At 69.2% G+C, this 57,671-nt stretch carries 44 protein-coding genes and 1 pseudogene (2 of these 45 only partly in view); 27 read left to right on the top strand and 18 right to left on the bottom strand.

Annotated elements, in window-relative coordinates; genetic code table 11:
• A protein-coding gene (locus ACFQ9K_RS16890) for an FAD-dependent monooxygenase (RefSeq protein WP_378713145.1) crosses the window boundary here: on the bottom strand, window positions 1-4 show its start. 1,145 nt of this gene lie to the left of the window's left edge; 4 of the gene's 1,149 nt are visible here — the first part of the coding sequence; the start codon lies at window positions 2-4; the stop codon falls past the left edge of the window.
• Window positions 5-122: 118 nt separating this feature from the next.
• Here ACFQ9K_RS16890 and ACFQ9K_RS16885 point away from each other — a divergent pair, with 118 nt between their 5' ends.
• A complete protein-coding gene (locus ACFQ9K_RS16885; protein ID WP_378713143.1) occupies window positions 123-449 on the top strand; it encodes an ArsR/SmtB family transcription factor in 327 nt (108 codons plus the stop codon).
• Here ACFQ9K_RS16885 and ACFQ9K_RS16880 read toward each other — a convergent pair.
• Both ACFQ9K_RS16880 and ACFQ9K_RS16875 read right to left on the bottom strand, forming a co-directional pair.
• Complete coding sequence (locus ACFQ9K_RS16880; RefSeq protein ID WP_378713142.1) at window positions 446-1,366, bottom strand: helix-turn-helix domain-containing protein; 921 nt, start codon at window positions 1,364-1,366, stop codon at window positions 446-448. The two genes, ACFQ9K_RS16885 and ACFQ9K_RS16880, sit on opposite strands and share 4 nt — an antisense overlap.
• Window positions 1,367-1,466: 100 nt before the next feature.
• Complete coding sequence (locus tag ACFQ9K_RS16875) at window positions 1,467-2,987, bottom strand: GMC family oxidoreductase (RefSeq protein ID WP_378713140.1); 1,521 nt, start codon at window positions 2,985-2,987, stop codon at window positions 1,467-1,469.
• 125 nt (window positions 2,988-3,112) lie between these two features.
• On the opposite strand from ACFQ9K_RS16875, the gene ACFQ9K_RS16870 reads away from it, so the two are divergent.
• Window positions 3,113-3,811 carry a GntR family transcriptional regulator gene (locus ACFQ9K_RS16870; protein WP_378713137.1) on the top strand — a complete coding sequence of 233 codons (699 nt, stop codon included), beginning with the start codon at window positions 3,113-3,115 and terminating at the stop codon, window positions 3,809-3,811.
• A 2-nt stretch (window positions 3,812-3,813) separates the two neighbouring features.
• Here the strand turns inward: ACFQ9K_RS16870 and solA are convergent, their stop codons facing one another.
• From solA to ACFQ9K_RS16840, 6 genes are read right to left on the bottom strand one after another with little or no spacing between them, the layout of a single operon-like run.
• Entirely contained in the window at window positions 3,814-4,935 is a 1,122-nt protein-coding gene (gene solA, locus ACFQ9K_RS16865) for an N-methyl-L-tryptophan oxidase (RefSeq protein WP_378713136.1), read from the bottom strand.
• Window positions 4,936-4,955: 20 nt separating this feature from the next.
• Window positions 4,956-6,089 (bottom strand): tyramine oxidase subunit B, encoded by a 1,134-nt coding sequence (locus ACFQ9K_RS16860; protein WP_378713134.1) that lies wholly within the window; start codon window positions 6,087-6,089, stop codon window positions 4,956-4,958.
• A gap of 9 nt (window positions 6,090-6,098) precedes the next feature.
• Window positions 6,099-7,739 (bottom strand): amidohydrolase, encoded by a 1,641-nt coding sequence (locus ACFQ9K_RS16855; RefSeq protein ID WP_378713132.1) that lies wholly within the window; start codon window positions 7,737-7,739, stop codon window positions 6,099-6,101.
• Window positions 7,732-9,204, bottom strand: coding sequence for an APC family permease (locus ACFQ9K_RS16850; RefSeq protein ID WP_378713130.1), 1,473 nt, complete (start codon window positions 9,202-9,204; stop codon window positions 7,732-7,734). The genes ACFQ9K_RS16855 and ACFQ9K_RS16850 overlap by 8 nt, the downstream gene beginning before the upstream one ends.
• Window positions 9,201-11,105 (bottom strand): FAD-binding monooxygenase, encoded by a 1,905-nt coding sequence (locus ACFQ9K_RS16845; protein ID WP_378713128.1) that lies wholly within the window; start codon window positions 11,103-11,105, stop codon window positions 9,201-9,203. The genes ACFQ9K_RS16850 and ACFQ9K_RS16845 overlap by 4 nt, the downstream gene beginning before the upstream one ends.
• 3 nt (window positions 11,106-11,108) lie before the next feature.
• Window positions 11,109-12,479 (bottom strand): MFS transporter, encoded by a 1,371-nt coding sequence (locus ACFQ9K_RS16840; protein ID WP_378713126.1) that lies wholly within the window; start codon window positions 12,477-12,479, stop codon window positions 11,109-11,111.
• Between the two features lie 156 nt (window positions 12,480-12,635).
• On the opposite strand from ACFQ9K_RS16840, the gene ACFQ9K_RS16835 reads away from it, so the two are divergent.
• From ACFQ9K_RS16835 to ACFQ9K_RS16790, 10 genes are all read left to right on the top strand, one after another.
• Window positions 12,636-14,117, top strand: coding sequence for a fumarylacetoacetate hydrolase family protein (locus ACFQ9K_RS16835; RefSeq protein ID WP_378713124.1), 1,482 nt, complete (start codon window positions 12,636-12,638; stop codon window positions 14,115-14,117).
• The gene (locus tag ACFQ9K_RS16830; RefSeq protein ID WP_378713122.1) at window positions 14,099-14,797 is read left to right on the top strand and encodes a GntR family transcriptional regulator; all 699 of its coding nucleotides are present in this window, start codon (window positions 14,099-14,101) and stop codon (window positions 14,795-14,797) included. Before ACFQ9K_RS16835 ends, ACFQ9K_RS16830 begins: the two co-directional genes overlap by 19 nt.
• Before the next feature lie 23 nt (window positions 14,798-14,820).
• Window positions 14,821-16,347 (top strand): 5-carboxymethyl-2-hydroxymuconate semialdehyde dehydrogenase, encoded by a 1,527-nt coding sequence (gene hpaE / locus ACFQ9K_RS16825; protein ID WP_378713121.1) that lies wholly within the window; start codon window positions 14,821-14,823, stop codon window positions 16,345-16,347.
• A 47-nt stretch (window positions 16,348-16,394) separates the two neighbouring features.
• The gene (gene hpaD, locus ACFQ9K_RS16820) at window positions 16,395-17,483 is read left to right on the top strand and encodes a 3,4-dihydroxyphenylacetate 2,3-dioxygenase (RefSeq protein WP_378713265.1); all 1,089 of its coding nucleotides are present in this window, start codon (window positions 16,395-16,397) and stop codon (window positions 17,481-17,483) included.
• Between the two features lie 11 nt (window positions 17,484-17,494).
• Window positions 17,495-18,280: a 2-keto-4-pentenoate hydratase gene (locus ACFQ9K_RS16815; RefSeq protein ID WP_378713119.1), complete on the top strand. Its 786-nt coding sequence runs from the start codon at window positions 17,495-17,497 to the stop codon at window positions 18,278-18,280.
• A complete protein-coding gene (locus ACFQ9K_RS16810) occupies window positions 18,265-19,071 on the top strand; it encodes an HpcH/HpaI aldolase/citrate lyase family protein (RefSeq protein WP_378713117.1) in 807 nt (268 codons plus the stop codon). Before ACFQ9K_RS16815 ends, ACFQ9K_RS16810 begins: the two co-directional genes overlap by 16 nt.
• 24 nt (window positions 19,072-19,095) lie before the next feature.
• The gene (locus tag ACFQ9K_RS16805) at window positions 19,096-20,511 is read left to right on the top strand and encodes an aldehyde dehydrogenase family protein (RefSeq protein WP_378713115.1); all 1,416 of its coding nucleotides are present in this window, start codon (window positions 19,096-19,098) and stop codon (window positions 20,509-20,511) included.
• A gap of 63 nt (window positions 20,512-20,574) precedes the next feature.
• Window positions 20,575-22,680, top strand: coding sequence for an acyltransferase family protein (locus ACFQ9K_RS16800; protein WP_378713113.1), 2,106 nt, complete (start codon window positions 20,575-20,577; stop codon window positions 22,678-22,680).
• 108 nt (window positions 22,681-22,788) lie between these two features.
• Window positions 22,789-23,703 (top strand): alpha/beta hydrolase family protein, encoded by a 915-nt coding sequence (locus ACFQ9K_RS16795; protein ID WP_378713112.1) that lies wholly within the window; start codon window positions 22,789-22,791, stop codon window positions 23,701-23,703.
• 133 nt (window positions 23,704-23,836) lie between these two features.
• Entirely contained in the window at window positions 23,837-24,280 is a 444-nt protein-coding gene (locus ACFQ9K_RS16790) for a nuclear transport factor 2 family protein (RefSeq protein WP_378713110.1), read from the top strand.
• Between the two features lie 7 nt (window positions 24,281-24,287).
• On the opposite strand, the gene ACFQ9K_RS16785 is transcribed toward ACFQ9K_RS16790, so the two are convergent.
• The 3 genes from ACFQ9K_RS16785 to ACFQ9K_RS16775 all read right to left on the bottom strand — a co-directional run bounded on the left by ACFQ9K_RS16785 (window position 24,288) and on the right by ACFQ9K_RS16775 (window position 27,625).
• The gene (locus ACFQ9K_RS16785) at window positions 24,288-24,923 is read right to left on the bottom strand and encodes a hypothetical protein (RefSeq protein ID WP_378713108.1); all 636 of its coding nucleotides are present in this window, start codon (window positions 24,921-24,923) and stop codon (window positions 24,288-24,290) included.
• Between the two features lie 80 nt (window positions 24,924-25,003).
• Window positions 25,004-25,768, bottom strand: coding sequence for an LGFP repeat-containing protein (locus ACFQ9K_RS16780; RefSeq protein ID WP_378713107.1), 765 nt, complete (start codon window positions 25,766-25,768; stop codon window positions 25,004-25,006).
• A 99-nt stretch (window positions 25,769-25,867) separates the two neighbouring features.
• Window positions 25,868-27,625: a hypothetical protein gene (locus ACFQ9K_RS16775; protein WP_378713105.1), complete on the bottom strand. Its 1,758-nt coding sequence runs from the start codon at window positions 27,623-27,625 to the stop codon at window positions 25,868-25,870.
• Between the two features lie 178 nt (window positions 27,626-27,803).
• Here ACFQ9K_RS16775 and ACFQ9K_RS16770 point away from each other — a divergent pair, with 178 nt between their 5' ends.
• From ACFQ9K_RS16770 to rph, 4 genes are all read left to right on the top strand, one after another.
• The gene (locus ACFQ9K_RS16770) at window positions 27,804-28,160 is read left to right on the top strand and encodes a hypothetical protein (RefSeq protein WP_378983301.1); all 357 of its coding nucleotides are present in this window, start codon (window positions 27,804-27,806) and stop codon (window positions 28,158-28,160) included.
• Window positions 28,161-28,275: 115 nt separating this feature from the next.
• Window positions 28,276-29,343 carry a quercetin 2,3-dioxygenase gene (locus ACFQ9K_RS16765; protein ID WP_378713102.1) on the top strand — a complete coding sequence of 356 codons (1,068 nt, stop codon included), beginning with the start codon at window positions 28,276-28,278 and terminating at the stop codon, window positions 29,341-29,343.
• A gap of 47 nt (window positions 29,344-29,390) precedes the next feature.
• Window positions 29,391-30,758, top strand: a complete 1,368-nt coding sequence (locus ACFQ9K_RS16760; protein WP_378713100.1) for a pentapeptide repeat-containing protein — start codon at window positions 29,391-29,393, stop codon at window positions 30,756-30,758.
• Window positions 30,759-30,902: 144 nt separating this feature from the next.
• Complete coding sequence (rph, locus tag ACFQ9K_RS16755) at window positions 30,903-33,494, top strand: rifamycin-inactivating phosphotransferase (RefSeq protein ID WP_378713098.1); 2,592 nt, start codon at window positions 30,903-30,905, stop codon at window positions 33,492-33,494.
• A gap of 4 nt (window positions 33,495-33,498) precedes the next feature.
• On the opposite strand, the gene ACFQ9K_RS16750 is transcribed toward rph, so the two are convergent.
• Entirely contained in the window at window positions 33,499-34,260 is a 762-nt protein-coding gene (locus ACFQ9K_RS16750; RefSeq protein ID WP_378713263.1) for a collagen binding domain-containing protein, read from the bottom strand.
• Window positions 34,261-34,338: 78 nt separating this feature from the next.
• A pseudogene (locus ACFQ9K_RS16745) lies at window positions 34,339-36,657 on the bottom strand (MMPL family transporter); the annotation flags it as partial.
• A gap of 261 nt (window positions 36,658-36,918) precedes the next feature.
• On the opposite strand from ACFQ9K_RS16745, the gene ACFQ9K_RS16740 reads away from it, so the two are divergent.
• From ACFQ9K_RS16740 to ACFQ9K_RS16730, 3 genes are all read left to right on the top strand, one after another.
• Window positions 36,919-37,659 carry a VOC family protein gene (locus tag ACFQ9K_RS16740; protein ID WP_378713097.1) on the top strand — a complete coding sequence of 247 codons (741 nt, stop codon included), beginning with the start codon at window positions 36,919-36,921 and terminating at the stop codon, window positions 37,657-37,659.
• A 142-nt stretch (window positions 37,660-37,801) separates the two neighbouring features.
• Window positions 37,802-39,754, top strand: coding sequence for an FAD-dependent oxidoreductase (locus tag ACFQ9K_RS16735; RefSeq protein ID WP_378713095.1), 1,953 nt, complete (start codon window positions 37,802-37,804; stop codon window positions 39,752-39,754).
• 49 nt (window positions 39,755-39,803) lie between these two features.
• Window positions 39,804-40,214 (top strand): hypothetical protein, encoded by a 411-nt coding sequence (locus ACFQ9K_RS16730; protein ID WP_378713094.1) that lies wholly within the window; start codon window positions 39,804-39,806, stop codon window positions 40,212-40,214.
• Between the two features lie 16 nt (window positions 40,215-40,230).
• Here ACFQ9K_RS16730 and ACFQ9K_RS16725 read toward each other — a convergent pair whose 3' ends face one another.
• Window positions 40,231-41,565, bottom strand: a complete 1,335-nt coding sequence (locus ACFQ9K_RS16725; RefSeq protein WP_378713092.1) for a DoxX family protein — start codon at window positions 41,563-41,565, stop codon at window positions 40,231-40,233.
• A complete protein-coding gene (locus tag ACFQ9K_RS16720) occupies window positions 41,562-42,167 on the bottom strand; it encodes a M15 family metallopeptidase (RefSeq protein ID WP_378713091.1) in 606 nt (201 codons plus the stop codon). Before ACFQ9K_RS16720 ends, ACFQ9K_RS16725 begins: the two co-directional genes overlap by 4 nt.
• Window positions 42,168-42,257: 90 nt before the next feature.
• Here ACFQ9K_RS16720 and ACFQ9K_RS16715 point away from each other — a divergent pair, with 90 nt between their 5' ends.
• The 3 genes from ACFQ9K_RS16715 to ACFQ9K_RS16705 are packed head-to-tail and all read left to right on the top strand — an operon-like array spanning window position 42,258 to window position 44,932.
• On the top strand, window positions 42,258-42,941 hold the full coding sequence (locus ACFQ9K_RS16715) for a response regulator transcription factor (protein ID WP_378713089.1): 684 nt from the start codon (window positions 42,258-42,260) through the stop codon (window positions 42,939-42,941).
• A complete protein-coding gene (locus ACFQ9K_RS16710) occupies window positions 42,934-44,034 on the top strand; it encodes a sensor histidine kinase (RefSeq protein ID WP_378713087.1) in 1,101 nt (366 codons plus the stop codon). The genes ACFQ9K_RS16715 and ACFQ9K_RS16710 overlap by 8 nt, the downstream gene beginning before the upstream one ends.
• Window positions 44,018-44,932, top strand: a complete 915-nt coding sequence (locus tag ACFQ9K_RS16705; protein WP_378713086.1) for an LLM class flavin-dependent oxidoreductase — start codon at window positions 44,018-44,020, stop codon at window positions 44,930-44,932. The genes ACFQ9K_RS16710 and ACFQ9K_RS16705 overlap by 17 nt, the downstream gene beginning before the upstream one ends.
• 30 nt (window positions 44,933-44,962) lie before the next feature.
• Here the strand turns inward: ACFQ9K_RS16705 and ACFQ9K_RS16700 are convergent, their stop codons facing one another.
• The gene (locus ACFQ9K_RS16700; RefSeq protein ID WP_378713085.1) at window positions 44,963-45,535 is read right to left on the bottom strand and encodes a TetR/AcrR family transcriptional regulator; all 573 of its coding nucleotides are present in this window, start codon (window positions 45,533-45,535) and stop codon (window positions 44,963-44,965) included.
• Between the two features lie 86 nt (window positions 45,536-45,621).
• Here ACFQ9K_RS16700 and ACFQ9K_RS16695 point away from each other — a divergent pair, with 86 nt between their 5' ends.
• The 5 genes from ACFQ9K_RS16695 (at window position 45,622) to ACFQ9K_RS16675 (ending at window position 50,242) form a co-directional block, all read left to right on the top strand.
• A complete protein-coding gene (locus ACFQ9K_RS16695) occupies window positions 45,622-46,515 on the top strand; it encodes an NADP-dependent oxidoreductase (protein WP_378713083.1) in 894 nt (297 codons plus the stop codon).
• A gap of 76 nt (window positions 46,516-46,591) precedes the next feature.
• Entirely contained in the window at window positions 46,592-48,352 is a 1,761-nt protein-coding gene (locus ACFQ9K_RS16690; RefSeq protein WP_378713082.1) for a CocE/NonD family hydrolase, read from the top strand.
• Window positions 48,349-48,693, top strand: a complete 345-nt coding sequence (locus tag ACFQ9K_RS16685) for a putative quinol monooxygenase (protein ID WP_378713080.1) — start codon at window positions 48,349-48,351, stop codon at window positions 48,691-48,693. The genes ACFQ9K_RS16690 and ACFQ9K_RS16685 overlap by 4 nt, the downstream gene beginning before the upstream one ends.
• A gap of 198 nt (window positions 48,694-48,891) precedes the next feature.
• On the top strand, window positions 48,892-49,680 hold the full coding sequence (locus ACFQ9K_RS16680) for a BPL-N domain-containing protein (protein ID WP_378713079.1): 789 nt from the start codon (window positions 48,892-48,894) through the stop codon (window positions 49,678-49,680).
• Between the two features lie 112 nt (window positions 49,681-49,792).
• Complete coding sequence (locus ACFQ9K_RS16675; RefSeq protein WP_378713077.1) at window positions 49,793-50,242, top strand: DUF6299 family protein; 450 nt, start codon at window positions 49,793-49,795, stop codon at window positions 50,240-50,242.
• 14 nt (window positions 50,243-50,256) lie between these two features.
• Here the strand turns inward: ACFQ9K_RS16675 and ACFQ9K_RS16670 are convergent, their stop codons facing one another.
• Window positions 50,257-57,671: the 3' portion of an amino acid adenylation domain-containing protein gene (locus ACFQ9K_RS16670; protein ID WP_378713075.1), read on the bottom strand. The gene runs 1,615 nt beyond the window's last position; the window shows 7,415 of its 9,030 coding nt (coding positions 1,616-9,030); the start codon falls outside the window, past its right edge; its stop codon occupies window positions 50,257-50,259.

The raw sequence follows: 57,671 nt of genomic DNA, 5'->3' as shown, positions 1-57,671 counted from the left end.
TCACGACACAACCTCTCGGAGCGACGACGACCGCATTCTCTGGCGTCTAGGTACGATCGATTTCGTACTCGAGTAGAACACGCCCCTAAGGTACGATGCAAGACGTACCTAAGGAGGAGCCTGTGGCCGGAACGAACCTGGCCGGTCCCGCGGTCGACGCGCTCGAGCTGGGCGTGGTGCTTCGCGCGCTCGCGGACGAGCACCGCCGTTCGGTGATGACGAAGTTGGCCGCCGACCGCGCCGACAGCGAGCGCGGCTGCAACTCGTTCGATCTCCCGATCTCGAAGCAGACCCAGACCCACCACTTCCGAGTCCTGCGCGAAGCGGGCCTCATCGACGAGATCGACTACGGCAACCGCAAGGGCATCCGCCTACGCCGCACGGACATCGAGAGCAGGTTTCCCGGACTGCTCGCCCTCCTCGAAGCCGAACACCAGGACGGCGCCTAGCCGGGCGGAAAGTTGCCGAGCCCGTGCAGGATTCGGTATTCGCGGGGCGGCACACCGTAGGTCAGTTTGAACAGACGGCTGAAGTGTGCCGCGTCGACGAAACCGCGCCGGGCCGCCACCGCGGCGACGGTCAGCTCGTACAACGCGGGATCGGTCAGATCGGCGCGGCAGCATTCCAGGCGGCGCTGCCGGATCCACCCGCACACGGTGGCCCCCTCGGCGCGAAACAGCTTGTGCAGGTAGCCGAGCGACAGATGCGCCGCGGTAGCCGCCATCGCCGGGGAGAGTTCCGGATCGTCGAGGTGGTCCTCGAGGAACGTCTTGACCCGGGGCAGCACCCCGTGGGCGGTCGCCGCCGGATCCGCCCCGGCGTGGGCGGCCAGCACGGTCGTCACCAGGTCGATGACGGTGTCGGCCAGCCGGAGCAGTTCCACCGTACCGAATTCACCTGTCCTGCTGCTCATCCCGGCCAGCAGGATCGGCAGCAGCGCGGTCGCCGGGTGTCGCCGGGACAGCGCCGTGGCGGTGATCGCGTCGACTCCGGTCACGGGCAGGCGCAGGACGCGGCCGGGCAGCAGCACGACCCGCAACTGGCACGCGGTGTCGAACAGCACCGAGTAGGGCAGCGACATATCCAGCACCGCGACATCGTTCGGGGTCAGGCGCACCTGCCGACCGGATTGACTCAGCGAGCAATGTCCCCGAACCGGTACCAGCACTTTGTAATACGCCCCGGCGCGCACCGGGCCGACGCCCCGGTGCGCGATCGCCGATACCTCGGCGAACACCAGCTCCCCCGCGGCGTGCCCGCGAACGCGTCCCCGAAAGGTCGCCGGGTCGTCGACCACCATGTCCAGTGGCGAACTCGCCTCGGCGTGCTCGCCCGAGGTGCCGTCGATGCGGGTCGGGATCGTCATCGCCTCATGCTGCCCGGCGGGCGAACGCACCACCCGCGGAATCGGCGCTCGATGCGGTGCCTGACAATCCGCTGTTCCCTGTCCGGCAAGCGGATTGGCGTCAGGGCGGCGCGATCAGGTCCGCGGCGCGTTCGGCGATGACCATGGTGGGCGCGTTGGTATTGCCCGTCGTGATGGTCGGCATCACGGACGCGTCGGCGACCCGCAGCCCGGTCACGGCACGCACCCGCAGCGCCGGGTCCACCACCGCCTCCGGCCCCACGCCCAGCGCGCACGTCCCGCTCACGTGGTGGTAGCTGAGCACCGTGCGGCGAATGTAGTCGCGCAGGTCGGCCCCGGCCCGCACCCCGGGTCCGGGATACCGCTCGACGGCGCCCCAGTCCCGCAGCGCGGGCGCGGCGCCGATCCGCCTGCACAGCGTCACCGCGTCGGCCAGCCGGTACAGATCCGCGGGCGCCGCAAGCGCTTTCGGGTCGATCAGGGTCGGCCCGTCCGCACCGGCGACCGTCAGGCTGCCGACGCTGTCCGGCCGGATCAGCCCGGCCATGAGCGAGAACCCGTTGCCCGGCCCGGACATCCACGGTTCGTACAGCGGGACGCTGAAATGCAGCGGCTGCACATCGGGCACGGCCAAGCCGGGCTCGCTGCGCCAGAACAGCTGTGTCTGCGCGTGCGGCAGTCCGGGCGTGTGCACGATCTCGCGCTCGGCGCTGAAGATCACCGGTACCAGCCAGTGGTCAAGCAGGTTACGGCCGACGCCCGGCAGATCGGCGACCGGCTCGATGCCGACGGCCCGGAGCTCTCCGGCCGGTCCGATGCCCGAGCGCAGCAGCAACGCCGCGGAATCGATCGCCCCCGCGGTCAGCACCACCTCGGCCTGCGCCGACGCACGGAACGGGCGGCCATCGATGCTACCGATCACGCCGGTGGCCCGCCCTTGCCGCATCAGGACGCGGTGCACCCGCGCACCGGTCCGCACGCTCATCCGCGAATTGCCCAGCGCCGGTTTGAGATAGGCGTCGGCGGTGGTTCTGCGCCTGCCGTCGCGCAGGGTGAACTGCGCCCGCCCGGCACCGTCCTGTACGCCGCTGTTGTAGTCGGGATTGGCGGGTACCCCGGCCTGTCCGGCCGCCGCCAGGATGGCCTCCTGGATCGGATCGACCGCGTAATCGCTGAGCACGTCCAGCATCCCGCCGGTGCCTTTGCCGCCCGACTCGTCGCGGTCGTAGCGTTCGATCCGCCGGAACAGCGGCTCGATCTCCCGCCACGACCAGCCCGGATCGCCGCATTCGGCCCAGGAGTCGTAGTCGGCCGGGTTTCCCCGCACGTAGATGGTCGCGTTGAGCGCGTGCGAACCGCCGAGCACCCGCCCGCGCGGCATATGCAGGCGACGGCCGGCGGCGTGTGGCTGAGCGACGCTGAAGTAATCCCAGTCCTCGGCCGTGTGCCACAGTTCGTGCATCCGCATCGGGTCGTGGATGGCCGGATTGGTATCGGCCTGGCCCGCCTCGAGCACCAGCACGGTGGCCTCGGTGCGGTCGAGCAGCCTGCGGGCCAGCACCGAACCGGCGGTGCCCGCGCCGACGACGATGTAGTCGGCGTGCAAGTCGTAATCCGTCACCCGACCGATCGTCGCCGCCGGACCGGCCCCGGCGCAGGCCCGGCCGGGACAGTGTGCGCGTGAAGTCAACGGATGGACACCGGGTGCGCGATGCGGCGCGGCGTCACGGCCGCAGAATCATGGGCATGGAAGGCACTGTGCCGCAACGCTCCCCCTCGACCGGCCCGGACGGGACCGGGTCCAAACACGAGGCCGCCTACGAGCTGATCCGGTCCCGCATCGTCGCGGGCGAGTACGGTCCGGGGTATCGTCTCGTGCTCGAGCAGCTGGCCAGGGAGTTCGGCGTCAGCGCAGTGCCGGTGCGGGAGGCGGTGCGCCGGTTGGAGGCCGAGGGATACGTCGAATTCATCCGCAATGTCGGCGCCAGGGTGGCGCACTTGGAAACCGGGGAATACCAGCAGGCGATGCAGACCCTGGCGGTGCTGGAGGGGTACGCGACCGCCGCGGCGGCGACCCGGATGCGCAAGACCGACATCACCCGCGCCCGCGCGCTCAACCGGCAGATGGCGCAGGCGCTGACCGCGTTCGACCCGGCCGCCTTCACCGAGCTCAACCACCACTTCCACGACGTGATCCTGCGGCGCTGCCCGAACGCGCACATCCGATCGCTGGCCGGGGCCGAATGGGCCCGGCTGGACCTGGTGCGCCGCACCTCGTTCGCGTTCGTGCCCGGCCGCGCGCAGGGCTCCATCGCCGAGCACGAGCACCTGATCGACCTGATCGAGACCGGCGCCGACGTGCGCGAGATCGAATTCGCCGCCCGGGACCACAAACTCGGCACGCTGCGCGCCATCGCCGAACGCACCCGCAGGCCGAAGCCCTGACCTCACCGTGGATGCGCGGACAGCGCGAAACCGGGGTCCCAGAGCTCGTTGCGGGTTCCGGTGAGCAGATCGGCGGCGAGCTCGCCGAACACCGGGGCGAATTTGAACCCGCGCCCGGAGAACGCGGTGAGCAGCAGCATTCCGGTGTCCTCGTCCAGATCGACGAGCGGTAGGTCGCCGGGCGCGAACAGGTCGTGGTGCATCGAGCAGCGCACCGGCTCCGGGTTCAGGTCGGGGATGAAATCCGCCGCCCAGCTGCCGATCCGGCGCAGATCGGCGCGGCTGAACCCGGGCACGTCGTCGGGTCCGGGGATCGTGGACCACAGCGGCTCCGTCGCCACCTTCACGCTGTAGGAATCGTGGCTGGGGGTGCCGTAGAGGTGCACACCGTCCTCGTCGCGGATGAACACCGGAAAGCGGTCCGCGGTGAACCATTCGGGGTGATGCGGCATGAACCAGGTGAGCGAGAGCGGCATGATCTGTAGGAACCCCTTGAGATCCGGACGCAGCCGCAGGGTCCAGGATCCGGTGGCCACCACGACTTTGGCGCAGGTGACCCGGACATCGGCGGTGACGATCTCCAGCCGGCCGCCGCGTTCGTCGAAGTCGATGACCTCGGCGTTGGTAATGATCCGCGCCCCATGGGATCTGGCCGCTTCGACGGCGGCCAGCACGCTCGCCTCGGGATACAGGCTGCCCGCGTGCTGATCGAGGACGGCGACGGTGTCGTCGTCGACCCGGTGCTGCGGATAGCGGGCACGCAGCGCCGCCGCGTCGAGCACCTCGTGCAGTAACTCGAATTCCGCCGCCGAGGCAATGGATTTGGCGATGCCACCCGAACCGGCCGCGCCGATCTGCAGCGCGCCGCATTCGTCGTAGAGATGCCTGCCGGTCTCCCGCTCCAGTTCCCGCCACAGCTCGCGCGCTCGCCGCAGGCGCGGCACATAGCGCGGCCCCTCGTGCACGGCGGAGCGGAACAGGCGGGAATCGCCCGCGTACGAACCGCGGGCGTGGCCGACACCGAACTGTTCGATGCCGATCACGTCGAGTCCGCGTTTGGCCAACTGCCACAACGCCATCGAGCCCGCGCTGCCCAGGCCGATGACCACCACATCCGCGTCCATCGTTCGAGACCTTTCCGTCGTCATGCCAGTGCGGGCGATTGCCACAGGTTCAGGGTGGTGCCGATGCCCCGTTCGACGGCGTTCCGGTACACCACGGTCCCCCAGGCCACATCCTCGACCGGCATGCCGCCGACCGAGAAGAGCACGATCTCGTCGTCGGTGCGCCGACCGGCCTGCGCGCCGGCGGCGATCGCGCCGAGATCAACCAGGTCGTCCCTGTCCATCACCCCGGCCTGGATCATGTCCATGAACTTGCAGCCGATGATCGGGATCCGGTTGTGCACCGGATGGCTGACCTCCTCCGCCCACGCCTCGTAGAGCCGGACGTTGTCGACGACCTTGCGGACGTCCGGCCCCTGCATGGATTCGTCGATATCGCACGGGGCGGGCATGCTCAGAAACGCGCCCGGCCGCACCCAATCCCGCACGACGGCCGGATAATTCGCCGGATCGCCGGGCACGCCGGTGGTGCAGTAGGTGACGATGTCGCTGTCCCGCACCGCCTCCTCGATGGTGTCCACGACGATCGTCTCTAGCTGCGGATACTGCTCGGCGACCCACTTGCCGAACGCGTCGATGCTGCCCTGACCACGGCCCTTGATCTTGACGGTGCCGAGCTCGGGGCAGGCCGCGACGAACGCGGCGAGCGAGGTCCTGGCCATCACGCCGGGACCGACGATGCCTGCCACCCGCGAGTCCGGGCGTGCCAGCAGCCGCGCACCGACCCCGGGCACCGCACCGGTTCGGTAGGCGGACAACAGATTCGCCGACATGAGCGCGAGCGGCGCACCGGTGTCGGTGTCGCTGAGCAGGAACATGAGGATCGATCGCGGTAATCCCTTGGCGCGGTTGGCGATATTCGATCCGTACCACTTCATCCCGCTGGTGCCGAAGCTACCGCCGAGATACGCGGGCATCGCCATGAACCGCCGCTCGGGGGTATTGGCCGGCATAGTCGGGAACGGCGAGTGGTCCGGAAAGGTGATCATCGCGCCGTGCGAGTCGCTGTTCGGGCCCGCCATCCGGTAATCGCCCTGGTGCAGCAGCACGAAGGTCTCCTGCATGGCGTCCACGCAGGCCGCCATGTCGGTGACTCCGGCGGCGATCATGTCCGGTTCGGAGAGGTAGAGAAAGTCGATCGAGGGGGTATCCATGCTGCTTCCTTACGGCACCGAGGGATGGACCGGACGCCCGGCGAACCAGGTCTGCACCGACCTGGTGTCGACCAGATCGATCGGGTCGATCGCGAACGGATCGCGGTCCAGGACAGTGAAATCGGCGGACTTGCCCGGCAGGAGCGAACCGGCGACCGCGCCGAGCCCGCTCGCCCGCGCGACGCCGATCGTGTACGCGCGCATCGCCTCGGCCACGGTCAGCGCCTGCTCCGGCCCCAGCGTCCCCGGGAACGACCCGGTGGGATCGGCCCGAGTCACCAAGCCCTGGATGCCGATCCACGGATTCGGGCTCGGTGTGACCGGCCAGTCCGAACCGCCGGCCAGCAGCACGCCCGAGTCGAGCAGAGTTCGGTTGGGACACATGCGGATTGCCCGATCGCGCGGGATACAGTGGCAATGCGCCTCGAAGATGACGCCCGGAAACCACAGCGGCGGAGACAGATCCGCGACCACCTTCAATGCGGCGACGCGCGGCAGATCCGCCTCGTCGATGTATTCGCCGTGCGCCAGCTGCACGATCGTGTCCGCGTAACCGGCCGCGCGGACCTCGGCCACGGCGTCGAGCAGCATTCGGACCGAACCGTCTCCGGTGCAGTGCACCTTCGCGCCCAGCCCCCGCCGGGCCACCTCGACCAGCCACCCGGTGAGTTCGGCGGGCGTCATCGCGCTCTCCCCCACCCAGGTGTCCCCGTGCTCGGCGTCGGGCAGATACGGCTCGAGGAACAGCGCGGTCCGCGACGTGGGCACGCCGTCGAGGAAGATCTTGACGAAGTCCGGCCGGTGATGGATGGTTCGATACCGCTTGGCCGCGTCCAGCAGCGGGACACCGAACGGATCCGTGCCGAAGATCCGATCGTTGATCTGCGCCGACGTCACCACCCAGGCAGTCAATTCCCCGCGCCGGTCGAGTTCGGCGAGCGCGCGCAGCATCGGCAACGACGCCGCGGCATCCTGGAAGTGCGTGATGCCGAAGCCGTGCAGCAGCTCGACGGCTCTGCGGCACCCGGCGGCATCGAGGGCGGTGCTGTCCCCCAGCGACGACGCGTAGGCCCGCTCCACCGGAATGAGCGCCGACTCGATGAGCAGGCCGACCGGCTCGCCGGTCGCCTGGTCGCGCACGATCTCACCGCCCGCGGGATCACCGGAGGACCCGCCGATGCCGGCGAGTTGCATGGCGCGCGAGCTGACCCACCGATTGTGGCAGCTGTCGTCGCGCAACAGCACCGGCCGTCCCCCTGCCGCCGCATCGAGCCGGCGCAGGGCACTCGGAGTCGAAACAGCCGGTGCCAGAGTGCTTCCCCACCCGCCCCCGACAATCCACGCGTCGCTCGCCAGACCGGCGGCCCATTTCTCGACGGAGGTGAGCACCGCGTCGAGCGAGGCCGTCGCGTCCAGTGCCAGCTCGAACAGATCGGCACGACCGGCCACCAGGTGGTGCGTGTGGATATCCCCCAGACCGGGCATGACGAACGCGCCGCCGTGATCGACAACCGTCTCGCGCCCGGACAGGTCACCGCGCGCGGGATCCAAAGCGACGACGAGACCGTCGCGGACCAGGAACGACGACGCGTGCGCTACCGACTCATCGGCCGTCCACACCGCCGCGTTGGTGTGCAAGGTGTCAGACATAATGCCGCCCCAGCTCCGCGTACCGCTGCGGGGCACGCGCTCGAAGTATCAGTGCCGCAACGACTCCGGCGGCCGCGGCCAGCACCAGCAGTCCCGGCAGCAGCCAGACGAGCACACCGCCGGCGCTGATCAGCAGATCGAAGTTCCCGATCGCGTACCCGAGGATGGCGACCAGCGCCGCGCCGGCCACCATCGGCGCGATCAGCGTGCGGAACAGATTCTCGTCCAGGTCGCGATGCCGGTGGAAGAACGCGACGACGGCGAACGAGCACGCGGCCATCAGCGCGATCACCCCCAGGGTGCCGAGGTTGGTCAGCCAGGTGAACAGCGCCCGCACAGGATCCTGCCCGGTCACCGCGAACACCCCGACCACCACCGACGCCAGCACCGACTGCGCGACCGAACCGACATGCGGGCTCCGGTGCACGGCATGGGTCCGGCCCGCGTGGGCGGGCAGCAGGCCCTCGCGCCCGAGCGCGTAGCTGTAGCGGGCCACCGCGTTGTGGAAGGCGAGCACGGCGGCGAAGACGCTGGTGCAGAACAGGAACCGCATGACCGTCGTATACCAAGTCCCGATATAGGAATTCGAGAGCTCGAACAGGAACGTCGTCGGATCGACCAGCTTTTCGATGAAGCCCTTGGCGTTGTCGACACCGGCGCCGTTGATCATCAGGAAGGTGACCGCCGTGTAGACGACGCCGATGGCGAGCACGGACAGGAACGTCGCCCTCGGCACCGTCCGCTTCGGGTCGACGGCCTCCTCGCTGTAGATCGCGGTGGCCTCGAAACCGACGAACGACGCGAAGCAGAACAGCAGCGCGATCGGCAGCGACCCGCTGGTCAACGCGCCGGGCGTGAGCGGGGTGGCGCTCATCGAGGTGGTCCCGAAGTCGCCGCCGCGCACCGCGATCACCACGGCGAGCACGAGCACGACGAGGAACTCCGCGGCCACCAGAACCGACAGCATCTTGACCGACAGATCGATCTGCCGGTAGCCGAGCACCGCGACGACGGCGATGCCGAGCAGCACATACACCCACCAGTCGATATCGATGCCGAACTCGTCGGCGAAGAACCCGCCGGTCGCGGCGCCGAACAGTCCCCAGAGCCCGATCTGCATGGCGTTGTAGCTCAACAGCGCGAGATATGCCGCGGCGCCGCCGAATTGCTGGCGCAGACCGCGGGTGATGTAGGAGTAGAACGCACCGGTGCTGGTGTGATGGCGCGCCATCGCCGTGTAGCCGACGGCGAACACCAGCAGCGTGCCGACGGTGAGCAGGTAGGCGCCCGGCACACCGGCGCCGTTGCCCAGCAGCATCGCCACCGGCGCGCCGCCGGCCATCGCGGTCAGCGGCGCGGCCGCGGAGATGACGAAGAACGTCACCCCGAACACGCCGAGCGAACCGCGGCGCAGTTGGTGATCGTGGACGACCGGCTCGTTCGCCGCCGGACTGTCGAGGGTCATGAGAACTCCAGCGGAGGCAGCAGGATCTGGTCGAAGAAGGCGGTGAGTTCCGTGGTCGCGGCGAGCGGAAACACCGCGGCCACATACTGATCCGGGCGCACGACCACCACCGCGCCGCGGCGATCGATGCCCCGTTCGGCGAAGATGTCGACCTGCGGGTCGGTCGCGTACACCTTCTCGTAGTCGACGACCTGGAACGGCCCGACCGTCGGCAGGAAGACCGAGGGCACCGCGCCGATGTCCACCCCGGTGTGGTCTTGTCGATACACAACTTTCACGTCGAAGACGGTGTCCCGGTCGGCGTTCTTCGGCGTATAGGCGACCAGTGGAGATTCGGCCGCCGTGCCGAGCCAGTTCGCCCACCGGTCGAGCACCGCGACATCGGCTCCGACCAGGGTCGGGTCGGCGGCGAAAGCGTATATCCGCCACCGGCCGTCGGCCCGGTGGTGATGCCCGAGGTGCACCGGGTTGGCGTCGGCGACCCGGACCACCGGTGCGGACTTGAAGCGTTTCCCGATCGGGAAACCGCTCGCCAGCCGCTGATGCGTCGGCGCGCCGATGATCATCGAGGGTGGGTACGTGGTCATGAAGCCGGCCGGGAACTCCGCGGTCTTGACGTAGAAGTCCTCGAGCGCCGAGGGCGATTCGAATTCCTCCGGACGCTTGGCCATCATGCTCGACCACTCCCGGTCGAAGTCGATGAGATTCCGCGCGATCACCTGCCGCTCCGCCGAATACGTCGCCAGCAGGGTTTCCGGACTCCGCCCGGACAGCACGTGCCCGAGTTTCCAGCCGAGGTTGAATCCGTCCTGCATCGAGACGTTCATGCCCTGTCCGGCCTTCGCGCTGTGCGTATGACACGCGTCTCCGGCGATGAACACCCGCGGCGTCCTGGTGCCCACCGCGTCCACCGGTACGTCGTCGAACCGGTCGGTCACGCGGTGGCCGACCTCATAGACGCTGTGCCAGGCGACATCCCGCACGTCGAGGGTGTACGGATGCAGAATCTCGTTGGCCTGCTCGATGATCGCCTCGATGCCGGTCTCGCGTACCCTGCCGTTGTCGTCCTCGGCGACCTCGCCGAGATCGACATACATGCGGAACAGGTAGCCGCCCTCGCGCGGAATGTGCAGGATGCTCCCGCCGGTCCCGGATTGGATGGCGCACTTGGTGCGGATATCCGGGAAGTCCGTGACAGCCAGCGCGTCCATCACGCCCCAGGCGTGGAACGCTTTGTCCCCCTGCGGAATACAGCCGATGGCCGCGCGCACGCGGCTGTGCGCCCCGTCCGCGCCGACCACGTACTTCGCGCGCACCGTGCGCGATCGGCCTTCCCGCTCGCCCGCGGTGTGCACCAGGTGCACGCGCACCGGATAGTCGCCGTCGGTGATCTCCAGTGCGCGGAACCGATATCCGTAGTCGGGCCGCATCCGGGTCGGCGCGTTGGCCATCGCCTCGGCGAAGTAGTCGAGCACCCGGGCCTGGTTGACCAGCAGATGCGGGAACTCGCTGATGCCGGCCGGGTCGTCGCGGGTCCGCGCCGCCCGGACGATCTTCGACGGATCGTTGGGATCCGGTTTCCAGAAGGCCATTTCGGTGATGCGGAACGCCTCGGCGACAATGCGTTCGGCGAACCCGAACGCCTGGAAGGTCTCGACGCTGCGCGCCTGGATGCCGTCGGCCTGCCCGATGGCCAGGCGGGCCGGACGCTGTTCGATGATCCTGGTGTCGACCGTCGGGAACTGGGCCAGCTGGGCGGCGGTGATCATGCCCGCCGGACCGGTGCCGACGATGAGCACGTCGACCGCCTCGGGCAGGTCGTCCGGCCGGTCGAGGCCGACACCGGCGGCCGGTTGCACGCGCGGATCGGTGGACAGGTAACCGTGATGATGGAACTGCACTGTTCAGACCCTCGTCATTCCTCTGATCGGGCTTATCGCCTGTGCCGCTTCATGATCGGGGCCGAGCGGGAGCGCGCGCCGGTCGCGCAGCAGCAGCGTGGCCGCGGAACTGACCACGACGACTCCGCCGAGATACAGCACGACCGATGTGGTCGTCCCGCTGGCGCGCACGAGCGCGGCGGCGATCGTCGGGGCGAACGCGCCGCCGAGGATCGCCCCGATCGCGTAGGACACCGCGACGCCGGAGAACCGGACGGAAGCCGGGAACAGCTCGGCGTAGAACGCGGCCTGCGGGCCGTAGGTGAAACCGAGGCCGACGGTCAGCAGCGCCAGCCCGCACCAGAGCAGGCCCGGGTTCGCGGTGTTCACCAGCGGGAAGAGCGGGACCAACGCGGCGAGCAGGACCGCCCAGCCGATGAGATAGGTTGCGCGCCTGCCGATCCGGTCGCTGAGCGCGGCGCCGATCCAGGTGCACAGCAACCAGGTGACGGCCGAGCCGGCGACCGCCCACAGCACGGGGCCGCGGGCGAGGCCGACCGGTCCGTGGACGTCGGTGGCGTAGTTCTGGATATAGCCACCGGTGGTCATGTACCCCACGGCGCTGTTGCCCGCGAAGACGAGCGCCGCGACCAGCACGAGCAGGCCGTGCCCGCGCAACAGTTCGACTATGGGGGTCGTGGCCTGCTCGCTGCGTTCGGCGAGCTCGACGAAGACCGGACTCTCCTCCACCCGGCGGCGAATGTAGTAGCCGATCAGGATGAGCACGACCGACAGCAGAAACGGTACCCGCCAACCCCATTCGAGGAAGGCGTCGCCGGGCGCGAGCACCGTCATCAGGGCCAGCACACCGGAGGCCGCCAGCAAGCCGAGCGGAACACCCACCTGGGGCGCCGCGCCGAATACCCCGCGCTTGCCGGGTGGCGCGTGCTCGACCGCCATGAGCACGGCGCCACCCCATTCACCGCCGGCCGAGATGCCCTGCAGGATGCGCAGCAGGATCAGCAGAACCGGGGCGGCGAGGCCGGCCACCGCATAGGTCGGCAGCAGGCCGATCAGCGTCGTCGCGCCGCCCATCGCCACCAGCGTGACCATCAGGATGACCCGCCGCCCGTACTTGTCGCCGAAATGACCGGCGAGGAAGGCGCCGAGCGGACGAAACAGGAAACTGATCCCCACCGTGAGGAAGGACAGGATGGTGGCGATCCCGTCCCCGGCGGGCTGGAAGAAGAGCTTGCCGAAGACCAGCCCCGCGGCGCCCGCGTAGACGAAGTAGTCGTACCACTCGACCGTCGTCCCGACCACGGTCGCGAAAACGACTCGGCGGCGGTCTCTTTCGCTGACCATCGGTGACCCAGATCGGGGTGGCGCGCTCATCTGGGACTCCTTCGGATAGTGCTCGTCGCCGGTGCTACCGGGGGTGTGGGCGCTGGAGATCACGGCGACTTCGAAATGCGATCTGCGTCACTTGCGGCTCGCTTCACCGATGATATACGATTTGAGATACGATGCAAGAGCGGTTGGAGGAGGTTCATGAAAATCGACATCGACGCAGGTGATCGTCGGTTTTCCGCGCTGCCGACCCGGCCGGGCAAGATCATCGCGGTCCATCTCAGCTATGCCTCGCGGGCGGATCAGCGGGGCCGTCGACCGGCGCACCCGTCCTACTTCCTGAAACCGAGCAGTTCGGTCGCGGCCGGCGGCGGAGTCATCGAACGGCCCGGCGGCACCGAGTTGCTGGCATTCGAGGGCGAGATCGCGCTGATCATCGGGAGCGCCGCGCGCCGGGTGCCGATCGAATCCGCCTGGCAGCACGTCGCCGCGATCACCGCGGGCAACGACTTCGGCCTGTACGACCTGCGGGCCAACGACAAGGGATCCAATATCCGATCCAAGGGCGGGGATGGATTCACACCCCTGGGGCCCGGCCTGATCGATGCGCGGACCGTCGAACCGGCGGCACTGCGGGTGCGCGCCTGGGTCAATGGCGTTCTCGCCCAGGAGGACTCCGCCTCGGGAATGATTTTCCCACTCCCCCAGCTGATTTCGGACCTGTCGCAGCACTTCACGCTCGAACCGGGGGACGTGATCCTCACCGGGACCCCGGCCGGTTCGTCGGTCGTGGTGCCCGGCGATGTGGTCGAGGTCGAAGTCGACGCACCCGACACGGCCGGGGCGCCCAGCTCCGGGCGGCTGGTCACGACGGTCGTCCAGGGCGTGCACGAGTTCGACCCCACCCTCGGTTCCCTCCCGTCGGTCGACGACACCCAGCGGATCGAAGCCTGGGGATCCCGGTGCGCCGCCGGGCTTCCCGCGACCGCGATCTCCGCCGAGCTGCGCGCCAAGCTGTCCAGGGTGCCGGTCGCCGCACTGTCGCAGCAGCTGCGCAAGCGGGGCCTGAACAACGTGTCCATCGAGGGCGTGCGTCCGGCGAAGCCAGGAACCAGGCTCGTCGGCACCGCCCGGACGTTGCGGTTCGTGCCGAACCGCGAGGACCTGTTCCGCACGCACGGCGGCGGATACAACGCGCAGAAGCGGGTGTTCGACACCGTCGAGCCGGGCGAGGTCATCGTGATCGAGGCCCGCGGCGAGACCGGATCGGGCACCCTCGGCGACATCCTCGCCCTGCGCGCCAAGGTGCGCGGAGCCGCAGGCGTGGTGACCGACGGCGGAGTGCGCGACCACGATGCCGTCGCCGACACCGGTCTGGCGGTCTTCGCCACGGGGCCGCATCCGGCGGTCCTCGGCCGCAAGCACGTGCCCTGGGACGCCGACCTCACCATTTCCTGTGGTGGCGCGACCGTCCAGCCCGGCGACATCGTCGTCGGCGACGGGGATGGTGTGATCGTCCTACCCTCGGACATCGCCGAAGCAGTGGTCGACGATGCGCTCGAGCAGGAGATCCAAGACGGCTGGATCGCCGAGCAGGTCGGTGCCGGGCATCCGGTGGCCGGGCTGTTTCCCCCCGACGCGGAATGGAAGGCGAGGTACCGACAGTGGCGCCAGAATCAGTGAAATCCAGTGGTACGCAGAGTAAGTCACAGGTCGCGTATCACTGGATCAAGGATCGGATCGCGCGGCAGGAGTACACGCCGGGCTACCGGCTGGTGCTCAGCGCCATCGCCAAGGACCTCGACATGAGCGTGGTTCCGGTGCGCGAGGCGATCCGGCAGCTCGAGGCCGAGGGCCTGATCACCTTCGAACGCAATGTGGGCGCCCAGGTTTCGATGGTCGACGACTCGCAGTATCGGCACAGCATGCAGGCGCTCAGCGTGCTCGAGGGCGCGGCGACGGCGCTCGCGGCCGGCCGATTATCCGCGGACGACCTGCGCCGGGCGCGGGCGGTCAACGAGCGAATGATCGCGTCCCTGGACGATTTCGACCCAAGCGCGTTCACCGCGCTCAACCACGAGTTCCACGCGATCCTGTTCACCAAGTGCGTGAATCCGCGCATCGTCACCCTCGTCGAGGCGGAGTGGTCGCGCCTGGGTCACCTGCGCTCGTCCACCTTCTCCTTCGTCCCCGGGCGCGCCCACGAATCGGTGCGCGAACACGAGAACATCGTGCGCCTCATCGAAACCGGCGCCCCGCTCGGCGAGATCGAGCAGGTCGCCCGCCGCCACCGCTCGGCCACCCTCGACGCCTACCTGGCCCACGAGCACCCCGACGAATCCTCCGGCCGCACGGCCCGCTGAACCTCGAACCCTGGAGTCGCCATATGACGAACGCGGTGCGCACCCCCGCCACCCCGCACACGCCCTCGGACCTACCGGCGCGCATTCAGCACTACATCGACGGGGCGTTCGTCGACTCGGTCGACGGCGCGACGTTCGGTGTGCTCGATCCCGTCACCAACGAGGTCTATGTCCAGGCGGCCGCGGGTAAGCAGGCCGATGTCGATCTCGCGGTGATCGCGGCGACCAAGGCCTTCACCGCGGGGCCGTGGCCGCGCATGCTGCCCCGCGAGCGGTCGCGCGTGCTGCACCGGATCGCGGACATCGTGGAATCGCGGGACGCGCGGCTGGCCGAGCTCGAATCGTTCGACTCGGGGTTGCCCATCACCCAGGCGCTCGGCCAGGCCCGGCGTGCGGCGGAGAACTTCCGGTTCTTCGCCGATCTCGTGGTCGCCCAGGTGGACGACGCCTACAAGGTGCCGGGACAGCAGCTCAACTACGTCAACCGCAAGCCGATCGGCGTGGCCGGGTTGATCACGCCGTGGAACACCCCGTTCATGCTGGAGTCCTGGAAGCTGGTGCCCGCACTGGCCACCGGAAACACGGTGGTGCTCAAGCCCGCCGAGTTCACCCCGCTGTCGGCGTCGCTGTGGGCCGGGATCTTCGAGGAGGCCGGGCTGCCGCCCGGGGTGTTCAATCTGGTCAACGGGCTCGGCGAGGAGGCGGGCGACGCGCTGGTGAAACACCCTGGCGTGCCGTTGATCTCGTTCACCGGGGAGAGCCGCACCGGGCAGATCATCTTCGGCAACGCCGCCGCGTCGCTGAAGGGGTTGTCGATGGAGCTGGGCGGCAAGAGCCCCGCCGTGGTCTTCGCCGACGCGGACCTGGACGCCGCGATCGACGCGACCATCTTCGGCGTGTTCTCGCTCAACGGCGAACGATGCACCGCGGGCAGCCGGATCCTGGTCGAGCGGCCGATCTACGACGAGTTCGTCGAACGCTATGCCGCACAGGCGAAACGGGTGGTCGTAGGCTACCCGCACGACCCGGACACCGAGGTCGGCGCGCTGGTGCATCCGGAGCACTTCGAGAAGGTGATGAGCTACGTCGACCTCGGCAAATCCGAGGGCCGACTGGTCGCGGGCGGTGGCCGCCCCGACGGCTTCGGCACCGGGAACTTCGTCGCACCAACGGTATTCGCCGACGTCGAACCGGAGGCCAGGATCTTCCAGGAGGAGATCTTCGGCCCGGTCGTCGCGATCACGCCGTTCGATACCGACGAGGAGGCGCTCGCCCTCGCCAACGGCGTCCGGTACGGCCTGGCCGCTTACGTCTGGACCAACGACCTGAAACGCGCACACACCTTCGCGCAGGCGATCGAGGCGGGCATGGTGTGGCTCAACTCCAACAACGTCCGCGATCTGCGGACCCCGTTCGGCGGCGTGAAGGCCTCCGGGCTCGGCCACGAGGGCGGCTACCGCTCCATCGACTTCTACACCGATCAGCAGGCCGTGCACATCACCCTCGGCGCGGCGCACAACCCGACCTTCGGCAAGCAGGAACCATCGTGATCGTCACCCCCGACTCCCCCGAACCCGTTGTAACCGTTACGGATCCGATCCACGCGCGCAACCCCCTTCGCACGCCGGAGGCGACGCCGCCGGATGTGGTCCGCTGCGCCTACATGGAACTCGTCGTCACCGACCTGGCGCGCTCGCGGCACTTCTACGTCGACGTCCTCGGCCTCGTGGTGACCGAGGAAGACGAGAACGCCGTCTATCTCCGGTCATTCGAGGAGTTCATTCACCACAATCTGGTGCTCCGTCAGGGCCCGGTCGCCGCCGTCGCGGCGTTCGCCTACCGGGTGCGCAGCGCCGCGGAACTGGACCGGGCCGTCGAGTTCTACACCGAGCTGGGCTGCCGGGTCGAGCGGCGCGCGACGGGCTTCACCAGGGGCATCGGGGACTCGGTGCGGGTGGAGGACCCGCTCGGCTTTCCGTACGAATTCTTCTACGACGTGGCGCATGTCGAGCGCCTCGCCTGGCACTACGAGCTGCACTCCCCCGGTGCGCTGGTCCGGCTCGACCACTTCAATCAGGTCACGCCGGATGTGCCACGCGCGGTGAAGTACATGGAGGACTTGGGTTTCCGGGTCACCGAGGACATCCAGGATGCCGGCGGCACGGTGTACGCGGCGTGGCTGCGGCGCAAGTCCACGGTGCACGACACCGCGATGACCGGTGGGGACGGACCGCGAATGCATCATGTGGCCTTCGCGACGCACGAGAAGCACAACATCATCGCCATCTGCGACAAGCTCGGCGCGCTGCGCATGTCCGACCTGATCGAACGCGGCCCCGGCAGGCACGGCGTCTCCAACGCCTTCTACCTGTACCTGCGCGATCCCGACGGCCACCGCATCGAGATCTACACCCAGGACTACTACACCGGCGATCCGGACAACCCCGTGGTCACCTGGGATGTGCACGACAACCAGCGGCGCGACTGGTGGGGCAGCCCGGTGGTGCCGAGCTGGTACACCGAGGCCTCGCCCGTGCTGGACCTGGACGGCAGGCCGCAGCCGCTCACCAGGCGCACCGACGAGTCGGAGATGGCGGTGACCATCGGGGCCGACGGGTTCTCCTACACCCGCAAGTCCGACGCCGACCGGACGCGGGGCGAATACAAGCTCGGCGCGCAACTCTGAGAGGAGAACCGATGCTGCCCACCGAGGCGATCACGGCGATCGCCGACGAGCTGGCCGCGGCCGAGCGGGACCGCCGCACGATCCCGCTGCTGACGGCCCGCTACCCCGGCATGACCGTGGCGGATTCCTATGCGGTGCAGAACGAATGGCGTCGCCGCGGGATCGAGAGCGGACGCCGGCCCGTCGGCCGCAAGATCGGGCTCACCAGCAAGGTGATGCAGGCGGCGACCGGCATCACCGAGCCGGACTACGGGGCGATCTTCGCCGACATGGTCTTCGACAACGGGTCGGTCATCGAGCACGGCCGGTTCGCCAACGTGCGGATCGAGGTCGAGCTCGCCTTCGTGCTCGGCGCACCGATCGACGGTCCCGGCGCCACCCTCTTCGATGTCCTGCGCGCCACCGAGTACGTGGTCCCGGCGCTGGAGATCCTGAGCTCGCGGATCGACCTGCCCGGACGGACCATCGTCGACACGATCAGCGACAACGCGGCGATGGGCGGGCTGGTCTACGGCGGAAATCCGGTACGGCCCAGCGATATCGACCTTCGCTGGGTCAGCGCGCTGCTGTACCGCAACGAGACGATCGAGGAATCGGGGGTCGCCGCGGCGGTGCTCAACCATCCCGCGACCGGGGTGGCCTGGCTGGCGAACAAGCTCGGCGAACACGGCGACCGGCTCGATGCCGGGGAGATCGTGCTCGCCGGGTCGTTCACCCGCCCGCTGTGGGTCGAACCGGGCGACACCATCCTCGCCGACTACGGACCGATGGGAACCGTCTCATGCCGATTCAGCTGAATCGGACCCTGCGCGACGCGCTGGCCGGCAGCGACCGGCCGCTGTACGGCGGGTGGATCACCACCGGATCGCCGGTGGCGGCCGAGATCATGGCCGGGTCCGGGCTCGACTGGGTGCTGATCGATATGGAGCACGCGCCGAACGGGTTGGAATCCGTTCTGGCGCAACTGTATGCGGTGTCCGGCTATGCCGTGACGCCGGTCGTGCGGGTGCCCGTCGGCGACACCGTGGTGATCAAGCAGGTCCTGGATCTGGGTGCCCAGAACATCCTGGCGCCGATGATCTCCACCGCCGAGCAGGCGCGGAATGTCGCTGCGGCAGCACAATATCCGCCGGTCGGGCGGCGTGGGGTGGGCAGCGCGCTGGCGCGCTCGGCACGCTGGAACCGCATCGACGACTATCTCCCCCGCGCCGCCGAACATGTCTCGGTGTTCGTGCAGATCGAGACCCTCGAGGGCGTCGAGAACGCCAGGGCCATCGCCGAGACGCCGGGCATCGACGGGATCTTCGTCGGACCGAGCGACCTCGCCGCCGCCATGGGGCTGCTCGGCCGGCCGACCCATCCGGACGTCACCGCACAGGTGCGCAAGGCCTTCGCCGACGTCATCGACGCGGGAAAACCGGTGGGCGTCAACGCGTTCGATCCGGCGCAGGCGAGCGCGTACGCCCGGCACGGGGCGACCTTCCTGCTCGTCGGCGCGGACGCCGCCCTGCTCGCCCGCGGATCCGAGGCCCTCGCCCACCGATTCCTCGGCCCGCCACCCGGCGAAACACCCCGCGGCAGTTACTGATCGACCAGATAGAAGGACTTGGCAATGACGTCGACGACGATCAGCTACGACACCCTCCTCGCGACCATCACCGACCCCGACGGGCGCGCGATCCCGGACCCCGCGACCGGAGAGGTGGTGGGGCGAGTGCGTTTTCGGCCCGTCGAGGAACTCGACGCGGCGATCGCCCGCGCCCGCGCCGCGCAGACCGCCTGGGCCGCACGCAGTGACGAGGACCGCGTCGAACTCCTGCTGCGCGCGGCCGACGCCGTCGAGGCCGCGACCGAGCCGCTCGCCGAACTGCTCTCGCGGGAGCAGGGCAAGCCGCTCAACGGCCCCAATGCCCGTTTCGAGGTCGGCGCGTGCGTGTCCTGGCTACGGGCCACCGCGGCAACGGCACTGCCCGGCGAGACGATCGTCGACGACGAGACCGCCCATGCGGAACTGCGTTATCGCCCGCTCGGCGTGGTCGGCGCCATCGGGCCGTGGAACTGGCCGATGATGATCACCATCTGGCAGATCGCCCCCGCGCTGCGGATGGGCAACACCACCGTGGTCAAGCCCTCCGAGTACACCCCGCTGAGCGTGCTCGCGCTGGTCGAAGTGCTCAACAGCGTTCTGCCCCATGATGTTGTGCACGCGGTCGCGGGCGCGGGCGAACTCGGTGCCCGGCTGGCCGGTCATCCCGATATCGACAAGGTCATGTTCACCGGCTCCACCAGGACCGGCCGGGCCGTCATCCGGAGCTCGGCCGACACGGTGAAGCGCCTGACCCTCGAACTCGGCGGCAACGACGCGGGCATCGTCCTCCCCGATGTGGACCCCTCGGCGATCGCCGAGGACCTGTTCTGGGGCGCGTTCATCAACACCGGCCAGACCTGCGCGGCCATGAAGCGCCTCTACGTCCATGCCGACGTCTACGACGCTGTCTGCGCGGCCCTCGTCGCGATCGCCGCGACCACACCGATGGGCCGCGGCCTGCACGAGGCCAATGTCCTTGGCCCGCTACAGAACCGCCAGCAGTTCGACATCGTCTCCGGCCTGGTCGAGGCGGCCCGCGCGGCCGGCGCCACCCTGCTCACCGGCGGTGACCCCGATCGCAGCGCCCCGGGCAACTTCTATCCGCTCACCCTGGTCGCCGACATCGACAACGACAACCCCTTGGTCGCGGAGGAACAGTTCGGCCCGGCCCTGCCGATCGTCCGCTACCACGACATCGAGGACGCCATCGCCATGGCCAACGCCCTCGACGTCGGCCTCGGCGCATCGGTCTGGAGCGCCGACCGGGCCACCGCCCGCGCCATCGCCGCCCGGCTCGAGGCAGGCACGGTCTGGATCAACGCGCACGGCGGCGTGCACCCGATGATCCCGTTCGGCGGCGTCAAGCAGTCCGGCTACGGTCTCGAATTCGGCGTCGAGGGGCTCAAATCCGTATCCGCGCCGCAGGTCGTCAACGGCTGACCGGCACCGGCGAGTTAGCGGTGGATTCGCCGAAGGGGCGGTCACCGAAGTAATCTTCGTACGGTGTCCATTCATCGCCCACTATGGACCCTTCCGCCGGATGAGCGTGTAATCCCGCCGGACCAGTCCGCGTCAACCAGCTACCGCGCGGATCTGGACGGGCTCCGCGGGCTGGCGATCGCGCTGGTCGTGGTGTTCCACGTGTGGTTCGGGCGGGTGTCCGGCGGCGTGGACGTCTTCCTGGTGCTGTCCGGTTTCTTCTTCACCGGGTTGCTCGTGCGCCGGGCCGAATCGACCGGATCGGTGGGCGTCGGCCAGACACTGCGGCGCACCGCGCGCAGGCTGATCCCGGCGATGGCGGTGGTGCTGGCCGCGATCGTGGCCGCGACGGTGATCTTGCGGCCCTACACACAATGGTCGGACGTGGCCGCCCAGACCTTGGCCTCGATGTTCTACTACCAGAACTGGCAGCTCGCCCTGACCTGGTCGGACTATCTGGCCGCGGATCCGTCGGTGAGCCCGCTCCAGCACCTCTGGTCGATGTCGGTTCAGGGCCAGTTCTATCTCGCCGCGCTCGGACTGGTGGCCGTGACCGCGTGGGCCGGCCGGCGCGGCGAACGCCCGGCTCGACTCCGGCCGGTGCTCGGCGCGGTGATCATCCTGGCCGCCGTCGCGTCGTTCGGGCTGGCCGCGTCGGGGACGGCCACCCATCAGGGCTGGAACTACTACGACAGCTTCGCCAGAGCGTGGGAATTGCTCGTCGGCGCGGGACTGGCCGTCGCGGCCCCGTATCTGCGGCTGCCGCAACGGCTTCGGTTCGTCCTGGCGGGGCTCGGCTTGGCCGGTGTCGTGTTGTGCGGGTGGTTGATCCTGGACGGCGCCAATCGATTCCCCGGCCCCTACGCCCTGCTGCCGGTCGGTGCCGCCGCGGCGCTGATCGTCTCGGGCAACAACGTGGCCGCCGGTCAGCGACCGGTATTCAACCGGCTCCTGTCGACGCCGGGGATTCGCTGGCTCGGGGATATCGCCTATCCCCTGTACCTGTGGCATTGGCCGATCCTGATCTTCTGGCTCGCCGAGCTCGGCCACCCCAGCGCGGGACTGCCGGAGGGGCTGGGCATCATCGCCGTCTCGGTTGTGCTGGCCTGGGTCACCCATCGCGTGATCGAGGAACCGCTGCGGGTGCGCTCGCTGGGTGGCGGCGCGGATCATTCGACGCGGGCTCGGCGCACCGCGACCGCCGTGGTGACGGCCGCGGCGGTGCCGATGGTCGCGGCCACCGTGCTGTGGCAGATCGCGGTGGGGGTCAGCGCGCCGCAGCCGGTCGGCGCCTTGAGTCCGGCGCTGTACCCCGGCGCGGAAGCCCTGGTCTCCGGGCGGCCCACGCCGCACGCGCGGATGCGGCCGACGGTGTTCGAGGCGCCCGCCGACGCACCCGCACCCACCTCGGACGGGTGCATCGCCGACTGGGACAACGCCGAACTCATCACCTGCACCTACGGCGACCCGGACGGCGCGCACACCCTGGCCGTGGTCGGTAGCTCGCACGCCGAGCACTGGCTGCCCGCGCTCCAGGTCCTGGCCGAGCGGCATCCGTTCCGCATCCAGGTCTATCTGAAGATGGGCTGCCCGCTCACCCTGGCCGAGGACGCGACGTACAAGGGTGAGCTGATTCCCGATTGCCGCGACTGGTCCCAGCAGGTGATCGAGCGGCTCGGCGCGGACCGGCCGGACTGGGTGTTCACCACCGGCACCCGGCCGCGCGACGGCACCGGCGACGAGACCCCGCCCGAGTACCTCGACGTCTGGTCGGCGCTCGGCGAACGCGGCCTCAACGTGATCGCGATCCGGGACACTCCGTGGTTGCGCAGCAACGGGGTTCGCTACAAGGCGATCGACTGCCTGGCCAAGGGCGGCGACCGGCTCAGCTGCGGGATGAAACGCACGGACGCGCTCGACCCGATCAATCCCGAACTGGCGCCGACCTGGTCGTTCCCCAACGTGTACCCGATCGACCTCACCGACGCGGTCTGTGAGGGCGCGGTGTGCCCGGTCTCCATCGGCAACATCCTGGTCTACCACGACGAACATCATCTGACCGCGAGCTATTCGCGCTCGCTGGCCGACGAGCTCGGCCGTCGGCTGCAGCCGTTGCTCGGCTGGTGGTAGCGGCCCGAACCGGTCTCGTGAAATCTCGGTGCGCGCAATAGTGTCCGATTTCGCGGCATCGAGTACGTTGGCAACGATGTCGTCGGTGTTGCGGGAGTATTGAGGATCGTGGTCAGCGGAACCATTCGCCGAGCCTGGAAACTGGGCCTGGCCACGCTACTCGCCGTCGTCGCCGTCATCGCCGGAAATACCGCCACCGAACCGGTTTTCACCGCCGCGGTGACCCTCGACACCGCACCGGCCGTTCCTGGCGTCCCGCTGCGCATCGCCTACGGCACCGCCCCCGACATGTTCGGTGACCTGTATCTCCCCACCACCGCAGCCGCGCCGTATCCCGTGGTCGTGCTGATCCACGGCGGCGGCTGGTCGCAGAATCGCACGCTCGATCATGTCGGACCGCTGGCGGCGTCGCTGGCCGCGGCCGGCGTCGCCGTGTGGAACATCGAATATCGGCGGGTCAACGGCGCCGGCGGCTGGCCGGTCACGCTCACCGATGCCGACGACGCCGTGCGGTCCCTCGCGACCGTGGTGAACCTGCGCTCCGGCAATCGGCTCGATCTGCGCCGGGTGCATCTGGCCGGCCATTCGGCGGGTGGGCAACTGGCGGCGTGGGTGGCCGGGCGGCAGAGCACCGAGGCGCAACCCACCGCGGTGCGCATTCGCAGCGTCACCCTGATGGCCGGTGTGCTGGATCTGGAGTTCGCGGTGACCAACGGGCGCGACGGGTTCGTCCGCAGGCTGCTCGGCGGGCGGCCCGACGACGTCCCGGATCGCTATCGCCTGGCCTCGCCGATCGCCCACCTGCCCGTCGGCGTGCGGATCAGCGCCCTGCACGGCGACCGGGACACCGTCGTGGCGCCCGCGCAGAGCCGGCGCTACGTCGCCGCCGCGCGACGGGCGGGCCAGGCCGCGGAACTGCGCATTCTCGACGGGACCGGACACGGCGAGTTCGCCGACGCCAACTCACCCGCGTGGGCCGCCGCCAGGGAGACCATCCTGGCCAACGTCGCCGCACTCCGATAACCCTTACCGCTCATGCCCTTTGGCTCCGGCGCGATTCAACCGATCGGCCGCCGAGTTCAACCGGTCGGGGGATGTGGCGGAATCCTCGCGGCCGTTAGCGTTCGGTTCTCGTTATCACGTGCTAGGAGGCCAGGTGCTCGACATTCAGGAAATCTCCGACCGGCTGGAGATCCAGGAATTGCAGGTTGCGTATTCGACCGCGGTCGACAGCCGGGATTTCGACGCCCTGGACGACGTATTCGTGCCCGACGCCGACATCGACCTGACCCCGTTCGGTGCCATCGCGGGCAAGCTCCCCGAGATCAAGACGTGGCTCGCCGAGAGCATGGCGTACCTGCCCGCCTCCCAGCACCTGCTGGGCAACCCGGAGATCCGCGTCGACGGCGACCGGGCGACCGGCCGGGTGATGTCCTACAACGCGATCGCGTTCCCGGCCGAGGACGGCGAATCACCGATCGCGCTGCTCGGCATGTGGTACATCGACGACTATGTCCGCACCCCGCAGGGTTGGCGGATCGCCCGGCGCAGCCAGCAGCGCAGCTGGGCCCAGGGCCTGCCCACCGCGCCCGCGAGCTGACCTTCGATCACGCGTGCCCGCCGCCCAGTCCCGGCTTGTGCAGTCGCGGCTGGGTGCCGAAGGCCGGGCGGTCGGTGGGTTCCACCGGTTCCGGCACGTCGGCAATCGCGCCGCGGGTGTCGGCCCGCGCGGCGACCTCGCGCTGGGCAAAGGCGATATCGCGGGCGGTGCGCACGGACAACCGGCCCAGCGAGGTGGCGGCGAAGAACAGGATGAGCGCGCCGAGGCCGTAGAAGAAGGTCAGTTGCAGGACGGCGCGTTTCAGGTCGGAGGTCGCGACCGGGTCGCCGTGCGAGCCGATGCTCAGCGCGTCCGCCAGGAACGGCCCGACGATGAACCACAGGCCGGCCGCCGCGGCCAGCCAGCCGCCGAAGCCGGCGACCAGGCGGTTACGGCTGGCCAGCATCAGCCAGCCGCCGACGATGGCGGTGACGCCGGGGAGCACCTCGAGCCAGCCGCGCGCGGAGGTCCACACCCACGAGTCGTCGGGTGTGTAGGCGAAATGGAAATACGGTCCGATGAACGGGATCAAGGCGCCCCAGATCCCGAGCAATAACACCGCGAGCCCGCCGAGGGCGCCGCGACTGCGCGGAATCCGCAGCCTGGGGCCACGGTCCGCGGCAACGTTGTCGTCGACGTTCATGAGAGCCTCCATTCGTCGAGGTACCTGCGGTTACCGCGTACCCTCGACGGACGGACATATGCACAGCCTGCATAAATGGCTCAGCGCGGCGGCCGCCATTCGATGCGGCCACCCTGGAAATCCTGGGCGCGGCCGCCGTTGTAGTCGTATTCGTCGCTGATCGGGTAACCGTAGCGACCGTTCTCCCAGTTCTGGCCGGCCCAGATGTCCCGGATCGCGCCGACGATCACACGCGCCCCGGTGTCGGCCGACCAATAGATCGAACCGCCCTCGAAATGCTGCCCGGCGCCGTTGTTCTTGGCGCGGAACTCATCGGTGGCCGGGAAGCCGAGCCTGCCGTCCTCCCAGGAGAGGGTGGCCCATTTATCCCGGATCGCGCCCCAGGTGTTGTGCGCGCCGGTCGCCCGCGACCAGTGGATGGTGCCGCCCTCGAAGTGGTTGAAGCGCCCCGGCTTTCGGGTGGCGAGCTCCCTGGTGGACGGATAGCGCAGCGCGCCGTCCTCCGCGCCGAGCTCGTCCCACTTGGCGCGGATCGCGCCGCCGATCTGGTTGGCGTGGCCGTCGGAGACCAGCGGGTGCCAGTAGATGGAGCTGTCCTTCTCGAATTCCTGGTGGCGGCCGCCGCGGGAGGCGTCGGACTCCGGGTTCACCGCCAGGCCGAAGAAGCCGAGGCCACCGGCCTCGTCGTATTCGATCCGGATCGCCCCGTAGATCGGATACGGCTGCGCGGAGGCCTGGGTGGTGATCGAGGAGAGCGTGGTGAGCACCGCGAGGACAGTCGCGGCGCGGGCCATTCGGGCCGCTCGACGCCTGCCGTGCTTCGGATTCCGCGGATCGGGTGGCATGACCCCTCCTTGCGCCCCAGGTATCCACCGATTTTACTTGCGCCCGAGCGCTTTCTACAGTGCCGCAGCGCCACTTGACAACCGGGTATCGCGGCGGCGCTACCGGTAGTAGACCTCCAGTTGCGCGATCGAGGTGAAATACGAACTGCCGCCGGGCTTTCCGACTATCCGCACGCCGTCTCCGGCGAGGGTGGCGAAAGTGAACGTGTAGCTCGTGAACGCCCCGGCCGCGGACGTATACGGGTATCGGGGCTCGACTTTCGGGTTCTGCGCATCGATCCACTGGAAATTCTGCCGCACCTGAACGCGCAACCCGGCAGCGAACCAGCCTCCATCGTCGAACATTTCGCCGGTCGTATAGACGACCTGGTTCAGCAGATACGGCCTCGACCAGGTGAAGCCCCAGTAGTCCAGGTCCTTGTTCTCCTGGTCGAAGCTGTTCTCGCTCTTGGTGAAATCGCCGTCGTTGTAGTACTCGGTGTGGCCGAAGTGCGCGGACTTCTCGATGGGCGTGACGCACGCGCCGCTGTAGGCGAGATTGTCGCGCGGGTCCGGCTGGTTCGCCGGCGATTGCGCACTGAATGGTTGCAACGCGAGTTTCCGCAGGTTGAAGCTGTACGCGGTGTCGCCGCCCGCGCTGCCCACCCACCAGTTCGACTGCACCCACATCGAGGTGCCGTCGGCCGAGATGAACTTCGACGGGATCGTGGTGGCATAGCCGCCGTTCTTCGGACCGGGACACCCTGGCCCGCGGCCGAACCACGGATAGCCGCCGAAATCCTTGGTGAGGAACAGTTTCCAGGGGCCCCACGGCGAAGGCGCCTCGTAGAACTCGAACGTGTACTCCGTCCACGAGGTGTACAGATACCGGTTCAGCGCCTTGACATAGACCACCCCGCCCTGCGCGATCACCGAAAGATTGTGCGGGTTCTCCCGATAGTTGCGCAGCGTCGTGTACTGGCGCCGGGTGTCGCGCAGCACCGCGCGGCGCTCCTCCAGCTGTTTGCTCCAGCGCGGCTTGCCGCCGTCGAGTCCGGCGAAGAACTCCCACCGGTTGCGTTGCTCGACCGCGTCTTTCGGTGCCCGCGCCAGGTACAGGTCGAACGGATCGGCCACCGTCGCGGTGAACGAACCACGCCAATTGCCGTCCAGGCCATAGGCATAGACGTAGCGTGCGGCATCGGCCCCCAGCGCCGCCGCGGCATCGCCGGAGTCCCGGCCGAAGTCCAGGAAGAAGATCGTGGTGAAGACTCCCCCGGTGAACATCGGCTGCTGCGTCTTGTGCCAGGTCTGCCCGTGATCGTCCGACCACGAGACACTGGCGTTGGGGGCGTCGTTGAACGCGATGTCCGCGTGACCGGCCCGCAGGTCCTGGATCGCGAGATAGAGCCGTCCGTCCACGCAGACGATCCCGGTCGGCTTCCGGTTGTACAGCTCGGGATCGCCCCACACGGCGCCGACCGCATCGGAGACCGCCAGCACCTCACCGGTGAACCCGGCCTTCGGATCCCCGCTGATCCGGTTCACCGCGATGTCGTGCCGCGGCCCGTCGCCGAACCCGCTGCCGTCCCCGTTGACCGAGTACAGGTTGTCGTCGTCCGCCCAGCAGGTGACCCACAGGTCCCCGTCGCTGTCGCTGTCGACCTCGACCGCGTTTCCCACCGCGGCGGTGGCGAAGAACGTGCTCAGCTCGGACGCGGGAGTATCACGCGCACTGGGTTTCTCACCGCTGTCGTGCTCGGTTTCCAACGCGGGCGAGCGGGACTCGGCCGACCCGGCTCCGCCGAATCCGACCGCCAGCACCCCCGCGGCGCCCGACACCCCGAAGATGAACCGCCGCCGGCCCATCCCCCTCACCGACGCCCCCTCGGCACCGACCCCATAACGCCGTTCACGCACACCAGCTTTCGAGCAAGAGCAATTCCGGCACCGACAGTAGCCGTTACCGCCGGCGAACTCGCGCCGAGGACGGTGCACGCCCGCGAAAGTCCGGCAACTCTACGATTCATCTACCGAGACCAGAGAGTGAGCATGCATGGAGATCGAGAAAGGTCGGACTAGCGCGCCCACGCGGTGGGCGGTGGCGCTGTGGGGACTGATCATCGCGGTGCTGGCCGCGCCGGTCGCGGCCGCGCTGGTCGGGATCGTCTACCGGTTCCCGATCCCGTTCGGCGACGACGCGCGCGGCGTCGCCGAGGTCGGCAACGCGGCGCTGGCGTCGGTGTTCTATCTGATCAAGGGTGAGGGCTTCGTGCTGGCGGCGCTCGGCGCCGGCGTCGGCTACTTCCTCGCCCGCGCCCTCGGCCCCGGCCTGTTCCGCCCGCTGGCCCTGTCGATTCTGGCCGCCTTCGGCCTGGCCCTGCTCGGCGCGATCAGCCTCGCCTCGATGTAACCGAACGCGGCACCGGTGCGTCCCGGCTGCTACAGTCCGAACCGGACAGCGACCTGAATTGAGGCCTTACAACCGCTTTGGCGGCGACCCAGGCCCGGGTGCTGTGTTCGGAGCCATGACGAATTTCGACATTCCGGCCGTCGACGAAGTGCACGCACTCGTCCCGGCGATCGATGAACTCCCTGGGCGTTGCGTCCCCTACTATGTGGCCGCCGGTGAGGGTGAGCGGTACGAACTCGGCGGGCGGCTGGTCACGATCATCGCTCGCCCGGAAGACACCGGCGGGCAGTTCGGCGCCGCATATGTGTACGGCGGCAAGGGAATCGAGACACCGTTCGTTTCGCACGCGCGAGAGCATCGTTTCCTGCATGTCACCGACGGACAACTACAGGTCTGGCTGCCGGGTGAAACGCAGATCCTCACGCCCGGTGCGTCCGTAGCGATCCCACCTGGAACGCCGTTCGCCTACCGCATGCTCGCGCATAGCACGCGATTCCTGAGCTGGCTTACCGTCGGCGAGGGCCACCGATTCGTGCAGGCTACGGGCCGCGAGACCACCTCGCATGTCTTCGATATCACCGCCGAACAGCCGATATCCCCAGGGCAGCAATCGGAACTCGCGGCCCAGTTCGGTGTGCGAATCCACGATCTGGCCAAGCACGACCTGCCGCCGCGAACCGGCGCACTGCTGCCACCCGACGAATCGCCCTACGTCCTCGACGCCGGCGAGGGTGATCGGTGGGCAAGCATGGACCAACTCAATTCTTACCTCGCACGCTCGCGCAATACCGGCGGAACCTACTTCGCCATGCACACCAGCGGAGGCAAAAGCCCCTACATCCCCCGCCACTTCCACCGCAGGCACACCGAGAACTTCCTCTGCGTCGACGGCCGAATCCTCTTGCACGCCAACGGCACCGAGATCCTGCTCACCAGGGGCGACTTCCTGCACGCCCCGCCGGGCACCATCCACAGCTTCGCCTTCGACAGCCACCACACCCAGATGCTCGGCCTGCTCACCACCGACGTATTCGAGAAGTTCTTCGAGTACATGAACACCCCGACCCAGGCCCACATCCCCACCGAGGGCGGCGACATGTGTTTCCCCACCGAGGGTTTCGCCCGAGCCCGCGCCGAACTCGACCTCGAGGTAGTCGGCCCGCCACCCGAACGCGGCCGTTGATCACCGACTCGGCTGACAGCTGGCGCACAGGTAGTCATCATCAGTTCATGGCCACTCGCTCCGCTGCCGCTAACGATGCCGAACGACCGTTTCGGGTGATGCCGTGGTGGCTCGTGCTCGGCGGTTTCGTGCTGGCGATCGGGTTCGGACTGCTGGTGACCTGGTGGCTGTGGAACATCGCGGACGCCGGCGGCGCATCCAGGGCGGCGCTGCGTATCGATGCCGTCCGCACGGGCTTGACCGTGGTCGCCGGAACGGGTGGCGCGGTCGGGCTGCTGCTGGTGGGACGGCGCCAGTGGCTGAACGAGCGGACTCAGCAGCACCGCGAACGGGTCGACGCGGTCACCCGGGAGCATCAGGAACGCGTGCAAGCGCACGTAGAGGACACCGCGGCGGCCGATCGAGTTGCCCGGGAACGCGCCATGGAGGCCTCGGAATACGACGCGACCGAGCGCAGGGTCACGGACCTGTTCGCCAAGGCGGTCGAGCATCTCGGCTCGGACAACGCGCCGGTCCGGCTCGGCGGGGTCTATGCGCTGGAACGACTGGCGCACAACAACGAGCGCTACCGGCATGCGACGGCCGACGTCCTCTGCGCCTATTTGCGCATGCCGGTGCGCCGCGAGGTGTCCGACGAAGAGCACGTGCGGTTGGCCATCCAGCGCATTCTGACCCGCCGAATCCGGTCCGGGCCGGACAGTTGGGCCGGGTTGCGGCTAGACCTCGCCGGTGCTCGGCTCGACGGATTCGCGGCAGCGGGGTGCGAGTTCGACGAGGTCGACTTCACCGGTTCGATCTTCGCCGGGGTGACCACGTTCGACGACAGCCGGTTCCACGGGGAGGCGCGGTTCGGCGCGGCCGTGTTCCTCGGTGACGCGTCGCTAAGCCGGACGCGATGGCATGGTCCGGTGGACTTCAGCGGCGTGGACTGGCAGTCCACCGTGAACTTCGAGGAGTCGGTCTTCGACCGGCACGCACGTTTCGATCACGGCACGTTCGGTGATCAACGAATCTCGTTCCGCGAGGCCGGCTTCAGGCGCACGGCCACTTTCGATCACAGCCGGCTGGGCGGGGAGGCAACCTTCGGCCGGGCCCATTTCGAGTCCAACGCGTCGTTCGAGCATGCCGAATTCGGCAATGCCACGTCGTTCCGCGGTGCGGTGTTCGGCGGGATCGCGATGTTCCGGCGATCGGTTTTCACCGGTTCGGTGGATTTCGGCGCTGCGCGATTCGGCGAGCACGTGTCCTTCGACCGCGTCGACTTCGCCGGCGGCGTCAGCTTCGACCCGCTTCCGATCGAGCGGATGAGCGCCGTTCGCGCCCGGGTCGGCGTCCGTTCGATCCGCCAGCTACCTGCCGCGTGGGGCGAGCAACGCCTCGATGGTCAATGGGTTGGCCTGACGCCGAATGTGTGAATCGTCCTCGGCGATCTGATCGGTGCTGGGCACCGTCGCCTTCCCCCTTCTACTGTATACACGATTCCAGGTCCTCATGAGACATCGGATTGTGGTCCATAATCGCTCGCGATGTGCCGAAACCACCAGGTGAGGAGTAGCGGGATGGGCTATGTGCTCGGCTTCGGGGAGATCGATCGGACGCAGGTCGCGATGGTGGGTGGCAAGGGGGCGAACCTCGGGGAGCTGTCGCGGGTCGACGGGGTGGAGGTGCCCGCGGGGTTTTGTGTGACGACAGCGGCGTTCGAGCGGGTCGTCGGGCCGGCCATCGAGGATCGGCTGGCGGAGTTGGCGCGGCTGGAGCCCGAGGATCGGGCGGCGATCGGTGCGCTGAGCGAGCAGATCCGGCAGACGATCGAGGGGCTGCCCATCCCCGACGATATCGCGGCCGAGATCATCGGCGCGCACGCCCGGCTGGGTGCGGAGGGCGCCTACGCGGTTCGATCCAGTGCGACCGCGGAGGATCTGCCGACCGCGTCGTTCGCGGGCCAGCAGGACAGCTATCTGAACGTCGTCGGGCCTGCGGCGATCCTGGACCACGTCAGCCGGTGCTGGGGCTCGCTGTTCACCGAGCGGGCCGCCACCTACCGTCTGCGAAACGGATTCGGCCACACGCCGGTTCAGATGGCGGTGGTCGTGCAGCGAATGGTGTTTCCGCGCGCCGCGGGGGTTCTGGTCACCGCCGACCCGGTCACCTCCGACCGGACGGTGGTGTCCATCGACGCCGGCTTCGGCCTCGGCGAGGCGCTGGTGTCCGGCCTGGTGAACGCCGACGTCTACCAGGTGCGCGACGGCACCATCATCGGAAAAACGATCGCGACGAAGAAACTCGCCGTCGAGCCGGCCCCGGACGGTGGAACCGAGGTGCGGGAGATCGCCGAGGAACGGCGCGACGAGCCGGTCCTCGCCGATGCCGAGGTGCTCCGGCTCGCCCGGCTCGGCCGCCGCATCGAGGCCCATTTCGGCAGCCCGCAGGACATCGAATGGTGCCTCGACGGCGACGACATCCGCATCGTGCAGAGCAGGCCCATCACCACGCTGTTCCCGATTCCCGCTGCCGCCGACGCGGAGAACCACGTCTACGTATCGGTCGGCCATCAGCAGATGATGACCGACGCGATGAAGCCGCTGGGAATCTCGCTGTGGCAGATGACGAGTCGCGCGCCCATGCGGGACGCGGGCGGCCGGTTGTTCGTGGATGTCACCAAGGCGCTGTCGTCGCCGAAAACCAGCGCGGGCGTGGCCGCGGCGCTCGGCAAGTCCGATCCCCTCATGGGTGACGCGCTCCAGACCGTGATCGATCGCGGGTTCGTTCGTCAAGTGCCGGAACCGGTTTCGGCCGCCACACCGCCGCCGACGCCGGCGCCGATCGAGACCGATGCCGGCCTCGTCACCGAATTGATCGCGGCCAGCGAGGCCTCCTACGCCGCCTTGACCCGCGACATCCAGGCCGTATCCGGACCGGACCTGCTCGACTTCATCAGGTCCGACATCCCGGAGTTGCAGCGGGTCCTGTTCACCCCGCTGGGTTTACAGGTGATCAATGCCGCGATGGACGCCTCGTTCTGGCTCAACGATCGGCTATCGGAATGGCTCGGCGAGAAGAACGCCGCCGACGCCCTCACCCAATCGGTCCCCGGGAACGTGACCTCGGAGATGGGCCTGGCCCTGCTGGACGTCGCCGACGTGATCCGCCCGCATCCGGAGGTGGTGGCCTACCTGCGCAAGATCGAGCAGACCGGGGACGACCACTTCCTGGCCGAACTCGCCGAATACGAAGGCGGCCAAGAGGTCCGGGCCGCACTCGAGGACTTCCTGGGCAAGTACGGCATGCGCTGCGCCGGCGAGATCGACATCACCAGGCCACGCTGGACCGAGCGCCCCGCAACCCTGGTGCCGACCATCCTCGGCAATATCAAGAACTTCGGCCCCGGCGCGGGCAGGGAGCTCTTCGAAGCCGGTCTGCGCGACGCCGAGCAGACGAAACTCGAAGTCCTGCACCGCTTGCGTGCCCTGCCGGACGGCGAGCGGAAGGCCGAGGAGACCGAGCGGATGATCGATCGCGTCCGCACGTTCTCCGGATATCGGGAGTATCCGAAGTACCGCATGGTCAGCCGCTACTTCGTCTACAAGCAGGCGCTGCTGCGGGAGGCCGAAAGCCTGGTGGCGGCAGGCGTTCTCGGCGAACCCGAGGACATCTTCTACCTGAGGTTCGACGAGCTCGCGGAGGTGGTCCGAACCCGAAGCGCGAGTGCGGAACTCATCGACGAGCGCAAGGCGGCGTTCCGCACGTACCAGACGCTGACCGCGCCGCGCGTGCTCACCTCCGACGGCGAGACCGTCACCGGGGCGTACCGCCGCGACGACCTGCCCGCGGGCGCGCTGCCCGGAATGGCGGTGTCCGCCGGGACCATCGAGGGCCGCGCCCGCGTCGTGGCCGATATCGCGCAGGCCGATCTCGACGCGGACGACATCCTGGTCACCGCCTACACCGATCCGAGCTGGACCCCGCTGTTCGTCGCGATCAAGGGACTGGTGACCGAGGTCGGCGGCCTGATGACGCACGGCGCGGTGATCGCCCGCGAGTACGGGCTGCCCGCCGTCGTCGGCGTCGAGCACGCCACCGAGCTGATCCGCGACGGGCAGCGCATCCGGGTGAACGGCACGGACGGATACGTCGAGCTCCTGTCCGAGTGAAAGGTCAAGACAGGTCGGCGTATTCGTCGGCGCCGAAGCTCAGCCGGATGTCGTGATCGACCTGGTTGCCCGCAATGGTCACCTGGCCGGTCACCAAGGGGTAACCGCGCGCGACGACGGTGTACTCACCCTCCGGCAGGTCGGCGACGGTGTAGCGGCCGTGCTCGTCGGTGTGGGTGGTGCCGACCGGCGTACCGGACCAGTCGACCACGGTGATCCTGGCGTTGTGCACCGGCCTGCCGTCGGCGCGCACCGTTCCCCACAGCAGCGCCATCGGCGCCAGCTCGACGTCGAACCGGAAGCGGCCGCCGTCCGGCACCGTCAATGTTGTTGCGGTAGGCCGCATTCGGGGGGCAACCGCGACCAGCGTGTAGGTCCCGGCCAGCACGCCCTTGCAGGCGTAGGCGCCGTCCGGCGCGGTCACGGCGGCGCCGACCACCTCGCCGCGCAGGTCGGTCACCGTGACCGAGGCCCCGGCCACCGGCTCGCGGGCCCCCGTGCGCACCACGCCGGACAGCTCGCCGGAGCCGTCCAGCGTGACGTCGACGTGCTGTGCGCCGTCGACGGCGAGCACCTGCACCGCGGCCGGCTGGTGACCGTTCGCCGAGACGATCAGGACGTAGTTCCCCGCCGCGGGCGGCTCGATGACGTAATTGCCGGCGCGGTCTCCGGTCGCCCGCGAAACCTGATGTCCCCGTTGATCGATCAGGGTGAGCACCGCGTCCGGTACCGGCTGTCCGTTGTCCCGGATGATGCGACCACCGATCGTCCGGCCGCCCGTCGCGGGAACGGCCGGTCCGGTTGTCGTATCCGGCCCATGCTGTGCCCCAAGGCCGTTGACGTTGACCGATACCGGTTCCGTTGCGGCGACGGCCGGTTCGGGCTGGCGCAGCTCACGCAGCTTCGCGCCCTCGACGTCGATGTCCGGCAGCAGCCGGTCGAGCCACCTCGGCATCCACCAGGCCGCCCGACCCATGATCGCCAGCAGGGCCGGGACCAGCACCATCCGCACCACGAAGGCGTCGATCGCGACGCCACAGGCCAGCGCGAATCCCATGGACTTGGCGATGACGTCCTGTTCGAGCAGGAAGGAACCGAACACCGAGATCATGATGACCGCCGCCGAGGTGACCACCCGGGCACCGTGGTGGTAACCGGAGACCATCGCGTCGGTCGGCGACTTGCCGTGCACGTATTCCTCGCGCATCCGGGTCACCAGGAACACCTGGTAGTCCATGGCGAGCCCGAAGACCAAGCCGATCAGCATGATCGGCAGGAAGCTGATGATCGGCTGCGGATCGGCGATCAGCCCGAAGCTGCCCTGCTGGAAGATCAGCACGGTCGCGCCGAAGGTCGCCGCCATGGAGAGCAGAAAACCGAGCGCCGCGGTGAACGGGACCAGGATGGATCGAAACACCAGGATCAGCAGGACGAACGCGGCGCCGGCCACGATCGCCAGGTACGGCACGATCTTGCCGAGCAGGACGTGGTCCATGTCGGCGTAGATGGCGGTGGTGCCGGTGATGCCGTACTCGAGGCCGTAGCGCTCGGTCAGTTCGGCCTCGGCGGCGCGGGCGTCACGCACCAGGTCCTTGGTGGCCTGGTTGTTCGGGCCCGATCGCGGAACGCCGTTGAGCATGACGCCGAGCTTGTTCGGGCTGAATTGCGGTGTGGTGACGTAATCCATCTCCGGGAACGCGGCGAGCCGGTCACGCAGGGCAGTGACCGCCGCGTCGCGCTCGCCCTCCGGCACCCGCTCCAGATCGGCGGCGACGGTCAAGATGCCGTTGCGGCCTTCACCGAAGCCCGCGGTCCGGATGTCGTAGGCCTGCCGGACCGTCGATTCGGTCGGGAAGCTGTCCTCGCCGGGCAGGCCCAATTGCAGGTTCAGTGCCGGAGTCGCCAGCGCGGCGAGGGCGGCCACGCCCATGATCAGCGCGATCCATGGTCGCTTGCCGATCAGCCTGGCCACCCGCATGCCGTTGGTGACGGAGGTGTCGTCTTCCGGGTCGTGCCGGGCGACCAGCGGCAGCTTCGGCTTGAACAGGAAGCGGCCGAACGCGCCGAGCAGCGCGGGCATCAGGGTGATCGCGGTGATCACCGCGAACATCGCCGCCACCGCGCCACCCAGGCCCATGAACGTCAGGAAGTTCACGCCGACGATGCTCAGCGCACTGAGCGCGACGATGACGGTGAGACCGGCGAACACCACCGCGGATCCGGCGGTGCCGACCGAAATGCCCGCGGCCTCTTCGGGACTCGCCGCCACCCGCAGTTCGTGTTTGTAGCGCGAGACGATGAACAGCGCGTAATCGATGGACAGCGCGATGCCGATCATCGACGCCAGGAACGTGGTGAAGCTCGGCACCTCGATGATCGAGGTGCCCAGCGAGATCACCATCATCGCCGCGCCCAGGCCGGCGATGGCGGTGATGATCGGCACGAACGCCGCGACGATGGCGCCGAAGGCGATCACCATGACCACCAGCGCCACGCTCATGCCGATCAGCTCGGCGTGTCCGCTCGGCTGCTCCTGTTTCTGCTCGATCGCGCCGCCGACCTCGACGGTCAACCCCTTCGCGCGGGCCGGCGCGGCCACGTCGTAGGCGGCATGCCGCTCCTCGTCGGTGATGTCCATCGCCGAGGCGATGTCGAACGGGACCGACAGCACGGCGACGGTCGCCGGGGCGTCCTTGCTCAGCACATTGAGCGGCGCGCCAGAGCATTTCGACGGGTCGGCGGCGGTGAGACAGCCCATGGCCTTGGTCAGCTCGATCGGGTTCTTCAGTGCCCCGGCGTCGTTTGCCGAGACGAGCCTGCGCTTGCCGTCCTCGACCGCGAGCGTCTTCAGGTCGGCGATCAGCGCGTCGACGGCATCGCTGTTGCGCTTGTCGGTCAGCTTGGTGCCGTCGGGCGCCTTGATCACGTAGGCGCCGCTGACCGCATCGATGCCGAACTGATCGGACATGCCGGGGAACTGCTTGTCCAGGATCTGGGTGGCGCGTTCCGACGGCAGCGACGGCATGCTGAACTCGTCGCTCATCGGCTTGCTCAGCAGACTGCCCGCGGTGCCGAGCAGACCGAGGAGAAGGAGCCACAGCGGCAGCACGATCCACTTGCGGCGGAACGCGAATTTGCCCCAGCGATAGAGGAATACGGACACGACTAGGTTCTCCTGGAGTCAACCGGACAGTGCTGATTTCAGGGCCCGTACCGCACCTTAGCGGCCCCACCTTGCCTGCGAACAACTCCCCCCGACGGCCGCCATCTACCTACCGCACGGTAGGGAGCGAAGCGCAAGAGAAGGCCGTAAACGGAGGATCAACCTCTGGTTTCGAGACACTACCGCACGCGGAATCGGCACCGATCCCGGGCCGAAGATAATGCGTATGCCGTTGCGGGACACGGTGCATAGGATCGCCCCATGGCGACGCGGCTGGTTCAGGTCAACATCAAGGCCCGGGATGACGTGGCGCTCGGCCGATTCTGGGCCGACGCGCTCGGCTGGGGTACGTCCAGCGAAGGACCCGGCGTGACCAACGTCGAACCGCCGGGGCTCACCTGGCCGGACCCCACCGCGCTCTACATCGATGTGGTCTCCGTCCCGGACCCCGAAACCGTGCGGTACCGGGTGCATCTGGATCTCGCCACCACCTCCGCGGCGCATCAGGCGGACTTGGTCGCGCGCCTCCTGGAGCTCGGCGCGACGCCGGCCGACGTGGGTCAGGGTGACGTGCCGTGGACGGTCCTGGCCGATCCGGAGGGCAACGTGTTCTGCGTGCTGGAGCCGCGCCCGGTCTACCTGGATACCGGACCCATCGCCGCCGTGGTCGTCGACTGCGCGGATCCGCGGGCAATGGCGCGGTTCTGGGGTTCGGCGACGGACTGGACCGTGCACGAGGTCGCCGACGATCACGCCACCCTGCGTTCGGCCGATGGCGTCGGGCCCTACCTGGAGTTCCTGCGCACACCCGACCTGAGGTCGATCCGCACCCGCGTTCACCTCGATCTCCTGCCCTACGCCGGTGACGACGCGGCCGCGGAGGTGACCCGGCTGAAAACCCTGGGCGCCAAGGAAACCGACATCGGCCAGGGCGACGTGCCATGGACGGTCCTGGCCGATCCGGAGGGCAACGAGTTCTGCGTCCTCGCGCCCGGACGCTGACCGGGCACCGGGGCCGTGGCCCCGCAAGTGAATGAGCATTCTTCCATTGGAATGCCCCTACCTGCATGTTCGTTTCAATCGGCGCGCGAAGTCCGTTCGGCGTGATTAACTCGTCCGGCATGTGGGAAAAGGGGAGTTTCAGATGGAAGCTACGGCCGCGCAGCGGGCAGCGCTGAGCATGATCTGCGATACGTTCGTGCCCGGCGACGGTGCGGCGTTGCCGCCCGCGAGCGAACTCGGCGCGGTCGACACCGTGTTCCGGCTGCTGGCACGCAGTCCACGGGAGGCCGATCGCAAGCAGCTGGCGATGCTGTTGGGCCGGTGGGATTCTCGCCTGACCGGGGTGCTGCTCGGGGTGGGCCCGCGCCGGTTTTCCACGCTGTCGCAGCAGGAGCGAGAGCGGGCACTGCTTCGGCTCGGCGATTCGCGGTTGGCGCCGGTGCGGGCGAACTTCCAGGCGCTCAAACAGGCAGCGCTGCTGGCCTACAACGTGACTCCGGGGCCGACGGGCAGCAATCCGCTGTGGAAGGAGATCGGCTACCCCGGCCCGGCCGGGCCACTCGGCACCGCCCCGCCGCCGGCGCTCACGCCGATCCGGTACCCCGAGCACACCACGCTCACCTGCGATGTCGTGATCGTCGGATCGGGTGCGGGCGGCGGCACCGCGGCGGCCGTGCTGGCCGAGGCCGGGCTGGACGTGATCGTGCTCGAGCGCGGAAACTATTACGACGACCGGGATTTCGGCGCCGGTGAGCTCGCCGCACTGGAACAGCTCTACGCGCCCGGCGCCGGCTCGTCCGAAGGACAGATCACCCTGGTCGCCGGCACCTGCCTGGGCGGCGGCACCGTGGTCAACTGGAGCACCTCGCTGCTCACCCCCGATCACGTGCGCGCGGAATGGGCCGAACTGGGCGCGGCACAGTTCGCCGAGGCCGAGTTCGGCGACGCGCTGGAGGTGGTGCGCCGCCGGCTCGCGGTCACCGACACCCGCTCCCCGCTCTCGGCCCGCGACGCGGTCCTGGAACGCGGGGCTCAGGCGCTCGGCTGGGACGTGAGCACCCTGCCGCGCAACGTGACCGAGGCCTGCGACGCCGGAATCGAGTGCGGCTCCTGTGGTTACGGCTGCCGGGTCGGGGCGAAACAGTCCGTCACCAAGACGTGGCTGGCCGACGCCGCCGCGGCCGGCGCCCGACTGGTCGTGGACGCGAACGTCCGCAGCATCGTGGTGAGAAATGGTCGCGCCGAAGGCGTTTCGGCGATCACCGAGTCCGGCGCGCGGATCGAGGTGCGCGCCGGGGCCGTCGTCGTCGCCGCGGGCGCGGTGCAGACACCGGCGCTGTTGCGTCGCTCCGGATTACGCAACGAGAACATCGGACGACATCTGCGCCTGCATCCGGCGGCCGCTGTGTTCGGCGTCTTCGACGAGGAGGTGCGCGGCTGGGAAGGCGCGCTACAGGGGCGCATCTCCCGCAGGCACGCGGATCTCGACGGCAACGGCTACGGCGTCATCTACGAAACGGGCCCGGTCCATCCCGGCCTTGCCCTCGGGTTCATGGGCTGGCGCGGCGCGGACGCGCACCGCCGCACCCTGCTCGACTTCGCGCGCACCGCCCCGATCGGCGTCATCACCCGCGACCGGGATTCGGGCACCGTCACCGTCGACAAAACCGGCGAGCCGGTCGTCGCCTACCGCCTGTCCGACTACGACGCCGCCCACCTGCACACCGGAATCGAGGGTGCCGCGAGCATTCTCGAAGCGGCGGGCGCGCGGCGCATCTTCTCCGGCCATCAAGCCGGCGTGGACTACGAACCGGGCCGCCGCGGCACGCACGCCGACTTCGCCGCCGCCTGCCGGGCCGCGGGCTACGGACCGGGCCGGTGCGCGATGGGCGCCCTGCACATCATGGGCTCGGCCCGCATGGGCGGTTCTCCCCGACTCTCGGCCACCAACCCCGACGGCGCCACCTGGGAGGTCGCGAACATCGTTGTCGCCGACGGCTCCTGCTTCCCCACCGCATCCGGCGTCAACCCGATGGTCTCCATCGAAGCCATCGCCTACATGAACGCGAAACGCCTGGCAGCCCAGCTGACCTGAACGAAGTGGTGTTTCCTGACCGGGAGCGCTGGGAGAGGAACGACTGGCCGTGACGGTCGACGATGGTCTGGAGCACACGTCCGGCCGGTGGCTGCCGACGATCGACGCGCTTGCCGACAGCCTCGCCGCCTACCTCGGCGAACGGGTAATCGTCGTCGACCCGGGTGAAATGGCGGACGCGTTCTCCTGTCTCATCCGCGGCGCCGAGCCGACGAGTCCTTTCTTCCAGGTGGCGTGGGAGGGAATACTCGGCATGGAACACCGGCACGGACAGCCGTCCGTCAGCGTGACACTGTTCCTGTACAGCCGAGGGCGTCGCCTGCGGCTCGACAACCAGCCCGGCAGCTTTCTCGAGATCGTCTACGACGGTGCCCTCGACGGCTCGGGGACCTGGCGCGCGCTGGGCTGGTTGCCGGACGACCTAGGCGAGTTCGAGGCCCACGACCGCTATGGCGAGTGACCAACCCATATCGTCGCTAGCGGAAGTATGGGTAGTCCTGGACCCAGTGGAATCCGCGGCTGCGCAAGGGGAAGGTGTTCGGGTCCACGCGTTGGAGGGTGATCGTGACCGGGTGGTCGTTCAGGTCGCCGCGGAGTAGTAGTTGGTTCGGGGTGGGGCGGTCGGTGGACAGTGTCGCGAAAGGTGTTCGGCCCGGCGTGGTTTCGCCGGTGGTCAGCTCCAGTTGTCCGCCGGGGCGGAAGTCGGCGCGCGCCGGTACCAGTTCGCCGTTCATCCGCTGGTAGGTGACTGCGTGCGGGTCGTCGAAAACCAGCCGCTGCCAACGGTTCCGGTCGGTGGTCAGCGGCGGCACGGACTGTCCGTCGAGGGTGAACTCGCGCACGTCCCAGATGCCGTACAGCTCGGACTTGGGGCTGGCCGGGCCGTATTGGTCCTGCCAGACCACCCAGCGGTCGTACCCGCAACCGAACGCGACCCAGATGGCCAGGGCCACTTGAATCCACACCGCGATGCGGTTCTTCCGGTCGTCGGCGAACAGCGCGGGCTGGATCAGCGGTGCGCAATCGCGTTGCCGCACGAACACATCGGTCAGCCGCCGCAGGTACGGCGCGAGCAGGACCACGCTGATCAGCAGCAGGTGCGAGGCGAGCACCTTCTCCGGGATGTCGAACGTCAGGTTCGTCAGCAGAACCTGCGCCATACTCGCCAGGCTCACCGCGGCGCCCAGCACCGCGGTCCTGGGCACGAACAACAGCAGCCCGGCGGCGACTTCCACTGCGCCGAGCGCCATTTCGTACGGATAGGAGCTGCCGATCTGCAACCACAGCACCGACGCCGGGTTCAGCTCGCCGTACGGCTGCAGCAACTGCGCCAGCGTCGGACCGGGCATCTGGGTCGGGATCAGCTTGGCGAATCCGAACGACAGCATCATCCCGCCCAGGCACAGCCGCAGGAACAGCAGGAACCACGCCAGCAGACGAGGATGCGACGCACGGCGGTCGTAGGCCGTCCACACCGCGGTGGCGATCACCGCGACAACCAGGAGGCAGAGCACCAGCACCCAGACTGCCGCCTGGTCGCCGGCCCCGGAGTCGTTGTGCTGCACCGCGTCGACGCCGAAGAACGTTCTGCCCACCCAACCGGTGACAGGGTCCGTCAGCGACATGTCCCACGGGCCCACGTATCTGCGGACCCAGCGGCCGAGGATGCCGAGCAGCGCGAACGGAATGTAGGTGAGGAGCAGGCACCACAGGCCCAGATACCCGAAGCAGAATCGGAACGCGCTCTGTGCCAGCGGGTTCCATGCACCGCGAGTCGTTCCGGTTTCGGCGCCCGGCGTATCCGTGATCACTGCTGCATCCTCGGGTCCTCGGTGGGGTCGGCATACCGCGCCGGGCAGCCACGGTCGCCGGCCTCGGGACGAAGTTCGTAGTGCCAGGGTTCGTTGGCGTAGATCTGGCACAGCCCATACGCCGCGCCGTGCCTGGACAACCACGCCGCGGCCGCGCTGGGACCGATGTCGACCGCCTCCCCCGACACGTGCGCGGACGTGTTCGGCGTGGCCACCCATCGGGCGGCCGCCCGCTCCGAGCCGTACTTCGACACCGCCGCGCGCAACAGTTGCCGCTGATACTCCGGGGAACGCCACCCGCTGTTGACCACGAACTCGAGCCCGTCGTCCGCGGCATCCGTCGCCGCCCGCCGCAGCGCGCTGAGCAGATCGGGATCGAGATTCACCACCGACGGGACTTCGTCGTCGAAGACCGTCACCCCGGCCGGGACCGCGCCGTCGTCGATCAGCGCAGGGGGTTCGTCCTCGAACCGCGCGACCCACGCGGACAGGGACGGCGACGACTGGTAGACAAAGACTCCGACCAGCGTCGCACCGACGACTACGGCGACCGCGAGCACACCGCGCCGGAGGCGGCGAGTCGCGTTTTCACTGTGATTCATGCTTTCAGTGAAGGCACCGCGGCGTTGCCGTCCCGTATGCGATTTTCGATACGCCGACGATATGTCCCGACTGGGAGAATCGAGACCCTTATGCGTGTGCTGATCGTCGAGGACGAACCCTATCTGGCCGAAGCCATCCGCGACGGCCTGCGCTTGGACGCGATCGCGGCCGACATCGCCGGCGACGGCGACAGCGCGCTGGAACTGTTGCGCATCAACGCCTACGACATCGCGGTGCTCGACCGGGACATCCCCGGACCGTCCGGCGACGAGATCGCCGAACACATCGTCGCCTCCGGCAGCGGCATGCCGATCCTCATGCTCACCGCCGCCGACCGGTTCGACGACAAGGCGACCGGGTTCGGGCTCGGCGCCGACGACTACCTCACCAAGCCCTTCGACCTGCGGGAACTGGTGCTCCGGCTCCGCGCGCTCGACCGAAGGCGGGCCAACAACCGGCCGCCGGTGCGGGAGATCGCCGGCCTGCGGGTGGATCCGTTTCGCCGCGAGGTCTATCGCGACGGCCGCTACGTCGCGCTCACCCGCAAGCAGTTCGCGGTGCTCGAGGTTCTCGTCGCGGCCGAGGGCGGGGTGATCAGCGCCGAGGATCTGCTGGAGCGAGCGTGGGACGAGAACGCGGATCCGTTCACCAACGCCGTGCGCATCACCGTGTCGGCGCTGCGCAAACGGCTCGGCGAACCCTGGATCATCGCGACCGTGCCCGGCGCCGGGTACCGCATCGACACCGGACGCGCGGGCGTAGACGATGGATAGGCCGCCCGGTTTGAGCGTCCGGCTCAAACTCACGCTCAGCTACGCCGGTTTCATCACGCTGGTCGGCGGCTTGCTCTCCATCGCCGTGTGCGCCTTCTACCTGTGGTATCTCCCCGACGGCTGGATCAACGCCAGCGACAACTTCTGGATCGACCGGTCCGTCCTGCTGCGCGCGTTCGCCCCGTTCGTGGCAACCGTGCTGGCATTTCTCCTGGTGATCGGCCTGATCGGGGGTTGGCTGCTGGCCGGCTGGATGCTCGCCCCGCTGACCCGGATCACCGCCGCCACCCGGATGGCGGCGAACGGCTCACTGTCCCACCGGATTCGGCTCCCCGGCCGCAGCGACGAGTTCCGCGAACTCGCGGATGCCTTCGACACCATGCTCACCCGGCTCGAGGCGCACGTCACCGAGCAGCAGCGATTCGCCGCCAACGCCTCGCACGAGCTGCGCACCCCGCTGGCGATCACGCAGACCCTGCTCGACGTGGCCCGCAACGATCCGGCCCACGATCCCACCGAACTCGCCGCCCGCCTGCACGCGGTCAACACCAGGGCGATCGATCTCACCGAGGCGTTGCTTCTGCTCAGCCGCGCCGACCGACGGGCGTTCACGCCCGAACCCGTCGAGCTGTCGCTCATCACCGAGGAAGCCACCGAAACCCTGCTCCCCCTGGCCGAGCGGCACGGCGTCACGCTCGAGACCGCCGGCGACATCACCCGCACCCTCGGCTCACACGCTCTGCTGTGGCAACTGACGACCAATCTCGTGCACAACGCGATCGTGCACAACCTGCCGGAGCGGGGCATCGCGTGGATCACGACCAGTGCGTCCAAGGAGGCGGTGGTGCTCACGGTCGAGAACACCGGCGATCACCTTGCGCCGCAGGTGGTTTCCACACTGGTCGAGCCGTTTCAGCGCGGCACCGAACGCGTCCGCACCCACCACGCGGGTGTCGGGCTCGGCCTGGCCATCGTCGACAGCATCACCCGGGCGCACGGCGGCACGCTGGACCTCAGTCCCCGCCCGGCCGGCGGGCTCCGCGTGACCGTTCGGCTACCGGCGCGATGGATCGCGGATGAGCGGCTGGCATGATCGCGATGTGAAGAACTTACGCTTCGGTATTCAGTTGGCGCCGACCGCAACCGAGCTGCCGCAGTTGCGGGCGATGGCCAAGGTGGCGGACCAGGAGGGCCTGGACCTGCTCGGCATTCAGGATCATCCGTACTCGGGCGGACTGGCCGACACGTTCGCGGTGATCGCCACCGTGCTGGCCGAAACCGAACGGCTGCGGGTGTTTCCGGATGTGGCCAGCCTCCCGTTGCGCGGGCCCGCGATGCTCGGCAAACAGGCCGCGACCCTGGATCTGCTCAGCGGCGGCCGATTCGAACTCGCGCTGGGCGCGGGCGCGTTCTGGCCGGCGATCGGCGCCATGGGCGGCCCGGTGCGCTCGAATCCCGAAGCGCTGCAGGCGCTCGCGGAAGCCACCGAGATCATCCGCGCCATGTGGCTGCCCGGGACGAAGGCGAAAGTTCATGGGACGCACTACACCGTGCACGGCGTGCAGTCCGGTCCCGCTCCCGCGCATCCGGTCGGCATCTGGTTCGGCAGCGTCGGCCCGAAGGCCAACGCCCTCACCGGCCGCCTCGCCGACGGCTGGGCCGCCCCCATCCCGCACTACCTGCCATACGAGAAATGGCAAGCGACACAGCGCATCATCTCCGCCGCCGCGACCGACGCCGGCCGCGATCCGGCCGACATCACCCGCATGGCCCAGCTCGTCGGAACGATCACCGAGACCCCCGGCCCCGTCACCCTGCGCGGCGAAGCACCCATCCGCACCGACGCCGCAGGCTGGGCCGCCATCCTCGCCGACCTGGCCAACGAGACCGGCTTCGACACCTTCACCTACTGGCCGGAGGCCGCCGACGACACCCAGCTCCGCCGCTGGATCGGCGACGTCATCCCCGCCACCCGATCCTTGTGCGCGTGACCGTCCCGTTCGGGATGCGGTAACGCGGCGCTAGGCGGCCTGCCAAGCCGCCTCGATCATGTCGAAGATCTCGTCTACCGCGCGGTCCGGGTCGGGGGACTCGCGGGCCAGCGCGTAGGCGTCGATGACGAACATGGCGATCGCACGACAGGATGCCGTGGCCGGGGGTTGGTCGCAGTCGGCGGCGATGGCGGCCGCCAGTGACTCGGCATAGCGCAGGCGCATCGACTGCTCGTACTGGCGCAGGGCGGGAGAAGCATTGATCATGCGCCAGAGGGGGGCGGCTTCGGCCGAGGCGCAATGCCGCACGATGGCGTGGATTTCGCCGCGCAGTGCGGGAATGAGCGGCGCATCCGGGGCGCGGCCGGTGACCGCCTCGGTGAGGCGCCGGTCGAAGTTCTCTTCTTGTTCGAAGACCAGGGCCTCTTTGGCGGCGAAGTGGGAGAAGAGCGTGGTGACGGCCACGTCCGCCGCGGCGGCCACGTCCCGGATGCCCACCGCGTCGTAGCCGCGTTCCAGGAACAGCCGCAGGGCGGTATCGGCGATCTTCTGGCGGGTCGCGGCCTTCTTTCGCTCGCGACGTCCGACGGTCGGCGCTGTCATGAGGTGATGCTATCAGGTATCAATCCGTACCTGATCCAAAGAACTACCCGTTGCAAAACACTAACGGTTAGCATTATGTTCGAGCCATGAAAGCAGTGCGCTTCGCCGAGTACGGCGGCCCCGAAGTTCTGGAACTGGTAGACGTCGCCGAGCCCCGTCCGGGCCCCGGTCAGATACGGATCGCCGTGCGTGCGGCGGGAGTGAATCCGCACGATTGGCGGGTGCGGGAGGGTCAGTTCCAGCGGATCAACCCGATCCCACTGCCCGCGGGCGTCGGGCAGGACGCGGCCGGCGTGGTCGACGAGGTCGGCCTCGGAGTCAGCGGCATCGCGGTCGGCGACGCCGTGTTCGGCCGCGGTTCGAGCACCTACGCCGAGTTCGCCGTCCTCGCCTCCTGGGCCCGCCTGCCCGACGGGTTGACCTTCGCCGAAGCGGCCGGGTATCCGTCGGTGGTCGAGACCGCGCTGCGGATCCTCCGGCTGGTCGGGGTCCGACCCGGCCAGACGCTGCTGGTCAGCGGCGCGGCCGGCGGGGTCGGGTCCGCGGTGTTGCAGATCGCCCGCGACCGGGGAATCGCGGTGATCGGCACCGCCGGAGCGGCGAATCAGGACTACCTGCGCGGCCTCGGCGCCCGCGCGACCACATACGGCCCCGGCTGGGTCGAGCGGGTTCGCGAGCTCGGCCGGGTCGACGCCGCGCTCGACCTGAACGGCGCGGGCGTGCTTCGCGGCCTGCTCGACCTGACCGGCGACCCGGACCGGGTGATCACCATCGCCGATCTCGAGGCCCCGATGCTCGGCATCCGATTCGCCGGCGTCGGCGGCAACATGCCCGCGGCACTCGCCGAGGCGGTCGACCTCATCACCCGCGAGCAGCTGCACATCCCGGTCGCCCGGTCCTACTCGCTCGCCGAAGCGGCCGCGGCACACGCGGACAGCCAGGCCGGACACACCCGCGGCCGCAGGGTCCTGCTCGTCTGAGCCGAAACCTGCAGTCGCGCAGACGAGTTCGAGGCGACAACTCCGGTTCACGATCGACTTCCCCAGGAGATCCACCATGTACCAACCTCGCATCGACGCGGGCGTCCAGATGACCACCAGGGACGGCGTCACCCTCACCGGCGACCTCTACCGGCCCGCCGACGACGGGCGCTGGCCGGTCCTGCTGCACCGAACTCCGTACGACCGCAAGGACTCCTACCGAGTCTCCGGGATCGTCGCCGACCCGCTGTGGCTCGCCCGCCAGGGCTTCGCGGTGCTCGTCCAGGACACCCGCGGACGGTTCGACTCCGGCGGCGAGTTCGATTTCATCACCCAGGAGTACAACGACTCCTCCGACGCGATCGACTGGGCCGCAACGCAATCCTGGAGCGACGGCAACGTCGGCATGTACGGCTCGTCCTACCTCGGCATGGCCGTCCTGCAAGCCGTCGCCGCCCGCAACCCACGCCTGAAGGCCGCGGTCGCCATGGTCGCCACCGCCGACATGCGGCACACCGCCCGGCCCGGCGGCCTGTTCGAGCTCGGCTTCCTCACCACCTACGGACTCGTCCTGTGCCGCGAGGGACTCGACCACACCTCGCTGAATCCGGTTGAACAGGAACATGTTCGAAAGCTGCTCGGCGAGGCCCTCGCCGACCCGCGCGCCACCGTGCGCCGCCTGCCGCTGACCGGCATCAGCCCGCTCGACGACGAACGGGTCGCGCCGTTCTGGACCGACTGGCTGCGCTCGCCCCACGACCCGTTCTGGGACCGGCCAACCCTGCTCACCGAACCCGAACGCGTCACCATCCCGTTCCTGCAGGTCACCGGCTACCTGGACTTCACAAGTCCCACCCAGTTCCGGCTGGCGTCCCGACTGGCCGGCAACGACGACGCCCGGCTCGTCGCCGGACCGTGGCACCACTTCGGCGCGTACTCCCCGCCCGGGCAGGTCGGCGCGCGCGTGCTCGCCAACGCCACCGCCGGCGTGCCCACCTGGAACCCGGTGCTCGCCGCCTTCTTCGACCGCCACCTGCGCGGCGGCGACGGCTCGGCCTATCCCACCGCCGCCCGATACCTGTCCGGACCGGGCCGGGTCACCTACTTCATCGGCGGCTCGGACACCTGGGCGCATTCGTCCGCCTGGCCGCCCGCGACGGTGGTCGAAGAACGACCCCTCGGCTCCGGCGGCGACGCACGCACCGCAACCGGCGACGGGAGACTCATTTCCCCTGGCGCGAAACATGATTCACGGATCGCCGGTTCCGACACGTTCATCGCCGACCCGCACGACCCGTTCCCCACCCACGGTGGCGCGATCACGGTCGAGGGCGACCCCGCGGTGGCGCCGCAGGGCATCCAGGACCAGCGGGCCGTGGACGGGCGTGCCGACCTGCTCGTCTATACCAGCGAACCGCTGACCGAGGCGGTGACCATCGCCGGGCAACCGGAACTGGTCGCCTTTCTCAGCAGCACTGCTCCGGACGCCGACCTGTGCGTCACCCTGGTCGACGTCGAACCCGACGGCTTCGTCCGCAACGTCGCCGACGGAGCCCAGCGTGCCCGGTACCGCGACGGCGGCGACGCCGATTGGCTCGAGGCCGACGTCCCGAGCCGGGTGACCGTCACCCTCAACGACGTCGCCCATCGATTCCGCCCCGGCCACCGGATCCGCGTGCAGATCGCCGGATTCAGCTTCCCGCGCTACAGCCGAAACCTGCACACCCGCACCGTTCCCGAGTTCGGCACGCTCGACGAGGCCGTCACCGCGCGGCACACCGTGCACCACGGGCCGGCCACCCCATCCGCTCTGCGCCTGCCGGTGCTCGCCGAATGACCGCCGAAGTCGTCGTCATCGCCACCCTCCAGGCCAAGCCCGAGCACGGCGACGAGCTGCTCGCGCTGCTCGCCGAACTGGTCCCCCCGGTATTGCGCGAGGAACCCGGCTTGCAGCGCTACGCCTTCTACGTCGAACCGGGCGCGGATCCGCTGCGCGTCACGGTGATCGAGAAGTACGCCGCCGACGCCGATCTGGAAGCACACAACAGCGGCGTCCTGGTCGACTACCTGCCCCGGCTGCTCGAGCTGGTCGATCCCGCTCCGCACACGGTCGAACTCCGGCCGGCCCGGCTCGCGGTCACCGTCAGCGAGACCGATGCCGCCCGGCTGACCATCTAGCCCCTGCACGTCGCTCTGTCACCGACCCCGCCGGTCGGCGGGACTGCCTCCGCCGACCGGCGGGACTGTGTCGCAGGCACAGTCCCTTCGCGACTCGCGATGAGACTGTATGAGCGTCCCAGCGGATCGACGCGACATACCGTTGCGTGGAATCTCCCGCCGGCTCGCGCCCGGCCGGGAACAGACAGGAGCGACGTCATGCCCGGCACGAACCCTCGCTCAACCGGCGTAGATCGGCGTCGACTGCTGCTCAGCGCGCTCCCGGCCGCCGCGTTGCTGGCCGCCGGGTGCGGCGGGTCGAATGCCGACCGGCCAAGCACCGCACGGCCGCTCGCGCTGGTCTACAACGGCCCGCAGGGTTGCCCCGGCTGCGCGCCCGCGATCGCCGACGTGCTGCGGCAGGCGCCACAGCCGTTCGAGGTCGGATACGTGGGCCCCGGCACCGGGACGCCGCTGACCGCGGCGGCGCTGGCCGAGGCGCGGCTCTATGTCCAGCCCGGCGGCGGCGCCGATCTCGACGGAACCTGGCGGACGCTGCGCGATTCCGCCGAGCTGGTCCGCGACTGGGTTCGCGACGGCGGCAGCTACCTCGGCCTGTGCTTCGGCGGCTACCTGGCCGGGCGCGACCCCGGTTTCGACCTGCTCCCCGGCGACACCAACGGCTACGCAGGCTCCCCCGGCGCCACGGTCCCCGACGATCGCGACACCGTGGTGGCGGTGAACTGGCAGGGCACGCCGCGGCACATGTACTTCCAGGACGGGCCCGCCTTCTTCCTGGACGACGGTGCCGACGCCACCGTTCTCGCCACCTACCCCAACGGCATGGCCGCGGTAGTCGTCGCCCCCTATGGCAAGGGCCGGGTCGGCGTCAGCGGGCCCCACCCGGAGGCCGACGAATCCTGGTACGCGGACAAAGGATTGACCAATCCCGACGGCGTGCACCTCGACCTGGCCTACGCGTTGATCGAGGCGACCACACGCCGGTGAACCCCGCCGAGCCATGACCGCACTTCCTTGGGATTGGTGCGCGGGTCTCCGCCGCTTACGCTTACAGCACGATTCGGCTCCGAATCCTTTCCTGCACAACAGGAGTCACGCGATGAACGCATACCGCCATTTCGTCATGCCCAAGCATCAAATCATCCGACTGGCCGTCGCCACCGCGGCCGCGTTGGCCGGCTCGGTCGCGCTCGCGGGACCGGCTGTGGCCGCACCCCCGGTGCTGACCGTCGAAGACAGTCAGCATCTCAACGCCGACGGCACCGTGGATGTGGTCGGCACCTACCGCTGTAGCGGCGGCCCGAGCAGCATCCTGCTGGGCGACTCGGTATTGGACCAGCGGAGCAGCAACACCTCCTCGCCGTCGACCACCATCCCGGGCACCTGCGACGGCGCGGCGCACCCCTACACCCTCCACTTCCCGGCCGGGAGCTATTTCTCCTTCGAGCCCGGCCCCGCCACCTTCACCACCGTCTGGTCCTTCTACGACGCCGAAGGAAACCCCACCCAGGCCGAACTCGCCAACACCCCGATCACCCTGCGGCGCTGACCGTTCCGCGTCCCCTACCGGTTCGCCGCCGCGTTGATCGCCTCGGCGATCACCGGCGCGTGCGGTGGCCGCACGATCCCGTAGTGCGTGGTGTCCAGCCGATGCCACCGAGTCCCCGCACCCAGATGCGCCGACCACTCCTGTTGCTGCGCAGCCGAACTCGGCACATCGATCGCCGACTGCTCGGCGTGCCAGAGTTCGCTCCGGGTGCGCGCCAGGCGCGGCAGCCGATGCTCGACCATGCTGTTCAGGTTGGCGCGACAGCATCGGGCCAAGCGTTCGGCGTAGGCGGTCGCCGACGCGGCTCCCGCCTGGTCCAGCTCCTGCGCGAAAACCTGATCGAGCCGGGCCTGGTCGTAGGCGCGCACCAGCGCACTCGCGCCCGGTGGCGGCGGGTCGATCAGATGCAGCCCGCGCGCGGGACGCCCGGCGGCCTCGGCCTCGGCGGCCATCCCGATCGCCACCCAGGCCCCGAAGGACCAGCCGGCCAATTGCCACCGCCATTCCTCCGCGGGGAAACGCGTGCGCAGTGCGGCGTAATAGTGGCGGGCGCGCTCGGTCAGCGTCCAGCTCGGCGCGGTGGCCTGCCGCAGCGCCGGATCGGCGATGAGACAGACCGTGAGGTGGGGCGCCAACGCCGAGACGAGAGCGCGATACGCCTGGATGTCCCCGCCGACGGGATGCACCAGGCACACCACGTCCGGGCCGGTCCCCTCCTGCCAGACGTCCAGCACGACGTCCTCCGGCCCGGCCGTGCCCGCCGCTTCGACGAGCCTGGACAGGATCTCGTCGAGACTGACCCGATGACTGAGCCGGGCCAGGTCCAGCTCGACCTGGAAATGCTGTTTGATCGTGTCCAGCAGATCGAGCATGGTCAGCGAGTCCGCGCCCAGGTCGTAGAGCGATGCGTGCGGATCGAGATCGTCCAGGCCCAGGGCGTCACACAGCTCCGCGCGCAGCAACCGGTCCGCCGATTCGACGGCCACTGCGCCGCCCGCCGGGGCCGGGTCGGCCGCGGAAGCGGCATAGAACGAGCGGGCGTCGTCCAGATCGGTGGTGCAGACCAGCAGCTGCGGTAGTCGCGCGCCGAGGGCACGGGCCAGCACCCGCTGCCCTTCTCGATCGGTGAGTCCGACGGCCAGGTGCGCGCGATGCCGGGCGTCGGCAGGCAACGCCCGCACCGCCATTCCCGTCTCCCGCCACACATCCCAGCCGATGCTCACCCGCAGCGTGGGATCGTCCGCTCCGCCCCGATATCCCGCGAACCCATCCAGCATCGCGTTCGCGGCGGCGTAGTCGAGCTGCCCGATGCCGCCCAACCGCGCCGCCATCGACGAGCAGTACACGGCGAGGGCGGGCCGGTACCGCTGAATCAGTCGTTCCAGCAACAGAGTTCCGCGCAGCTTGGCCGCGATTCCCGGCCGGGCCGCGCCGGCGTCCCGGCGCGCGATCAGTCCGCCGGCCGCGACACCGGCCGCGTGCACGATGCCGTCGAGCCGGTCTATCCGTTCGCCGAGGCGACGCACGAGCACATCGAGATCGTGCTCGGCCAGATCCGCATCGATCGTCTCGACTCGATCCGCCCAGGGCGCCAGCGCAGCTGGAAGGTGCGCGTGCCGGGCAAGCAACACCACCCGATCCGCGCCGTTGCCCAGCAGCCACTGCGCCGTACTCGCGCCGATGCCGCCGGTCCCGCCGAGAATCAGATACACACCACCCGCGACGGACACGGCATCGCCGGCGTTCACCGCGACGGGCGAAACCAGCTGCTGCCACCAATACCCTTGCCGCAGCGCGAGATTCTTCGGGACCTCGGCACCGCTGTCGAATCCACCCGTCAGTTCCGCCAGTGCGGCGGCCCATTCGCTCGAACCCGTCCCGGGCAGATCGATCCAGGCCCCGGGCACGCCGGTCTCCTGCGTGCCCACCTCGCACACCCCGGCCAGGAGATTCGCCTCCGGCCGCCGCACCGCACCATCCACCGGGCGGGCCGCCGCGGACAGCCACCACACGCGAACCCGCTGCGCCACCGGGTGATCGGACACCGCCCGAAGGAGCGCGGCAGGGGTGTCGACACATGCCCAGGTCGCCCGTTCGACGCTGTCCGGCGCGATCGGCCCGTCCACGCTCAGGGGCAGCGCGTGCACCCAGTCGATCCCGGCGCAATCGGTTTCGGCGAGCAGGTCGAGCACCCGCCGGAGCGAGGCCGAATCGGCGGGGTCGACCTCGAAAAGATCTTCTCCCGCAACCCGATACACGCCGCCGGCGGCGATCTGGACGACGCGGAGGTGCGCTTGCCCGAAGGCCGCAACCAACGCGGGATCGGCCGGACCGTCGGTCATCAAGACCAGCAGTCGATTTCGTGGCGACGCCGGTGGCACACCGGCGCGACGCAGGCGCACCCAGTGCGGTTGATGCAACCAGTCGGCTTCCGGCAGCCGGCGCGGGCCGGTCTCGACGACCGGCTCCGGCTGCCCTACCACCGATTTCGCGCGCGGGAAGTCGAAGTCGGCGAGATCGAACGCGGGTGGCGGGAAGTTCCACGGCGACTGCGCCGGTCCGCTCGGCCACGCGACGGGGCGACCGGACAACCACGCCGTGACCAGTTCCGCCGGTGGCGCCGTAGCCGGCACCGGTTCGGCGACCGTCTCGACGGAGACGACCTCGCCCGCCCGCAACCAGCGCACCGCCGCTGCCGCATCGGCGCAGACCGCCGCCATCCGCCAGCGTCGATCGGGTCGGCCTGCCTGCAGGTGACGCAGCACCTGCGCGTAAGCCCGCGGATACTCCTCCAGATAGGCGGCGATCCGCTCGGCATCGGCCCGCAACGCGACCTCGCTACTGCTCGAAAGCGTCAGGCACGCAACGGACTCCGGTGCGGCGGCGGGGTCAGGACCGGCCTCCAGCACGACATGCGCGTTGACCCCACCGATACCGAAGCTGCTGACCGCCGCCACCCGGGGGCGGTCGGCGGGCCACGGTCGCGGTTCGGTGGGAACGTAGAACGGCGCCAGATCGGTGGCCAGCTCCGGGTTCGGCGCCCGGAAATCCACTGTCGGCGGGATCAATTCATGATGGAGCGCGAGGGTGGCGCGGATCAGCCCGAGCACACCCGCCGCCGCGCCGAGATGGCCCAGCTGGCTCTTGACCGACGACAGCGCGCACCCGCCCGGCTCCGCCGACGCCAATGCCTGGCGCAGCGCGCCGACCTCCACCGGATCGCCGAGCCGGGTGCCCGTGCCGTGCGCCTCGACGTAGGCGACCTCGGCGCCGCGGCGACCGCTGCGGCGCAGCGCGGTCCGGATCACCGCACGCTGCCCGGCCAGCCCCGGAGCGCTGTAGCCGAGCTTCGCCGAGCCGTCGTTGTTGACCGCGGAGCCGGTGATCACCCCGTACACGGTGTGACCGTTGCGGCGCGCCGCGGACAGCCGCTCCAGCACCACCACACCCACGCCGCTGCCGCCGATCGTGCCGCCGGCGTCGTCACTGAACGGACGGCAGTGCCCGTCGGGCGAGAAGATGTGCTGCGGCCGGTATCGATACCCGGCGGCCAGTGTCGGATCGACGAGCACGCCGCCGGCCAGCATCACCTCCGCCTCGCCGTTGCGCAGCATCCCCGCCGCGAGGTGCACGGCAACCAGCGAACTCGCGCACGCCGCCTGCGCGGTGAACACCGGACCGGTCAGGCCCAGGTGGTAGGCCACCTTGGTGGCGAGGAAGTCCTTGTCGTGGTGCTGCGCGAGCTGGAATTCGTCGGGCAGCAGCGCCGGGTCGGCTTCGCGCAGCATGGTCTGGAAGTAGGTGGTCTCCCCGCACCCGGCGATCAACCCCACGAGCCCGTCGGACGGATCGGCGATGCCCGCATGGGCAAGCGCCTGCACGCAATTCATCAGCAGGTGCCGCTGCTGCGGATCCATCAGCGCGGCATCGCGCCGGTTGATGCCGAAATGGGCCGGATCGAAGGCCAGCAGACCCGCCATCTGACTGCGCGCACCCACCACACCCGCCGGGGCGTCGAAGAATTCGATACCGCTGCCCGCGCTCTGCACCATGTCCCAGAACGCGGCCACATCCTCCGCGCCGGGCAGCCGGACCGCCATGCCGACGACTGCAATCGGTTCATCGGCGGCGGCCGCCGCCGGCTGGGCTTGCGCGGCAGGCACATTCGCCCCATCGATGAATCGCGCCAGCGCGCCGATGGTGACGTGCTCGAACAGGTCGGCGACCGTGAACCGGAGCCCCAGCTCGGAACCACACCGCAGATGGAAGCGCATCAACGTCAAACTCGTTGCGCCCGCGCCGAAGAAGGTCTGCTCCGGTCCGATCGGCAGGCCGGTCGCCGCCTCGAACACCGCCGCCAGCGCCGCTTCCCGCGCCGACCACATCGCCGCCGTGACGGTTCGGACCAACTCCTCGCCGGGCGCGCTCGCGGCGGCCCGCCGGTCCAGTTTGCCGCTCGGGGTCCGCGGCAGCTCCGCCACCACCCGGAACCGATCGATGCCGACCGGGCCGGGCAGCAACCGCGCCAGATGTGCGGTCAGCTCGGACACCTCCGGTGCCGGCCCGCGACACTGGAGGCAGGCCACCAGCGCGCCACCGTCCCGTACCACCACGGCCTGCACCACCCCTGGATACCCCAGCAGCGCCACCTCGAGCTGCCCCAACTCGACCCGGTGCCCGCTCACCTTGATCTGCTCGTCGTCCCGACCGACGAAGTGCACCAGGCCTTCTCGATCGACGAACGCCCGGTCGCCGCTGCGGTAACACAGCCCCACACCCGGCACCTCGACGAAGCGGTCCGCGCCCGAGCCGCCCAGATAGCACCTCGTCGCCATCGAACCACCGATCAGCAGCTCCCCCACCGCACCCGGCGGCACCACCAGCCCGGCCTCGTCCACGACCCGCAGCACCGCGTTGTCGATCGGCCGCCCGACCGACGGCCGCTCCGGCCACCGCAGCGGATCCGCGTCCAGGCACAGGGTGCTCACCACGTGGGTTTCCGTCGGCCCGTAATGGTTGAACAGCCGCGCCCCCGGCATCCCCGCGAACCACCGCCGAATCGCGTCGGTGGACACCAATTGCTCTCCGGCGGTGATCACCTCACGCAGCCGTGCCGGATATCGGCCGGACTGGACGCCGTGCTCGGCCAGTAGCTGTAAGGCGACGTAAGGCAGGAAGATTCGCTCCGCACCGGCCGTTTCCAGCTGGTCAAGCAGGGCGGGCATGTCGTGTCGCCACCGCGGCCGCGCCAGATGCAGGCATCCGCCACCGCACAGCGTCGAATAGATCTCCTGGAACGACACGTCGAACGACAGCGCGGAGAACTGCTGGGTCACCGCGGCGGCCCCCAGTTGTCCCGAATCCGCTTGCCACCGAAGCAAATTGCACAGCGTGCGATCGGGGACCTGCACGCCCTTCGGCGTTCCCGTGGAACCGGAGGTGAACAGCAGGTAGAGCGGCCGCGTGCCGTTTGCCGCGGCTTCGGTTACGCCGCCGGGCGATTCACCATGCGGCGCGGGGTCCGACGACAAGGTGACCGGATGACGGGCGATGCCGCCGTCATCGATGGCATCCCATGCCGTGACCGAGTCCGCCGACAGCAGCACGCACAGCGGCCGAGCCTGCTCGAGCATCTGGTTCAGGAGCGCGGGCGGATAGGCGGGGTCCAGCGGTAGCGCGGTCAGGTGCAGGCGGGCCAACGCCAGCAGCGCCACGACGTGCTCGACGGACGGCTCGAAAAACAGCGCCACACAGCGAAGAGCGTCATCGCTCGCCGAAACCCCTTGCTGCACAGCGATGTCCGCGGCCAGCGCAGCGGCGAAGGCGTCCAATTCGGCATAGCTCACCGTGCGTCCGCCGGAGTTCAGCGCGGGCGCGTCCGGGGTCAGCGCGACCTGCCGGGCGAAGCCCTCGGCCACCGTCCTGAACGACAGCGGTACCGGCGCACCGCGCCCGCTCTCCGGCAGCGCACTGCGATAGGGAGCCGCGAGGTCGGACGGCTTTTCGGTGCCGTGTTCGAATACCACGTCCACGCCGCGCTCGAACACCTCGGCCAGCGCCGTCACCTCGGCCTCGTCGAAATGGTCCGCGGCGTACTCCCACAGCAGGTCGATTCCGTCCCGGCGGTCGACCACCGACAGCGTCAGCGGGCATTTGGCCTCGGGCGCGGCGACCCACCGCGGGTGCGTTGTGCAGCCGGTCAGGTGCAGCGCGCCGAAATCGGTGTTCTCCAACACGAACAGCGTGTCGAACGGCGCTCTGCCGTCGGCGAATTCGGCGTCGGCCAGCACATCCGCCAACGCCACGTCCTGCCGGTCCAGTACCTCCCGGACGCACTCCCCCAGCCGTCGCAGTTCGTCGCTCGCCTCGGCGCCCGGCCGGACCGTCAACGGCAGCAACACCGTGTTCGCGAACATCCCCACGCTGGTGTCGAATTCCGACAGCGCCCGATTGGCCACGGGCGCGGCAATCCGCAGCCCGGTCCGCCCGGTCACCGCGTACAGGCTCCACGCGAAGACACCGAGCAACACCTGAAAACGCGTGAGCCCCAACTCCGTGCACAGCCGGTCCACCCGGCGCCGGCGACCGGCGTCGAGCGCGGTGTGCCGCAGCCGTGCGACCGAGCTGGGCCGCTCCCGCACCGGCCGCAGCGGATCGTTCGCCGGCTCCGCGTTCGCGTAGTAGCGGGCCAATGCGCTCCGTTGCGCCCGGTAGGCCTCGGCGGCGAACCATTCGCGCTGCCAGCGGGCGAAGTCGAGCGGTGTCGGTGCGGGCTCGCTGGTTTCGCGTGGCTCGCCCGCGTAACCGGCGGACAGGTCGGCGAACAGCACACCGAGCGACCAGCCGTCGACCGCGATGTGATGCGACCGCAGCAACAGGGTGCCGCCACCGTCGTGCGCGAGCCAGCACGCGGCCAGCATGCGTGGATGCGCGAGATCGAAAGCGACACCGAAGAATCGATCGGCGAAATCCCGGCGCGTGTGCTCGTCGCGGGCAGCGCCGGCGTCCGGCACGACCCACGGGTCGTACGGGTCACCCACCACCTGCCGCAGTCCGTCGGGCGCGGCGCTGAACCCGGTCCGCAACGCCGGGTGCCTGGCCACCAGTGCGCGCAGCGACCCGCGCAGCGCCGCGGTATCCAGCACGCCGTCCACCCGGAACACCAGCGGCACGGTGTATGCCCGCGATCGCGGTGATCGCTGCTGCAACAACCACATTCGCTGCTGTTCACTGGTCGCCGGCGCGGCGCCCGCCGCCACCGGCTTCGGCAGCGCCGCGTACGGCGAACTACCCCGCGCGGCGTCCACCGCCGCGGCCAGCTCCGCGAAATCCGTTTGCAATACCAACCCGGGCGGAATATCGCACCCCCAGCGCCGCTGGACCAGATGCCGAAACCGCAACGCCGCCAGCGAATCACCCCCGCAGGCGA

It is taken from the genome of Nocardia sp. NPDC056564 (assembly GCF_042793755.1).
GTDB lineage: Bacteria > Actinomycetota > Actinomycetes > Mycobacteriales > Mycobacteriaceae > Nocardia.
This window is presented reverse-complemented; position numbering and strand designations above follow the sequence as displayed.

Coding starts and splice junctions, on each gene's coding strand:
- ACFQ9K_RS16880 (WP_378713142.1), bottom strand. CDS start 1,366: ATGACGATCCCGACCCGCATCGACGGCACCTCGGGCGAGCACGCCGAG.
- ACFQ9K_RS16870 (WP_378713137.1), top strand. CDS start 3,113: ATGGAAGGCACTGTGCCGCAACGCTCCCCCTCGACCGGCCCGGACGGG.
- solA (WP_378713136.1), bottom strand. CDS start 4,935: ATGGACGCGGATGTGGTGGTCATCGGCCTGGGCAGCGCGGGCTCGATG.
- ACFQ9K_RS16860 (WP_378713134.1), bottom strand. CDS start 6,089: ATGGATACCCCCTCGATCGACTTTCTCTACCTCTCCGAACCGGACATG.
- ACFQ9K_RS16855 (WP_378713132.1), bottom strand. CDS start 7,739: ATGTCTGACACCTTGCACACCAACGCGGCGGTGTGGACGGCCGATGAG.
- ACFQ9K_RS16850 (WP_378713130.1), bottom strand. CDS start 9,204: ATGACCCTCGACAGTCCGGCGGCGAACGAGCCGGTCGTCCACGATCAC.
- ACFQ9K_RS16840 (WP_378713126.1), bottom strand. CDS start 12,479: ATGAGCGCGCCACCCCGATCTGGGTCACCGATGGTCAGCGAAAGAGAC.
- ACFQ9K_RS16835 (WP_378713124.1), top strand. CDS start 12,636: ATGAAAATCGACATCGACGCAGGTGATCGTCGGTTTTCCGCGCTGCCG.
- hpaE (WP_378713121.1), top strand. CDS start 14,821: ATGACGAACGCGGTGCGCACCCCCGCCACCCCGCACACGCCCTCGGAC.
- ACFQ9K_RS16815 (WP_378713119.1), top strand. CDS start 17,495: ATGCTGCCCACCGAGGCGATCACGGCGATCGCCGACGAGCTGGCCGCG.
- ACFQ9K_RS16810 (WP_378713117.1), top strand. CDS start 18,265: ATGCCGATTCAGCTGAATCGGACCCTGCGCGACGCGCTGGCCGGCAGC.
- ACFQ9K_RS16805 (WP_378713115.1), top strand. CDS start 19,096: ATGACGTCGACGACGATCAGCTACGACACCCTCCTCGCGACCATCACC.
- ACFQ9K_RS16785 (WP_378713108.1), bottom strand. CDS start 24,923: ATGAACGTCGACGACAACGTTGCCGCGGACCGTGGCCCCAGGCTGCGG.
- ACFQ9K_RS16780 (WP_378713107.1), bottom strand. CDS start 25,768: ATGCCACCCGATCCGCGGAATCCGAAGCACGGCAGGCGTCGAGCGGCC.
- ACFQ9K_RS16770 (WP_378983301.1), top strand. CDS start 27,804: ATGGAGATCGAGAAAGGTCGGACTAGCGCGCCCACGCGGTGGGCGGTG.
- ACFQ9K_RS16765 (WP_378713102.1), top strand. CDS start 28,276: ATGACGAATTTCGACATTCCGGCCGTCGACGAAGTGCACGCACTCGTC.
- ACFQ9K_RS16760 (WP_378713100.1), top strand. CDS start 29,391: ATGGCCACTCGCTCCGCTGCCGCTAACGATGCCGAACGACCGTTTCGG.
- rph (WP_378713098.1), top strand. CDS start 30,903: ATGGGCTATGTGCTCGGCTTCGGGGAGATCGATCGGACGCAGGTCGCG.
- ACFQ9K_RS16740 (WP_378713097.1), top strand. CDS start 36,919: ATGGCGACGCGGCTGGTTCAGGTCAACATCAAGGCCCGGGATGACGTG.
- ACFQ9K_RS16735 (WP_378713095.1), top strand. CDS start 37,802: ATGGAAGCTACGGCCGCGCAGCGGGCAGCGCTGAGCATGATCTGCGAT.
- ACFQ9K_RS16720 (WP_378713091.1), bottom strand. CDS start 42,167: ATGAATCACAGTGAAAACGCGACTCGCCGCCTCCGGCGCGGTGTGCTC.
- ACFQ9K_RS16715 (WP_378713089.1), top strand. CDS start 42,258: ATGCGTGTGCTGATCGTCGAGGACGAACCCTATCTGGCCGAAGCCATC.
- ACFQ9K_RS16710 (WP_378713087.1), top strand. CDS start 42,934: ATGGATAGGCCGCCCGGTTTGAGCGTCCGGCTCAAACTCACGCTCAGC.
- ACFQ9K_RS16705 (WP_378713086.1), top strand. CDS start 44,018: ATGAGCGGCTGGCATGATCGCGATGTGAAGAACTTACGCTTCGGTATT.
- ACFQ9K_RS16700 (WP_378713085.1), bottom strand. CDS start 45,535: ATGACAGCGCCGACCGTCGGACGTCGCGAGCGAAAGAAGGCCGCGACC.
- ACFQ9K_RS16695 (WP_378713083.1), top strand. CDS start 45,622: ATGAAAGCAGTGCGCTTCGCCGAGTACGGCGGCCCCGAAGTTCTGGAA.
- ACFQ9K_RS16690 (WP_378713082.1), top strand. CDS start 46,592: ATGTACCAACCTCGCATCGACGCGGGCGTCCAGATGACCACCAGGGAC.
- ACFQ9K_RS16685 (WP_378713080.1), top strand. CDS start 48,349: ATGACCGCCGAAGTCGTCGTCATCGCCACCCTCCAGGCCAAGCCCGAG.
- ACFQ9K_RS16680 (WP_378713079.1), top strand. CDS start 48,892: ATGCCCGGCACGAACCCTCGCTCAACCGGCGTAGATCGGCGTCGACTG.
- ACFQ9K_RS16675 (WP_378713077.1), top strand. CDS start 49,793: ATGAACGCATACCGCCATTTCGTCATGCCCAAGCATCAAATCATCCGA.